Genomic DNA, 41,545 nt, shown 5'->3' with positions numbered 1-41,545 from the left:
GCCTGGCTCCTGCCCGCTTTGAGTACGATGATGGGCTTGACCCGCGACACCGCTCGCGCGGCGCTCATGAACTTGCGAAAATTCGTCAGACTTTCAACGTAGAGCAAAATGCTTTTGGCCGGCGCTGCTGGCGGCGGCGCTGTTCGCCCTCCACCCGCTGGCTTCCTCCTGCGTCTATCCTGCGGCCTCCGGGCGCGAGACGATGATCCCGGTGGTGTTCTCCCTGGCGGCTCTCTACACTTTCCTGCGGGACGGCCGCGGCTGGACCCTGGCGGCGGTGCTCACCTTCGCCGGCGCCCTGTTCAGCAAGGAGCAGGCGGTGGTTCTGCCGCCGCTCTTCCTGCTGGCGGAGTGGCTGGGTCTGGCGGAGCGGGTCCCCGATCCCGCCGGGCGTCGCCGCCGCTGGCTACGCTGGGCCGGTCTGGCGCTGGTGGTGGTGGGCTACTTCGCCGTCCGCCAGGCCCTCTTCGCCGGCGCCGAGTTCCGCTGGTCGGTGTTCAGCGAGCCCCTGGGGCCGGTGGTTTCCTTCCTCTTCGGCCTGCAATCCGTCTTCGTCCCCTTCGCTGCACTGCACTACGAGCCGCCGCTGGCGGTGTGGTGGTCGCTCTTGCGGCTGGGGTTGGCGCTGACTCTCACGGGGCTCTTGGTGTGGGCAGCATGGCGTTGGGCTCGCCGGCAGGGGGACCTCCCGGAGGGCAGCCCGGGGAGCGATTCGCTGCGCCTGCTGCTCTTCTGCGCCGCCTGGTTCTTCCTCACTCAGCTGCCCACCGCCAACGTGCTGGTGCAGGAAGCAAAGTTTTCCGAGCGCTATGTCTACCTGGGGGCTTTCGGCGTGCTGTCCTTGGCGGCGGCGGTGCTGTCCCGGCGGTGGGAGTCAACATCGGTGCGGCGCTGGACGGTGGTGGTGGGCTTGGTGCTGGTCCTGGCGGCGGCGGCGGTGAGCTTCCACCGGGGGGTGTATTTCCGCGACGACCTGGCCTTCGCCGAGCAGTGGGCGAAGACCAACCCGGCCTCGCCCATCGCCCACATGGGGATGGCCACGGCCCTGCAGCGGCGGGGCCAGCCGCAGCAGGCCCTGGAGTGGTATCAGCGGGCCATCGAGATCGACCCGGAGTACGGTGAGGCCTACTTCAATCTCGGCAACACCCTCGCCGATCTCGGCGGTCCGGAGCCGGCCATCCGGGCCTATCGGGAAGCTTTGAAGCATCGACCGGATCTGGCCCAGGTCTACGTCAATCTGGGCCGGCTGCTGCGCGCCCAGGGTTCGGCGGTGGAAGCTCAGGCGGTCTACCGCCAGGGACTGGAAGAAGGCATCGACACCTACGAGCTGCGCCTGGGGCTGGCCCACAGCCTGGCGGACGCCGGCCGTGGCGACGAGGCGGTGACGACCTATCGTGAGGCGCTGGAGCTGAACCCCGACGGCGCGGCGGCGTATTACGCTCTGGGCACTACCCTGTTGGCCATGGGGCGAACGGCGGAGTCGGTGGAGCCGCTACGCCAGGCGCTGGCCCTGGATCCGGAGTCCGGGGAGGCCCACGTCAACCTGGGAGCTGCCCTGGCCCAGGAGGGCCGGCTGGAGGAAGCGCTGCTGCACTACGCCGAGGGGGTGCGGCTGCGGCCCGAGGACCCGGCGGCGCAGCTCAACTACGGCGTGCTGTTGGCGGCCCTGGATCGACCGGCAGAGGCCTTGAGGCATCTCCAGCGCGGGGTGGAGCTCAACCCGTCGGAGCCGCGGGGGCAATTCCTCTTGGGCCAGACCCTCGAACGGCTGGGGCGCCCGGAGGACGCGCGGACGCGCTACGCTCGGGCGCTGGAGCTGGCGCCGGGGTTGGAGCCGGCACGGGCGGCGCTGGAGCGCCTCGGGACGCGGTGAGACTCTCCGGACGGTGAGAACTTCGGTACTGAGAACGTCGGGATCGCGAGCAGGGCGGGGAATCTGATGATGACGAAGCGGGAGCAAGCGCATGACTGATCCATCTGAAACTGGCGATACCGAGCTGCAGCCTGAAGCCGCGGAGGCTCCGCAGGCCGAATCCGGATCCGCTCCAGCGGCGTCCTCCGGGGCGAGCTCCTCGACCCGCTGGATGCATCTGCTGGCGGTGGCGCTGGCGGTGATCGCCGTCTATGCCGGCTCGCTCTCCGGGCCGTTCATCTTCGACGACGAGCACGCGTTGGTGGAGAACACCTCCATCCGTTCCCTGTGGCCGCCCTGGGCGCCGCTGGCAACTCCCGCCGATACTCCCCTCGCCGGCCGCCCGGTGGCGAGTCTCAGCTTCGCGGTCAATTTCGCCCTGGGCGGTCTGTCGGTCACCGGCTACCACGTCTTCAACGTCCTGCTCCATCTGCTGGCGGTGTTGACCTTGTTGGGGCTGGTGCGTCGTACCCTCGAGCTCGATGGGCTCCGAGACCGTTTTGGCGCCGCCGCGCCCTGGCTCGCCGGGGCCAGCGCGCTGCTGTGGGGAGTTCACCCGCTGGTCACCGAGAGCGTCACGTACGTCGTCCAGCGCACCGAGCTCCTGATGGGACTCTTCTACCTCCTCACCCTCTACTTCTTTGTGCGGGCCGTGAGCGCAACGGAGCATCGCGGCCGTTGGTTTGCCGCTTCGGTGGCGGCCTGCGCCCTCGGTATGGGGAGCAAAGAGGTGATGGTCTCGGCGCCGCTGGCGGTGCTGCTCTTCGATCGCCTTTTCGTCTCCGGCTCTTTCGCCGGGGCGCTGAGGGAGCGCGCCGGCTACTACGGCGGCCTTGCCGCCACCTGGTTGGTGCTGGTGGTGGCGGTGCTCACCGGCGGCGGCCGTGGCACGTCCGTTGGTTTCGGAGCCTCCGGTATCGGCCCCTTCGACTATCTGCTCACCCAGGCCGGGGTCCTCGTTCACTACCTGCGGCTGGCGTTTTGGCCCTCGCCGCTGGTGCTCGACTATGACGACTGGCCCATCGCCGAGAGCTTTTTGTCGGTGGCGCCGCAGCTGCTGCTGGTGACGGCGCTGGTCGCGTTGGTCGTCTGGGGCATCGTTCGTGGTCGCGGATGGGCATTCCTCGGCGCCTGCTTCTTCCTGATCCTGGCCCCCACTTCCAGCGTCCTGGTCATCGCCACCGAGGTGGCAGCGGAGCGGCGGATGTACCTGCCCCTGGCGGCGCTGGTGGTGCTGGTGGTGGTGGGTGGCTACGGCTTGCTGACCCGGCGCTTCGGCTGGCATCAGGGAGAGCGGGGGCTGCCGCCGCGGACGGCGGCGACGGTGTTGGGCGTCGTCCTGGCCGCGGTCGCCGGCGTCTTCGCCTTCGCCGCCGTGGAGCGCAACGCTGACTACCGCACCGCCCTCTCCATCCTCGGCGACACGGTGGAGAAGCGCCCCGGCAACGCCCGCGCCCTCAACAACTACGGTGCGGCGCTGCTGGCGGCGGATCGGACCAACGAGGCCATCGGCTACTTCTCCAGCGCGTTGGAGATCTCTCCCAACGACTCCGTCTACACCAACCTGGGCATCGCTTTGGCCCAGCGCGGACAGCTGGATCTGGCGGTGGAGCAATATGAGAAGTCGCTGGAGATCGAGCCCGACAACGCCAAGACCCTGGTCAACTACGGCAACGCCCTGCTCCAGACCGGCCGCTTCGAGGAAGCCGCGGAACGTTTCGAGCGGTCGCTGGAGCTCGCGCCGGAACGGGCGGAGGCTCACAACGGCCTGGCGGTGGCCCGCTGGCAGCTAGGACAGCGGGAGGAAGGCTTGGCCGCCTTCCAGCGCGCCCTGGAGCTGCGTCCCGACTACCGCGACGCCCACTTCAACCTCGGCATGGCCTACCTGCAAGCAGAGCAGTTGGAAGAGGCCGAGTCGCACCTGAAGTCGGCGGTGCGGCTGGATCCCGACTATGCCCGGGCTCAGGCCCAACTAGGGGTGGTGCTGGCCCGCCAGGGACGATCCGCGGAGGCGGTACCGGTGTTCCGGGAGGTGGTGCGCCTGCGCCCCGACGATCCGGAAGCCCACATCAACCTGGCCAAGGCGCTGGCGGGGTCGGAGCAGCTGGCGGAGGCGCTGCGCTACTATGAGCAAGCGCTGGAGCTGCGCCCCGAATCCCCGTCCCTGGCTACCAGCCTGGCGTGGATCTATGCGACCCATCCGGACGCCGAGATTCGCAACGGCGCCAAGGCGGTGAAGCTCGCGGAATCGGCCCGGGACGCCACCGGCAGCCGGGATCCCATCGCCCTCGACACCCTCGCCGCCGCCTACGGCGAGGTCGGCCGTTTCGAGGACGCGGTGGCCGCCGCAACCCAGGCCGCGGACTTGGCCCAGGCCGGCGGCCGCCCGGATCTCGCCGCCGCCATCGAGGCCCACCGCACCGAGCTCCAGGCCGGCCGGCCCCTGAGGGACGGCTAGGAGGCATCCACCATGAGCGACCAACCTCCAGCCCTCGACCGCATCGTCGCCGACCCCAAGGCCTGCGACGGCCGCCCCCACATCCGCGGCTCGGAGGTCACCGTCAACCAGGTGATGCAGGTCCTCGCCGCCCGCCAGAGCATCCCCGCGGTGCTCGAAGCCTTCCCCGATCTCGAGCCCGAAGACGTCGAGCAGGCCATCCGCTACGCCGCCGGCCGGGCGGCGGAGCTCTTTGGGGAGTGAGTTTTGAGAGCTCGAAACGGGCGCAAATCGGCAGTCTGAGCGGCGAGAAGCCCATTCCTGCTAGGATAGGGCCGGCTTGACGGGTCCCGACCCTTTCGGAGACACTCACGGAATTGATGTGAGGCTTAAGAGCCCGTCGCGAAAGTCCGGCACGACGCGATTTTCTCCACGCGCTCTCGATCAAGCCCAGTCCCGCAGACCTATCTTCTCGACCCACGGAGAGACGGAGTTTCCAATGTTCAAGAACCATCTGACCCTACGCAACCTGACCCTCGGCCTTCTGGTGGCCTGTTTGGCCCTCGGTGGCCTGACCACCCTCGCCGAGACCGACAACTCGGACGCGCGCAAGGCCAAGATCCTGGCCAACCTCAAGCTTCAGTTCCCCCAGCTGGATGCCATGAACGCCACCATGGGCGATCTCAAGGCCAGCGGGTACGAGGGACTGGACGAAGGTAGCTTCACCCTCACCGGCCAGCGCGGCCCTCAGACCCAGACCTTCCTGGTCTCCAGCGACGACACCAAGCTCTACCTGGTCAACGGCCAGCCCCTGGACGTCAGCCGTTCCTCCGAGGAGATCGAGGCGGAGATGGCGGAGCGTGCTGCCGAAGAGATGCGCAAGGCTGAAGACACCGCCAAGCGCCTCGAAGAAGCCGTCGCCGGCCGGCCCATGCTGGGCAACCCGGACGCTGCGGTGACCATCGTCGAGTTCTCCGACTTCCAGTGCCCCTTCTGCGCCCGCGGCGCCAACACCGTCGAAGAGATCCTGGAGAAGTACGGTGACGACGTGAAGGTCGCCTTCATGCACTTCCCCCTGGGCTTCCACCCCTGGGCCAAGCCCGCCGCCATCGCCGCCCACTGCGCCGGCGAGCTCGAGGACGAGGCCTTCTGGACCCTCCACGACGGCTACTTCGCTGACCAGAAGCAGATCACCCCGGAGAACGTCCTCGACAAGAGCCGTGAGCTCCTGGCCGACAGCGGCATCGACATGGACGTGTGGTCCGAGTGCGCCACCAACGAGGAGTCGGACGCCTACAAGGCCGCCGCCGCGGTGGTCGACGCCGACATGGCCCTCGGTGGCGAGGTTGGCGTTTCCGGTACCCCCGGCTTCTTCGTCAACGGCCAGCTGATCAGCGGCGCCCAGCCCCTCTCTGCCTTCGAGCCCCTCATCGAGGCGGCCAAGAAGGGCAGCATGGAAGGCGACAGCATGGAGGCCGAGAGCGAGTAAGCTTTCGAGCTACCAGCTCAGCCAGGTTGCGGCTCTCTGAGCCGTGCCCCACTAACGCCCCCGCTCTTCTTGCTCGGAGATTCCGGGTTGAGAGGCGGGGGCTTGGTGTATCTGGGCTTGTTGCAGGCCCTCGCTCTTTCTCTTCCGACAAGTGGGAGGTTGCAAAGCCTCACGGCCTTGATGAAGATGGAGTAGGATGGAAGTAGGATGAAAAGCAAGACTTCTATAACCCTCACTGAGGGAGTGCTGAGAGAGGTGGACCTGCTGGCGGCTCAAGGGTCGAACCGCTCTCGGATCATCGAACAAGCGGTAGTGGAGTATCTGGAACGCCGCAAGCGGGCGGACCGTGAACGGCGAGATCTGGAAATCCTCAATCGTCATGCACAGGAGCTGAACGACGAGATGGAAGACATCCTTTCGTTCCAGGCTGACGTGTGAGGCGAGGGGATCTTTTTCGGGTTCGTCGCCCTGGTGGTGGTGACCCCAAGAAATCTCGTTGCTTCGTAGTGGTGAGTCGGCAGACCCTCATCGACTCCAACTTTTCCACCGTAGTCTGTGCTCCGGTCTATAGCCGCTACGATGGCCTCGTGACCCAGGTGGAAGTGGGGCCTAGAGAAGGACTGAAGCACGAGTCCAGCATCCATTGCGATGCTCTGGTGAGCCTGCCCAAGACCGTGCTCACCGACTTCCTTGGCAGCCTTTCCCGATTCCAACGAGTGGCCCTTGACCGAGCCCTCAGGATCGCCCTTGCGGTCGAAGATCCGGTCTGAGGTTCCCTACCCCGGATACCCCAACACCACCTCTCCCAGCCAGGTATTGAGCTCCTGGGCCACGAACCTGTGGCCGGCGGGGGAGTAGTGGTGCCAGATCTCGTCGAGGTAGAAGCTGCGGGCGGTGGGGCCTTGGGCGGCGAAGGCGGGGCGGAGGTCGAGGAAGGGGATGCGGCGGGCGGTGGTGAAGCGGGAGAGGATGTCCGAGACCTGGCCGTAGGCCTCTACCGCCGAGGCTTCGGTGAGCTCGCGCATCTCCGGCAGGAGCACGATGGCGAAGGCGCGGCCCTGACGGCGGGAATCTTGTTCCAGATCCCGCAGCATGGCGAGGGTCACCGCCATCAGCTCGTCCGCCTCCTGCGGCTCCGGGCCGGACGGGGGATCGGGGAGGATGACTCCGAAGGTGCGGGCCAGGGAGCTCTCCTGGAGCAGGAAGCGCAGCAGCAGGCTGCCCTCGACGATGGGGGCGCCGGTGGCGATCTTTTCCGGCACCGGCTGGCCCTCCACGACCACCTCTTCGCCATCGAGGCGGAAGACCGGCTTGCCGTAGCCGTTGGCGGTGCGGTTGCCGGCCATGCGCCAGATGTCGTCGGCGATGATCGCCACCAGCAGGAGGTCCGCATCCAGGGCGTCGCCGCGGCGCTGGTACCAGAGGTAGTCCTGGCCCACGGAGTAGCCCCCCTGCCCCATATTCACCGCCTGCACCCGGGGGTTGAGGCGTTCCAGCACCGCCGCGTAGGTGTCGTCGTCGCCGACGCCGTAGCCGAGGGTGAAGGAATCCCCCAGACACACCACCCGGTAGCGCCCCGGCGGCTTGCCGGTCAGATAGAGCTCGTCGCCGCGGAAGCCTTCGTCGTTGATGGTGATGGGGGCGCCGGGGCCGTAGAAGTCTTCGATGCGCTTGCCGGGGATGTGCACCCAGCCGAGCTCCGGGTCGTAGCGCGAGTGGGATTCTTCTTTGAACTCCGCCGCCGTGGGCTGCTCGGCGCGGAATCGCCGGTAGTCGGGGATCAGCCACAGCAGGCTCAGCAGGCCTTCCAGGAGCACCAGCGCGAGGAAGGCGGCGACGGTGGCGAAGAGGAGCTTCTTGCCGCGGGTCATGAGGTGGCCTCGGCGGTTGTGGAGGACGGAGTGGCGGAGTCGCCCCGGTTGCGACTCCGGCGGGCGGCGGCGGCCAGCAGGTAGATGGCCAGGGCCACCAGCAGCAGGGCCCGGAAGCCCACCACCATGGAGACGAATTCCAGCAGCCCGCCCACCACTGCCCCCACCAGGTTCCAGCCAAAGGCGCGGCCGGCGTGATCCCGGCCCTCGAAGAGCAGGGCGAAGCACACCGCGGCGAAGAAGATGGGGGCCCCCACCACCAGCACCGAGCCCATCACCCGACCGGCTCCGCTGAGGGCGAGAAGGGCATCCACCGGCACGGCAAAGGCCAGAACGAGAGTCACCACCAGGCCCGCGATGCCGACTTTCCAGGGCAGGGGGCGGAGCTGGGTCAGGACCGTGGCCAAGAGGATCATCAGCAGGATCGAGCCGAAGACCACCGCGCTGGTCAGCCAGGTGGCACCCCATAGGAGGTTGAGGGCGGTGACGGAGCGGGTTTGGAGCAGCATGAAGCCGACACCGAAGAGGAACATCTCCCAGTCGACGCCCCCGCGTCGCAGCAGAGAGTGGCGCATCTCCGGCGAGGCGGCGGCCACGGCGGCGAAGGAGACCAGCAAGAGCAGCCCCATGAGGCTGAGGTAGAAGCCGCCGATGGAGCGCTCCCGCAGATAGAGGAAGGGCCAGTCGTCGGTGGGCACCTCGAGGTGCGGCAGGGTCTCGCTACGGAAGGTCTCCGCCAGCTCCTGCCGCGGCTCCTGGCCGTAGTCGGCGAAGGCCGGGCCGGACATGAGCAGCGTGTTGAAGAGGCCGAAGTGGCGCTCCACCCGGAACGGGTATTGATCGAAGGTCAGCAGGTGGAGAGCGGTAAGGCGGTCGAGGATGTAGTCCTCGGAGACCATGAAATACATCACCAACCCGCCGTCCTCGGAGAGCAGCGCCCGGGCCGCCTCCAGACATTCGCGGGTGTAGACGAAATTGTCCAGCCGCACGTTGGACAGCGCCGACAGCCGGGTCATGGAGTCGAGGGTGCCGAAGACGATGAGGTCGTAGGGCTCGTCCGGGGAGGCCTTGTCCAGGAACGAACGGGCGTCGGTGTTGTAGACCGTCACCCGCGGCGAGCCGTAGGGGTCGTCGGGGTGCTCGCGGCGGCCGAGCTCGAGGATCGCCGGGTCGATCTCCACCGCGTCGACGTGCTCCGCACCCTCGTCCAGCAGCACCGAGACGTCGTTGCCGGTGCCGGCGCCGAGGACCAGGGCACGCCGCGGCGGGCGGTCGAGGAGCCGGAAGGGCAGGTGGTAGCCCTCCCGGGTGAGGCCGTGGCGCTCGCTGAGCACCGGGTCGGAGCGCTGCAGGCCGATGCCGTATTGGTGCAGCGAGCCGTTGGTCAGGACCCGCACGCCGTGGAGGTCGCCGCCGACCTCGCTGCGGATGGCGTAGTAGGGGCTGTAGACCTCGTTGCGCTCCGCCAACGCGATGCTGGCGATGACCGCCAGCGCTACCGCTGCATAGAGAACTGTGGCCCATCCTCGGCGGCGGAGGAAAAAGAGGGTTCCCACCACCAGGAAGGTGCCGAACCAGACCGCCGGGAAGGTGCCCAGGAAGCCGGCGGCGGTGAAGGCCAGCACTCCCAGCAGCGAGCCGGCGATATCCCAGCTATAACCCCACAAGGCGCTGGAGCGGCGGCGGAAGGCCTGTAGCCGCTCGCCCACGACCTGGCCCAGGGGGATGAAGGTGAAGGCGCTGAGGATGAACGCGGCGAGGATCGGCAGCCGCACCCCGGAGACCACCGGCGCGTCCTCCGGCAGGTCGTAGTAGAGCAGCCACAGATGCTCAGCGCCGGAGCTTTCGGTGAACACCACCTGCCCCAGAGCCAGCGCTGCCGCCACCAGCACCACCAGGGAGACGGGCCACAGGACGAGGAGCGAGCGCTTGCCGGTGCGCAAGCTCCCCAGGCCGAGACCGAGAAAAGCGCTGAGCAGGATCAGGTTGGGGAAATAGGCCAGAACCCGCACCTGGCTGGGTAGCCAGCGGATCAGGGCCAGCTCCTGGAACAGGACCACGAAAGAGGCGAAGAGCAGCTCCAGAGCCAATCGCCGCAAGGAGGGCTGGTCCGGCGATGGGGCTTCGCCGGAATGGGGCGCGGGAGCGAGGGTGTCCGGATGAGAAGTTGAATCCTGGCTCATGAGCACTGTACGGGCCGGAGGCGCGGTGGTTCCATTCCGCGAGCCCCGGGCTCCGATCCGCCGGGGAGTCTAGCAGCCATGTTCTTTGAATCGATTCTATGGCCCCGATCCTCCGCGGATTCGAGGTCGGTGGTACTCTTGAGCCGCGATCCCTCTGGCAATTTCTTGCGACGACGATGCCTGCGAACCCCGAGCCTCACCCCCAGCGTTCACTGCCGAGCTTCCCTCGTCGGAGCTGGCTCCGGCGCCGCGCCCATTTAGGATTCGGTGCTGCCGGGTTCGGGGTTGTCGGCATCGCTCTCGCTGCACTGGCTGCCCTCCTGCTCTTGGGGCCTACGGGCTGCAATCGGGCAGGCACCGCCCTCCGCGGGGCTCCCATCATCCTCATTTCCGTCGACACCCTGCGGGCGGATCGCCTACCCGCTTACGGATACGAGGGGGTCGAAACCCCCCATTTGGATGCTCTCGCTGCCGAGAGCCTGCTCTTCGAGAACGCTTACAGCCCGTGCCCGCTGACCTTGCCGTCCCACGCTTCGTTGCTCAGTGGTGTGATCCCGCCCCGCCACGGGGTGCGGGACAATCTGGGCTACCGCTTCGACGCCGACCGTCATCCGACCCTGCCGCAGCTGATCAAACAGGCCGGCTATACCACCGGTGCGGCGGTCTCCGCCTATGTGCTGCGCGGTGATACCGGTTTGGGACAGGCTTTCGACCACTACGACGATGCCATCGCCGTGCGCTCGGACCGGCCTTTGGATCGCCTAGAACGCCGCGGTCCTGCGACCGTGGAGGCGGCGGAGGAGTGGATTCGTGAGCGCGAGGACGAGCCCTTCTTCTACTTCCTCCATCTCTTCGAGCCCCACGACCCCTACGAGCCCCCGGAGCCCTACCGTAGCCGGTACCAGGACCCTTACGACGGCGAGATCGCCTGGACCGACGAGATCCTCGGCGGTTTCTTCGACTTCCTGCGGGAACAGGATCTCTACGACCGGTCGATGATCGTCTTCGTCTCCGACCACGGCGAGGGGCTGGGGGACCATGGGGAAGCTCGCCACGGGCTGCTCCTCTACCGCGAGGCGATCCACGTGCCGTTGATCGTCAAGCTGCCCAAGGGACGCCGCGGCGGCGTGCGGATCCAGCGCCCTGCCCAGCTGCTGGACATCATGCCGACGGTGTTGGAGATGCTCAAGATCGTGCCGCCGGGACAGTTGGAAGGCACCTCGCTGCTCGAGCTGGCGGGACCCGGCGGCGCCGAGCTGGACCAGCGGCGGGTGTTCAGCGAGACCCTCTACGGGCGCATCCACTACGGCTGGGCGGAGCTGCGCTCGCTCATTGGCTCGCGCTTCCACTACATCGAATCCCCCAACCCGGAGCTCTTCGACATCGTCGAGGATCCGGAAGAGACCCGCAACGTTTTGGAGGATGAGCGCCGCGCCTTCTTCGAGCTGCGGCGGGAGCTGGAGAAGCTCCCCTCGGGCTTCGAGGCGCCGGCGCCGGCGGATCCGGAGGAAGCGGCCCAGCTGATGGCCTTGGGTTATCTGGCCGCTGCGGCGCCGGAGACCGACGGGCCGCGGCCGGATCCGAAGGAGAATCTGCACATCGTCGACGCGGTACAGCGGGCGGTGGATCTGCGGGCGGAGGGAGACTTCGAGCAAGCGGTGGCGGAGCTGGAGAAGCTCCTGGCCAGCAACCCGGAGGTGCAGGACGCTCACCTGCTGCTGGCGCCGGCGCTCCGCGCCCTGGGGCGTTACGACGACGCCCTGGCGGCGAGCCGGCGAGCGCTGGCGGTGCTGCCCACCCTTGAGCCGCTGATCTCTTTGGAGATGGCGGAGATCTACCTCGCCCAGGGCCAGCCCCAGCAGGCGGCGGCCCAGGCGGCTCTGGGGGAGAGCGCTGACGCCGCCCGCAGCCACGAGCTACGCGCCCGGGCGGCTTTGGCCCAGGGAGATCTGGCCAACGCGTTGGTGGAAGCCCGCCGAGCCCTGGGGGCCTCGCAGCCGCCGCGGCTTCCCAGCCTCTTGCTCACCGCGGAGATCTATCTGCTGCGGGAGGATTTCCCCTCCGCCCTCGGCTTGCTGGACCGCGCCCGGCAGCGCATCGCCCAGGGGGAGAGCCCGCCGATTCCCAACCTCCAGGCCAAGCGCGGCGACGCTCTAGCGCGGCTCCAGCGCTACGACGAGGCCGAAGCCGCCTTCGAGGACGAGATCCGCCTCTTCCCGCGCAACCCCCAGCCCTATGCGCAGCTAGCCCTCCTCTACGCCGCCACCCGCCGCTTCGAGCGCATCGAGCCGCTGATGGAACGCATGGTGGAAGCCCGCCCGGACCCGGCGACCTACCGCCTCGCCGCCGACACGCTGGAACGCTTGGGGAACGCCGAAGGGGCGGACAAGTGGCGCCAGCGGGCGGAGGCCGAGGGCGGCCGCTGACTCGCTCCAGCGTGCGAGCAGGAAGGATTGGGGTCTCGGCACCTCCGCCCGGGGATCCAATCCCCGGGCTACTCAGGTCCCGCCAGCTCCGCTGGCTCCGGAGGGAGGATGTGGTGAAGCAGGTTCTGCGAGCCGGATTTTCCTGGTTCCCTGGTTCCCATGCTCTAGCGTGGGAACCAACTACGCTGAGTTACGCGTTGATGCCGAGGCCCCGCTCCAGCGGGGCGCGCTGGTGTTCGTCGTGAGATCTCCCTGACGAGCCTGACTCCTCCCCCGCCCCCGACGCTGGAGCGTCTCCCCTGGGTTCCCACGGTGGACCGTGGGAACGAGGAGAAGGTGGGCTGGCGCCCACCATTTCGATGGAAAACCGACTCAGGGCCCCGCCGCCTGAATCTCCCGGCCCAGCTGCTCCGCCATTCCGGGAGCCAGCTGGGTGAGGGCCTGGTATTGCTCGATGGCGCCGTTGCGGTCGCCGGTGCTGAGCAGGCCCAGGCCGAGGAAGAAGCGGGCCTGAGGTAGGCCCGGGGCGAGGCGCACCGCCCGGCGCAGCAGGGTGACGGCGTCGCCTACCTGGCCCAGATCCGCCAGCACGGTGGCGTAGTTGGTCAAGGTCTGGGGATTGTCGGGATCGAGCTCCACCGACCGCCGGAAGGCCGCCGCCGCCTCGTCCAGGCGGCCCTGGGCGGCGAGCACCTGGGCGCGGTTGGCGTGGGCGCTGGCGTAGTCCGGGTCGAGCTCCAGAGCCCGCCGGTATTGCTCCAGCGCCGCGGCTAGATTGCCGCTTTGGGCCAGAGTGCTGCCCAGATTGTTGTGGGCCTGGGCGCCGCCGCCCTCTTCGACAGCCCTACGCAGCACCGCCGTCGCTTCGTCGAGCTGCCCCGCCGCAGCCAGGGCTTCCCCCAGATTGATGGCGACCTGAGTGCGCCGGGGCTCCAGCTCCAGGGCTCGGCGGTAGCTTGCCGCCGCCTTCTCCGGCTGACCGCGGCGCAGCTGGGCGAGGCCCAGATTGTTGTGGGCTTCGCTGTACGCCGGCCGGGTTGCCACCGCCGCTTCGAGGAGCGGCACCGCCTTCTCCGGCTGGCCGCGTTCGGTGTAGGCGGCGCCGAGATTGTTCTGCAGCAGGTAATTGTCCTCGGTCACCGCGATGGAGCGCTCGAAGAGAGTGAAGGTGTTCTCCCAATAGGCCGCCTGGAGGAAGGTCAGCCACCCCAGCACCGCCAGCACGATGGCGCACCCGGCCAGCACCGCCGGGCGCAGCGGCGGCCTGCGAGCCGCCAGCTCCGTCAGAGCGCCGGCCAGCAGGATCCCCAGACCGATGGACGGCACGTAGGTGTAGCGGTCGGCGATGGCCTGGCCGCCCACCTGCACCAGTCCGACCACCGGCACCAGGGTGCCCAGGAACCACAGCCAGCCCAGGGCCAGCCACGGCCGCTGCCGGCGCCACAACCAGGCGCCGGCGGTGACCGCCGCCAGCAGTACCAGAGCCAGTAGCGCCTGCCACACCGGCGGCACTTCGTGGAGGGGGTAGTAGAGGGAGAGATCCTGAGGCCAGAAAAGCTTGCCCAGGTAGCGCAAATACCCCACGGCGGCGTTGGAAAGGCGGCCCCAAAGTCCCAGGGCTTCGAAGCTCTCCACCGCTCCGCCGGCCCGTTGCGCTGCCAGGGTGATGGCGGAGGAGGCGGCGGTGAGGGCGAAGAGGGGGAGCTTTTCCAACACCAGACCCCAGAGGGATTTGTTTTCCAGCGCCTCCTTGGACGCCGGACCGGGAAGCACCGCTTCGCCTGCCGTCTCGAAGCCCCGCAGCCGCCGTAGCGGCCAAGCGTCGAGGAGGAGCAACACGAAGGGCAGGGTGACCAGCATGGGTTTGGCCATCAGCCCCAGGGCGAAGGCTGCGAGCAAGGCCCCATAGCGCCCCGCCGAGGGCCGCTCCACCCAGCGCAAATAGGCGAGGAGGGTGAGCAGCCAAAAGGCGGTGCTCAGCACATCCTTGCGCTCCGACACCCAGGCCACGGACTCCACGTGGGTGGGGTGGAGGGCGAAGAGAGCGGCGATGAGGAACGCTGCCCAGCGATGACCGAAGAGCCGTAGGAAGACCCAGAAGAGGAGCAAGGTGTTGAGGGCGTGGAGCAGGACGCTGACCCCGTGGTGGGCGCCGGCGTCTAAGCCGAAGAGCTCGACGTCGAGCATGTGACTGAGCCAGGTCAGGGGATGCCAGTTGGCAGCCTCGAAGCTGGTGAAGGCCCAGGCGACGCCCTCACCGCTCAGGCCCTGGCGCACCATGGCGTTGGCGGTGACGTATTGGTCGTCATCGAGCTTGATGAAGTCGTGATCGAGGGTTTGGAGGTAGGGCACTGCTGCGGCCAGGAGCAGGACCAGGATCAACGCCCAGACGGGCGCCCTGGAGGCGCTACCGGGGGAAGGGCTGGTCGAAACGGCAGCTCTGGCGGCACCGCGGCGGTCGGCGGAATTCTTCTTGGCTCGTCCCATGGGGGCTGATTGTACGCGCTAGTCCGAACGGTGGCGCAGACGCAGGGGCATTTCGGTGACCTGTCGCAGCTCCTCCCTCATCGCTGGTTCTTCGCCGTCGGCCTCCGCCGCTCGCGCGTACCAGGCGGCCAGGGGCGAGGCGCTGACGCCGTGGGCGACCACGCTCAGCAGCACCGTCAGCATCACCACCGTCACCACCTCGCCGTGGTTGTTCTGGCCCATTCCTTCGAGCACCAAGAGGGCGAAGAGGATGGAGGCGATACCCCGCGGCCCGAACCACCCTAGGAAACCCACCGTCGCCGGCTTGAGGCCTTTGCCCAGAAGCGCCAGGGCGACCGGCACCATGCGGATGACGGTCAGGCTGAGGATGGCGTAGAGCACCGCCCGCCAGCTCAGGTCGCGCAGCGCTTCGGGCACCATCAGGGCTCCGAAGGCGGAGAAGATGAGCAGCGAGAGGAGCTGCCCCTCGGCCTCCGCGAACTCCTCCACCTCGTGGCCCGAGTGGGAGACATTGCCCAGGGTCAGGCCGGCGCAAAAGGCGGCGATGAAACCGTTGCCCCCCAGCAGCCCGGCGACGGAGAAGGCGAGGAGGGCCAGGGCCAGGGCGGAGAGATCCTGGAAGACCTTGCTCATCCAGCCCCGGCGGCGGGCCAGGTCCAGAACTTTGCCGCCGCCGTAGCCGCAGGCCACTCCCACCAGCGGCCCCACGGTGAGCTGGAGGGTGATGAAACGTACCCAATAGCTCACCGTATGAACTTCGTTGGTGGCGCAGGCGATGGAGAAGAAGATCAAAACCACCGGCAGGGCGATGCCGTCGTTGAGACCGCTCTCCACGTTGAGCGTCTGGCGAATTCTCACCGGCACCCTGGGACTGCTCACCACCGCCTGGCCGAGAGCGGCGTCGGTGGGGGCCAGCACCGCCGCCAGCAGGGCCGCTTCCCAGATGCTCCAGTCGGGGAAGAGCAGCGTTGCCACCGCGGCGCCGGCGACCAGCGTCAGGGGCATGCCCACCGCCAGCAGCCGGGTCGGCAGATCGTGCTCCCGGCGTAGCAGGCTCAGATCGATGCGCACCGCATCGGTAAACAGAATCACCACCAGGGTCAGCTCTGCCAGCAGGTGCAGCATCTCGTGGCCTTCGCTGATGGGCCCCAGGCCGAGTCCCACGTCGCTGATCAGCAGTCCCAGAGCGACGAAGGCGATGGGTGGGGTCAGGATGCCGCGCTGAAAGCGCTGCGAGAAGATCCCGAAGGCCAGGACCCCGAGGGCCAGGATCGAAAAGGTGAGATTGTTCATGACGGCTTATCCTAACGGCCAGGCCAGACCTGTCGACGCCGTGGCGGAGAGGGGGCCTGGAGATCCGCTCCCGGGACCCCCTGTGCTAGCATCCTCGGCTACCATGAAGAGGAGCACCCGGCCGTCCGGCCGCCGTTGTCACCGGCTCCGTCCAACCCCTTCCAGCTCCCCGCTGCCGACGCTTTCTCGGGCATTGTTCGCCTGGGCTGTGTGCGCCGCCTTCGCCGGGGTGCTGGCGGGCTGCGCCGAGGCGCCGCCGGAGGCCACCGACCCCCGCCCAGCCCCCCCGTCGGCTGATGCCGACGATCTCTTCGTCGACCGCGCGGCGGAGGCGGGGCTCGACTTCGTGCATTTCAACGGCATGAGCGGCGAGCTCTACTTTCCCGAGATGACCGGCGCCGGCGCCGCCCTCCTGGACTACGACGGCGATGGCGACCTGGACGTCTACCTGGTTCAGGGAAGTCCCCTGCCGGCGGATTTGCCCATGAGCGAGCTCCTGCTGCCGCCGCGGCACCCCGCTCCTTTCACCGACCGGCTCTACCGCAACGACTCCACCCGTAGCGATTCCGGCAGCGAGCTGCGCTTCACCGACGTCACCGCCGAGGCCGGTGAGCTCTCCGGCGGCTACGGCATGGGCGCCGCCACCGGCGACTTCGACAACGACGGTTGGACCGACCTCTATGTCACCAACCTGGGCTCCAACTCGCTGCTGCGCAACCGCGGCGACGGCACCTTCGAGGATGTCACCGCCGCTGCCGGGGCGGACGACGACCGCTGGAGCCTGGTGGGCTTGTTCTTCGACTATGACCGCGACGGCTGGCTGGATCTCTACGTCGGCAACTATGTCGATTTCACCCTCGCCGGTCACAAGACTTGCCTGGACGCCGCCGGCGCACCGGATTATTGCGGCCCGGCGGCCTACCGCCCGGAGCCCGACCGGCTGCTGCGCAACCGCGGGGACGGCACCTTCGAGGACGTCACCGCCAACGCCGGCCCCGGCAGAGACCCCGGCAGCACCCTCGGGGCGGTGGCGGCGGATTTCGACCGCGACGGCTGGCTGGATCTCTACCTGGCCAACGACCAGATGCCCAACCAGCTGTGGATGAATCGGGGCAATGGCAGCTTCGAGGAGACCGGCCTGGTGGGCGGTGCGGCGGTCAATGGCGACGGCCAGCCTGAGGCGAGCATGGGGGTGGATGCCGGGGACTACGACAACGACGGCGACGAGGACCTCTTCATCGCGCACCTGGCGCGGGAGACCAACACCCTCTACCTCAACGACGGCACCGGCATCTTTGAGGACGCCACCACCCGCACCGGCCTGGCATCCCCGAGCTGGCAGAACACCGGCTTCGGCACCGGCTGGTTCGACTACGACCTGGATGGCCTGCTGGACCTGCTGGTGGTCAACGGCGAGGTCAAGCTGATTCCCGAGCAGGTTCAGGCCGGGGAAGTGCTGCCCCTGCGTCAGCCGGATCAGCTCTACCGCAACCTGGGAGAGGGGCGCTTCGAGGAGGTCACGGAGCAAGCCGGCGCCGCCCTCACCACCCCCACCGTCGGCCGCGGTGCCGCCTTCGGCGATCTCGACGGCGACGGCGACGAGGACGTGGTGGTCGTGGACAACGGTGCACCGGCGCGGCTGCTGGAGAACCGCGGCGGGGACGGCGCCCACTGGATCGGACTGCGCCTGCTCACTGCTGCGGGGCGGGACGCGCTGGGAGCCTGGGCGGAAATGGTGCGCTCCGACGGGGTGGTTTTGGGGCGGCGGGTGAGCACCGCCGGCAGCTACGCTAGCGCCGGGGATCCGCGGCTGCACTTTGGCCTTGGGAGCGGCCTTGGGAGCGGCCCGGGGAGCGGCCCGGGGAGTGGCCTGGGGAGCCTCGATGAGAACCCTGTCCGGGAGGTGCGGGTGCGCTGGCCGGACGGCTCTTGGGAACGCTTCGGGGCGCCAGAGCTGGACGCTTACACGGTGCTCGAGCAAGGCAGTGGGGAGCTCGTGGATGAGCTTGCTGGGGGTGGCTCGTGAGTTCTTGCCCCACGACTTTCTCTGAGGTTTGGAGGTTCTCCGTCCTCTGGCTCTTGGCTCTGGCCCTCGCAGCCTGCGGCGGCGACCCGATGGAGGAGCTCGGCCTGGAGCCCGTGCCGGAGCCGGCGGTGGAGCGCATGGAGCCGGCGGTGCGAGAGCAGCTGAAGGAGCGCCGCCAGGCGGTGGACGAGCTGCTGGAGCAGAACGAGTCAGAGCCAGCCCGGCTGGCCCGGACCTATGGTGAGTTGGGCGCCGCCTACCACACCTATGAGCACCTGGAGGCTGCCGCGGCGGCCTTCCGCAACGCTCGCCAGCTAGCGCCGGCAGAGCCCCGCTGGGCGTATTTTCTCGGTCTCGTCTACAAGGCTCAGGGACGTACGGAGGCGGCGGCGGAGCAGCTGCAGACGGTCCTGACCCGGCGCCAGGACTATCTGCCGGCATGGATCCAGCTCGGAGAGGCGCAGCTCCAGGCAGGGGATGCGCAGGCCGCCGCCGAGAGCTTTCGTCAGGCGGTAGAGCTGAACGCCGACAGTGCCGCTGCACGCTACGGCCTGGGCCGGGCGGAGCTGGCTCGGGACGATGCGGCGGCGGCGGTGGAGCAGTTGGAGGCAGCGCTGAAGCTGGAGCCGGCGGCCACCGCGGTGCACTATCCCCTGGGCCAGGCCTACCGCAAGCTGGGGGATGGGGAGAAGGCAGCGGAGCATCTGGGCGCTCGGGGGCCCACCACCACCACGCTCCCGGATCCTTGGCTGGCGGAGGCGCGTTCGGAGGCCGCCGGGGCGGGAGTGCACCTCCAGCGCGGTGGCCAGGCGACGGTGGCGGGGGATCTGGAAGCCGCCGCTGAGTCCTACCGCCGGGCCGTCGAGGCGGACCCGGGGAACGCCGCCGCTCGCCAGAGCTTGGGGGCGGCGCTGGCGCGGCTGGGGGATGGCGAGGGGGCGCGGGAACAGCTGCTGCGAGCTCAGGAACTGGATCCCGACAACCCGGTGCTGCACTACAACCTGGGGCTGGTCTACCAGGGCATGGGCGATTTGGACGGCGCCCTCCAGGAGCTGCGCCGGGCGGTGGAGCTCGACGGCTCGCAGGACGACTTCCGCCGCGCCCTTGCCGAGCTCCACGAGCGCCGGGGAGAGCTGGAGCAGGCCTTGGAGCAATACGAAGCTCTCCTCGCCCGCAGCCCTCAGGATCTGCTCAGCCGTCATCGGCGGGCCGAGCTGTGGGCCGCCGCCGGCCGGGGGGACGAGGCGGTAGAGGATCTTCGCCGAGCGGTGGAGCAGGCGCCGGAAAGCCTGGAGGCTCGGCTCTCCCTGGCCGCCATTCTCGCTCGCGCCGGACGTCTCGACGAGGCCCGGCGAGCCGTGGAGGAAGCGCTGCCGAGAGCTCAGGACGACGCCGGCCGGGCTCGGGTCTACGCTCTCGAAGCTCAGGTAGAGCGCGGTCGCGGCCGGGATGCCGCCGCCGTCGAGGCTTATCGGAGGGCGCTGGAGCTCAATCCTCAGCTCAACGCCACGCGGCTGGCGCTGGCGGCGTTCCAGGGCGAACGGGGGGAGTACGGCGAGGCCGCCGAGCTCTTTGCCGAGGTGCGGCGGCAGAATCCATCGGAGACCATGGCCTGGCTCGGAGAAGTCACCGCCCTGACCCTCGGCGATCGGCGGGCTCAGGCTCGGCGCACTCTCGAGGAGGCCATCTCGGCCTTGCCCAACAACGTCCACCTTGCCCACGCTTTGGCCCGCCTGCTGGCCACTAGCGGTGAGGTCTCCGGCGAAGACGCCCGCCGAGCTTTGGCCCTGGCCCAGGCGGCGATGGAAGAGTCCCAGACCCTGGAGCGGGGGGAAACCCTGGCCCTGGCCCTGGCCGCCGCCGGCCGCTACGACGAGGCTCTGGCGCTTCAGGAGCAGCTCCTGGCGGCGGCGCGGCGGGAAAGCCTGACGGATCTGGCGGACCGACTCGAAGCGGATGCGGAACGCTATCGACAGGGGCGGCGCAGCGTCCTGGTGGAGGGCTCGCCGTGAGCCTGTCGGGGAGGCTGGCGATCCTCTGCGCAGTCTTCGCTCTGCTCACCGCCTGCGGCGAGGCTGGGCTCGAGGGCGGCGGCGGTCCCGGAGAAGGACGAGCAGGGGATGACGAGCCGGAGCTCGGTCTCTTCCGGGAAGTCGCTCCGCAGAGCGGCTTCGACTTTCAGCACGTCAACGCTATGACCGGCGCCTATCGCTTCGCCGAGATGATGGGCCCCGGGGGCGCCATGGCGGATGTGGACGGCGACGGGGATCTCGATCTCTATCTGGTGCAGGGAGCCCGGCTGGACGAAGAGCGGGAGCTGTTGGCGCCGTCTCCCTACGCCGAGCCCCTCACCGACCGGCTCTACCTCAATCGGCTGGAGGAGGGCGAGGGCCTGCGCTTCCAGGATGCCACCGACAGCCTGGGGGTGGCGGTCACCGAGCACGGTATGGGGGTGGCGGCGGGAGACTACGACAACGACGGCGACGTCGACCTCTACATCACCAGCTTTGGTCCCAACCGCCTGCTGCGCAATCGGGGCAACGGAACCTTCGACGATGCCACCGAGGCAGCCGGCGTCGGAGAGCTACGTTGGAGCGTGCCGGCGGTCTTCTTCGACTACGACGGTGACGGCTGGCTCGATCTCTTCGTGGGCAATTACGTCGGGCTGTCGGCAGGCAACGAGAAGGCTTGCTACGCCGACACCGGGACGCGGGATTATTGCGGCCCGGCGGCCTACAACCCGGAGGCGGACCGCCTTTTCCGCAACCGTGGGGACGGCACCTTCGAGGATGTCACCGGCACCGCCGGCCTGCTGACGGCTTTCGGCCCGGCGCTGGGAGCGATTACCGGCGACTTCGACGGCGACGGCCGCCTCGACCTCTACGTCGCCAACGACGGTGCCGCCAACCAGCTGTGGCTCAACCAGGGGAACGGCAGCTTCCGTGACGAGGCGCTCCTCGCCGGGGTGGCGGTGAACGCCGACGGCATGGCGGAGGCGAGCATGGGAGTGGTGGCGGCGGATTTCGACGGCGACGCCGACGAAGACCTCTTCCTCACCCACCTCAACCGCGAGACCAACACCCTTTACCTCAACGACGGTCGTGGCCTGTTCGAAGACCGCTCTCGGGTCTCGGGCCTCGGCGCCGCCAGCATCGAGGTCACGGGATTCGGGGCCGGGGCTCTGGACTATGACAACGACGGCCTGCTGGACGTGCTGTCGGTCAACGGTGCGGTGAAGATTCTGGAGAGCCAGCAGGCCGCCGGGGATCCCTATCCGCTACGTCAGCCCAACCAACTCTTCCTCAATACCGGTCCCCGGGACCTCGGTGGCGTCGGCTTCGTCGAGATCGCCGCCCAACGAGCGGGCCGCAGCTTCCAACGCTCGGAGGTCAGCCGCGGTGCCGCCTTCGGCGATGTCGACAACGACGGTGATACCGACGTGCTGGTGGTCAACAGCAATGCACCGGCGCGGCTGTTGATCAACCAACACGGCAACCGCAGTCCGTGGATCGGCCTCGACCTGCGCACCACCGGTGGACGGCACGCTCTGGGAGCCTGGGTCGGAGTCTTCGTGGCGGATCGTCCGGCGGTCTGGCGTCGGGTGCGCACCGGCGGCAGCTACGCCTCCGCCAATGATCCCCGCGTGCTGGTCGGTCTCGGCGGCGCGGGAGACGTCGAGGGGGTCGAGGTGCATTGGCTGGCCGGAGGCGTGGAGGTTTGGCCAAGCCTGGAGCCGGGGCGCTACCACACACTGATTCGAGGCCAAGGCCAGCCGGCCGGTGAGGGCTCTCCTTCGAGGACGCCGTGAGGAGCTCTACCTCTCGCAACGGGATCGCCCGTTGGGGCTGCATACTCGCTGTCCTGGCCGGCCTCATGGGCTGCGCTGAACGTTCCAACGAGCCAGCCCCGGCTGGCGATCCGGCGGTTCCGGCGAGGATGGAAGCAAGCGGTGTGGCCGATTCCACAGCTCCTCCGCTGGAGGGGATGGATCCGGCGGTGCGTCGGCAGTTGGGAGCCGCCGCGGAGGCGGTGGAAGCGGCGCGGCGCGGTGGAGAGAGCGAGCTGGCGGCCGCCTACGGCGAGCTGGCCATGACCTACCACGCTTACGATTTGTGGGACGGCGCGGCGGCGGCTTACGAGCAGGCTGCGGAGCTCGATCCCCAGGAGCCCCGATGGTTCTACCTGCGGGCGTTGGTGCAGGAAGAGCGGGGAGAGCTGGAAGGGGCACGGGGATCTTTGCAGCAGGTGCTGGCGCTCTCGTCGGACCACGTGCCGGCGCTGGTGGCCCATGGCCGTCTGCTCCTCGCCCTAGGCGACCGGGGGAAAGCTCGGGAGCAGCTGGAGCGGGCCTTGGAGCTCCAGAGTGAGCACGCCGGGGCTCTCTTCGAGCTGGGTCAGCTGGCGCTGGAGGAGGGGGATGCCGAAGCCGCCGCGGGACGCTTCCGGAGTCTTCTGGAGCTTCAGCCCCGGGCATCCATCGTGCACTATCCGCTGGCCCAGGCCTATCGAGCCCTGGGGGACCTGGAGCGCGCTCGCCGGCACCTGGAGGAGCGGGGGAGCGAGCGCTTCGTGGTCGAGGATCCCTGGCTCGAAGAGGTCCGCGCTCACGCCACCGGCGCCTCCTCCCACCTCGCCCGCGCCGGCTTCGCCTGGCGCGAGGGACGCATGGAGGATGCGGTGCGGGAGTATCGTCGGGCCCTGGAGGCGGATCCCGGCAACCTTACGGCGCGCCGGGACCTGGCCTTCGCCCTGGCCGAGGCCGGGCGCCCGGACGAGGCGTTGGGCGAGCTGCGCCGGGCTCTGGCTGCCCAGCCGGACCAGGCCCTGTTGTACTACGCAGCCGGCGAGTTGGAACTGCGTCAGAGGCGCCCGCAGGAAGCTCTGCCGCGGCTTCGCAAGGCGGTGGAGCTGGATCCCGACTTCGAGGATGGCCGCTTCGCTCTCGCCCGGGCACTGCTGGCCCTCGGCCGGGAAGAGGAGGCAGTGCCCCATTTGCGGGCAGTGCTCGCCATCGACCCCCACCGGCTGGCGGCCCGGCGAACTCTGGCCGTGGTGCTCGCCCGTCTGGGCCGCTTGCAGGAGGCCAAGGAGCAGCTGGCCTTGGCGGTAGCCACGGACCCGGACGATCTGGAGCAGCGGGCGGAGCTGGCGCGACTGGCGGAGACGCTGGGAGATCGTGCCACTGCCGAAGAGCAGTATCGCGAGCTCGAAGCCCGCAAACCCTGAACGCACTTGTTGGTTGCATGGTGGGCTGGCTCATCAAGAATGGTTCGCCAAGGATGCGCGGTCTCAACGCCTCCGCCCCGGGATCAATCCCGGGGCTACCCAGTACACCGCCGGATGAATCCGGCTCCCAGATCTTGCTCACCTACACTCTCCCTTCCGGAGCCAGCGGAGCTGGCGGGGCCTGAGTAGCCCGGGGATTGGATCCCCGGGCGGGGTTGGTTCGGCGACTCAAGCTAGCTACCGGCGCAACGGTCTCCTTGGAGCTTCCCTCCCTCCTGCCAGGAGCTCCGAAGGGATTGCTATAGTCCCCGCTGATGAGCAATAGACCCTTCTTCCAGTCCGCCCTCATTCTTTTCCTCAGCCTCGGTCTTCTCTCCGCCGCCTGTGGTGACCGCTCGGCGGAAGAACGCCCTGCCGGTGACTCGGCGAACGAGCAAGAAACGGCCTCTCCGCAAGCATCCCCGAGAACCGCTCGAGAGGAGGGAGTGCGCGAGGAGATGGAAGAGATCTGCCGCCGGCTCCAGGACAGCGACCAGCGCTATTTCGGCCTGCGCCCCGCGGAGGAGTTGCAGCGGCGGCTCCAGGCGCCGGGGCTCGATGGAGCGACGGAGCTGGAGCTGCGCCGCCGGCTGGGGCGGGAGCTGATCGAGCTGGGCAAGCCGCTGGAGGCGGTCGAGGAGCTGGAGACGGCCTTGGCGCTGGCCCAGAAGACCAACGCCCCGCGGGAGGCCCGCCTCGATCTGGTGGCCCTGACCGGTCTCGCGCACCTTCAGGCCGCCGAGGACGTCAACTGCATCGGCCACCACACCTCCGCCAGCTGCATCCTGCCGGTGTTGCCGGAGGGCGTCCACCCGCTGCCGGACCATGCCCGGCGCGCCGGCGACTATTTCCAGGCTTTTCTCCAGGAAGTGCCCCGCAGCGTCCAGACCGCCTGGCTGCTCAACCTGTCGCGGATGGTCTCCGGGGATTTTCCGCAGGGTGTGCCGGAGCCCTACCGGCTCTCGGAATCCACCTTTGCCAAGGCTCAGCTGCCGGGGGAACCGGGCCGCTGGGTGGATCGCGGTCCGGAGCTGGGAATCAATGCTTTGGATCTCGCCGGCGGAGCGGTGATGGAGGATCTGGACGGCGACGGTCTGTTGGACCTGGTGACCTCCACCTCGGATCCCTGCGATCACCTCAAGGCCTTCCGCAACGACGGCCACGGCGGCTTCGAGGACGTCACCCGCGCCTGGGGGCTGGATGAGCAGCTGGGCGGGTTGAATCTGGTTCAGGCGGACTACGACGGCGACGGGGCGGTGGATCTGCTGGTGCTGCGGGGAGCCTGGCTCTTCGAGCAGGGGCGCATCCGCAACTCTCTGCTGCGCAACCGGGTGCAGGAAACCGGGCGTTTCGAGGACGTCACCCGCTCCGCCGGCCTGGCGGAGCCCGCGGTGCCCACCCAAACCGCCGCCTGGGCGGACTACGACGGCGACGGCGACCTGGATCTCTACGTCGGCAACGAGGCGCTGGAGCCCAACCTCTACCCCTCCCGGCTATGGCGCAACGACGGCGCGAGCTTCACCGACGTCACCGAGGCCGCCGGCGTCGCCAACCGGCGCTTCGCCAAGGGCGTGACCTGGGGCGACTACGACGACGACGGGGATCCGGACCTCTACGTCTCCAACTTCGGCCCCAACCGTCTCTACGAGAACCGCGGCGACGGCACCTTCGAGGATGTGGCGGCCGCCGCCGGGGTGTTGCAGCCGGAGGGCAACAGTTTTGCCAGCTGGTTCTTCGACTACGACAACGACGGCGACCTGGATCTGCTGGTGGCGGACTACAACGGCCCCGGCATCAAGGTCGCGGCGCATTTCTTCGGCGTTCCGGTGCCCGACGGCCAGCCGCTGCTCTACCGCAACGACGGTGGCCGATTCACCGAGGTTTCCCGCAGCGTAGGCATCGAGCAGCCGATGCTGCCCATGGGCTCGAATTACGGCGACGTGGACAACGACGGCTGGCTCGACTTCTACATCGGCACCGGCGATCCGGAGTTCGAGAGCCAATTCCCCAACATTCTGCTGCGCAACACCGGTGGCCGCTTCGAGGATGTCACCTACAGCGGCGGCTTCGGGCACGTGCAGAAGGGCCACAGCGTGGCGTTCGGCGACGTGGACAACGACGGCGACCAGGATCTCTTCGAGCAGCTCGGCGGCTTTTACCCCGGCGACGCCTTTGGCAATGCGCTCTTCGAGAATCCCGGTGGTGAAGGCCTAGACAGCACCGGCCATTGGATCACCCTCCGTTTCGAGGGCAAGAAGGCCAACCGCCACGCTGTCGGCGCCCGGGTAGAGGCGCGAGTCCGCAACCAGGATGGTTCGGTGCGTTCGGTCCACGCATTGGTGGGCACCGGTGGTTCCTTCGGCGGCAACAGTCTCCAGCTAGAGCTCGGCTTGGGCGCCGAAGCGGTAGCCGTCGACCGGCTCATCGTGCGCTGGCCCGGCAGTGGAACGGTGCAGGAGCTCGCCGTCCCGGCTTTGGATCGCTTCTATCGGCTGGTGGAAGGGGAAGAGCTGGAGGCGCTGGAAGTGCCTCGGATTTCCCTCGGCGGCTGATGGGCTGGCTGGTTCTGCGAAGGGTCGAGGCGAGAAACTTCAAGACATAAAAAAAGGGGACGGCCGAAGCCGCCCCCCTTTCTCGCGAAGACGTTCGCGAATCGGATCTTAGAAGCGGATACCCGCGGAGATCCGGTACTCGCGAGGAGTCACGAAGTCTTCGTTGTTCTGCGGATTACCAAGGTTCGCCGGACGGGTGAAGGTGGTCGGAAGACCATCGGCATCCGTCGGGCCGCCGAAGTTCGCACCAACGGTCTGGAAACCGTCGATCACGCTGTCGTCGTCGAAGACGTTGCGCATGTCGAACTTCACCCAAGTCTCCAGAGACCTCCAGATGGGCAGGGAGTAAGTAGCCGCGAAGTCCACGGTCGTGGAGCTCTCGAACTCCTCAGTTCCCCGCTCACCGAAGAAGAGCGTCTGGGTGGTCGGCAGACCACGGTAGCCCGGGTTGGCCGCGCGCTGCTGGTCGGTAAGAGGAACACGAGTCGCGCTCAGGCTGTAAGTCGGAGCGGAGTCGTAGTTGAGCAGCAGGCTGAGGCCAACGTTGCCGGCCCGGCCGAGGCCCAGGTTGTAGGTGGTCCACAGGCGGACACGGTCTTCCTGGAAGTCGTTCAGACGACCCTCGGGGAAGTGACGGTCCTTGTTGAACACCTCAGGGTAATCACCGAAGGTCGACGAGGAGCCAGGGGTGTTGGTGCCCTCACCCTCGAAGTTACCGTCGTTGGTGATCTGGTGGGTCCAGTGACCCTCGACCTGCCAGTTGTTGGTGATGCGGTAGCGGCCCTGCAGCTGCAGACCCTGGTAGTCACGCACCGGAGCGCTGGTGTTCGAGAACACCTGACGATCAGCGACCTGGTTGCCGATGGGGGTAACCACCGTCACCGGGTTCAGCGGATCGTTGATGAAGTCCTCGACGAAGTCGCTGGTGCTGCGGTCGGTGTAGGTCAGCTTGAGGTAGCCGCCCCGGCCGATCTCAGCGCCGGCGGAGAAAGTGATCTCCTCGACGACGGGCGAGTTGATGCCCTCGTCGTAGAACACGTTCTGCAGCGGGAAGACCGCGTTGTAGGGCACGTAGTTGTTCAGGTCGAAGCCCGGAGCGAAGTCGAGACCCACGCCTTCGGGACCGTCGTAGAACAGACCGATGTAATCGGGAGTACCCACGTTGGTGTTGTTCGCGAACTGAGCCTCGGAGTACTTACCAGCGTACTCGGCGTAGGTCAGGTCGAACTTGTACTTGCCGTCACCGCGCACGTCATAGGACGCGGCCAGACGCGGCACGAAGGCGTCCGCGTCCACCGGCTGCACGCCACCGGTGGCGGTTCCGTCCACCTGCTCGTAGCGAGCGCCGATGTTGAAGGACCAGTGGTCGTTGAAGTTCCACTTGTCGTTGATGTAGAAGGACTGGGTCTGGATGTCGATCTGCGCACCGCGCACGGCGATCCAGTTCTCCAGGATCACGCCGCCGTTGAAGATCGGCTGCAGGCGACCCTGGTCGTCCAGAATGGCGTTGCCGTTGGCATCCTGCAGGTACTCGGCCTCGAACACGTAGGAGGTCGCGGACTGGGAGTTACCGCCGGTGCGGAAGCTCGTGAAGTCCTCGAAGCCAACCTTGATGTCGTGGGAGCCAGCGCTGGCGCTGGACAGGAAGTAGGAAACGCTACCAGCCAGCTGCTCGTTGTTGCGATCCTCAGGATCGGTGGCATCGAAGTAGGGCTGGTTGTAGTGCTGCAGGCCGTTGCCGAAGGACAGGAACGGCGAGTCAACGATGTCGGTGCTGGTGCCGCCGGAGTCGGCGAACTGGAACGCCTTCTCCGAGTACTGAAGCTCGGCGAAGAGGTTCGAGGTCAGGACGCCGTTGTAGCGCACCACGAACAGGTCGTTGGGCAGCGTGCGAGCCTTGGCGGCCCGCGGGTCGATGGTGAAGTTGAACGAAGGACGGAACTGAGAGGTCTCGTTCTCGGTGTAGGTACCCTGCAGCGTGTGGCTCGAGTTGATGTTGCCGGTCAGCTTGATCTCGTACCGCTCGTTGTCGGTGGTACGGGAGACCGGAACGTTGGTGCTCGCGAACACGTGCTGGGAAGCCAGGCTCTGGTCACGGCCGGCGAGGAAGAACCACAGAGCGTCCTTCACCACGTAGCCGCCGAGGGTGGCCTGGAGAACCTCCTGCTGGTCGCTCTCACGGGTGATCCCGTTGTCCTCCTCGATGGGAGTCTCGTTGCGCCAGCTGGGGTTGGTCAGGTCGATCCGGGCGCTGCCGGAGAACTCGTTACCACCGCTCTTGGTGATGGCGTTGATGACGCCACCGCTGAAGCGGCCGTACTCGGCGGAAACGCCGGAGGTCAGGACCTGGGTCTCTTCGATGGCGTCCTCGATGAACAGGTTGTTCGAGGTACCGAAGAGGTTGTCGTTGGTGTCCACACCGTCGATCAGGAAGACGTTGTCATAGGCGAAAGCGCCGGAGATCGTCACCTGACCGCCGTTGGGGGTGTTGGTGCTGAGACCGGGGGCCAGCTGGGCGATGCCGAACAGGGTCCGGGGGGTCGCCAGCGAGTCGATGGTCTCGGCGTCGTAGTTGGCACCGACGGTGGTGCTCTCGAGAGCCGTGGGGGCCTCGCCGCGGACGACGATGGTCTCCTCGACCTCGGCCACCTGCATCGGAGCGTCGGAACGCGAAGTGCGTCCGAGCTCGACGGTGGCGGTGCGCTCGACGGTGGTCATCCCGGAAAGCTCGAATACGACCTTGTAGGTTCCGGGGTTCAGACCGCGGATGATGTAGTCACCGTTGGCGCCGGTGAAGGCGGTGCGCTCGCCCAGCAAGGACGGGGACGTCACGGTGACCGTAACGCCGGGCAACGGATCACCGTTGCTGTCCTTCACGGTACCAGTGAGGGTACCGGATTGCTGACCCTGGGCGAGCACCGAAAGGGTGCCCCCAAAGGTCAAGGCGAGCATGAGCGCAATGCTCAGAAAGCGGCTCATTCTCATTGCTCCTCCTTTTTCTCCAGTTTGGGTTGTTGGAGAGGTTCTATTTCCCCGGCGACACCGGGGTGCTTCCGACAGCTTTGAGCTGTGGGGTGATCAGACATTGTGTCCGAAAACGCCCGGGTGACGCAACCTTGGTTCGGTGCGGCACCATGGCCCGAAGTGCTGCTGAGCGCTGATGTTGCGCTTCCCAAGGGAGGGGAAGCTTCGGCGTTCAGCGGCCGCTCGGACCCGATTGGGTTGTTGGATCCGAAGAGTCTGCCATTGGTTTCGAGCGACCCGCAGAACCTCCGCGGCGAAGCGGAAAGTGAAGGCGGGAAGCATCGAGATCATGGCGTTTCCTCCATTCGGGCCTGGGACGTTGATCACGCCAATCATATTGAGCAAGATGTATGCCACTGCTGGGGGGATGAGTCGTAGCCCTCTAAGTAGCCTGTATTCAGTGCTTTGCAGAGGATCAAGAGTTGCTTGTGTGGCAATGTTGGAGCCCGGATTCAAAAAATCGAATCCGAATCCAAGCCGCTGGAGGAGAGCTCCCAAGGTGATCTTCAGGACCCATGGACCAGGAGCCGCTGGTCACCGGCTCGGCGGGTGAAGCCGACGGAGTCCAGGTGCTCGAGAATCGGGATGGCCCATTTGCGGCTGAGGCCGAAGTGGTCCTTGAATTGGACGACGGTGAACTTCTCCCAGCCGCCGGCCGCCATCTCTTTCTGCAGCTCGGAGACGGCGCGGGCCGAGAGGATCAGTCCGTTGGGCAAGCGCAGCAGCTTGCCTCGCTCCACCAGATATCCCACCACGCCGTCGACGATCTGCGGCTTGGCTCCCAGATCCCGCTGCAGCTCCCCGGGACTCGGGGGCTTGAGGCCGGCGTCGTCGAGGTTCTCGACGATGGCGCGGGCGAGCTTGGACTCCTCGCCGGTGAGCTCCGCGCGGTGACCCGGGAGAGTGACCAGATCGCCGTCCAGACCGAGGACCTTTGCGGATTGCAGCCAGTCGAGATAGATCGCCGCCAAGGGCTTTCCGCGGGCCGAGAGAATGCGTTGCACCGCCTCTGCCTTGGGTAGGCCGCGGGCCAGACGATTCTCCTTGAAATAACTGGCGAGGACTTTTTGGGCCCGGCGCAGGATGCGCTGGAAGACCGCCGGCGAAATCCAGCGTCGAGCTCCACCGGAGGCGCCGGAGGAACCGGGGGCCTCCAGCAGATGGCCGGCGGCGGCGAGCTCTTCCAGCAGTGGGTGCACCGCCTCCGGCCGTCCTCCTAGGCGGCGGGCCAGCTCCCGGCCCGTGGCTCCCGCCTCGCCACCCTCGTAGATCCACTGGCGCAGCGCCGAGGGCAAATCCCCGGAGAGCGCCTTCAAGGCGTTGGCCAGAGCGTTGCCCCGGTGTCGCAGCCATTGGGGGTCGAGCACCGGCCCGCCGCCGAGGGTCGCGGCGGGAGACGGCCGGCGCAGAATCACCGTGTCGCCGCGCACCGCCGTCAGCGGCTGGCTGAGCCGCACCTCCACCAGAGCTTCGCCGCCGGGGCCCAGCTCCGGAGGGTCCAGGGGCCGCATCTTGCCCACGGTTTCGCTGGCGAAGTGGTGGACCCGTACCGGGACGAAGCCGGAGATGCTCTTGTCCGCATCGGGTAGCAGCCGGCAGCGCAGGAGCAGGGATCGGGAGCCCTGGAAGGCCTCCGGGGTTACCAGGTGGACGCCGCGGCTCAGGTCTTCGAGGCCGGCCCCGGCGAGCTGCAGGGAGGTGCGTTCTCCGGTCTGGGCGGCGGGCCGTTCCATTCCGTGGACTTGGATGGAGCGCACCCGGGCGCTGCCTTCTCCGGGCTGGATTTGGAGGCTGTCACCGGTAGCCACGGAGCCGCTGACCAGTGTGCCGGTGACCACCACCCCCGCTCCTTTGAGATGAAAGGCCCGGTCCACCGGCAGGCGCACCGGCCGTTGGTCCGTTCCCTCCAGGGCCTGGGAGCGAGCTTGCTCCAGCAGCGCCCGGCGCAGATCCTCCACGCCTTCCCCGGTGGTGCTGGAGACGGCGATTGCCGGCGCGCCCTCGAAGGGGCCGCCGGCGAGTAGCTCCTCGACCTCCAGCTGGGCCAGCTCCAGAAGGTCCGTGGCGACCAGGTCGCTCTTGGTGAGGGCCACCACGGCGCTGGGAATGTGCAGCAGGGAGCAGATGTCCAGATGTTCGCGGGTTTGGGGCTTGACCCCCTCGTCGGCGGCCACCACCAACAACAGCACCCGCACGCCACCGAGGCCTGCCAGGGCGTTGTGCAGAAACCGCTCGTGCCCCGGGACGTCGATGAACCCGATCTGGAGGTCGCCGTCCTCCCCGTGGGCGGTCAAGTGGGCGAAGCCGAGGTCGATGGTGATGCCCCGGGTCTTCTCCTGCTCCCAACGGTCGCAGTCGATCCCCGTGAGAGCCCGAACCAGGCTGGTCTTGCCGTGGTCGATATGGCCGGCGGTGCCGACGATGACCCTTGCCATCAGCCGTTTTCTGCCAGCACCTCGCGGGCGATGCGGCTGACGGTCCGGCCATCGGTGGCGGCGCCAAAGCGGGCCATGATCGCCTTCATCACTCGGCCCATGGCGGCGTTTCCGGAGAGGTCTTCCTCGCGCACCAGCTGCCGGATGGCGTCACGGATTTCGTCCTCGCTGGCCTGGGCGGGCAGGAAGGTCTCCAGCAGAGCGATCTCTCGCTCCTCCTTCTCCGCCGAAGCGTCGCGCCCGCCCTTGCGGTATTGCTCCACCGAGTCCTGCCGCTGCTTGATGGAGCGGCGAACCAAGGTCAGGAAGGCATCCTCGTCGACCTCCTGGCCGGCGCGGATCTTCTCGTTCTTGACCTCCGTCAGCAGCATGCGCAGCGTCGAGGTGCGTTCTTTGTCGCCGGCCTTGAGGGCCGTTTTGATCTCGTCTTGAAGTCGGGCTTGAACTGTACTCATGACTGGAGATTATACGGGTAGCTCGAGGATGAATACCGTGCCTTGGGGAGGATTGGCGGCGACGCGGATGCGACCGTGGTGATCGGCGACGATGCGCTGCACGATGGTGAGGCCCAAACCGGTGCCGCGGCCCTTGGTGGAGAAGTAGGGAAGGAAGAGCTTCTCTTTGTCGGCATCGGCGACGCCGCGGCCGGTGTCCGCCACCTCCAGCTGCAGCCGGCCGCTGCGGCGCCTGGCGGAGATCCGCACCTCTCCCGGGGCGGAGGTGGCCTCCAGAGCATTGTCCAGGAGATTGATCAGGGCGCGGCGCAGTTGCTCACCGTCGAGGTGCACCCATCGAACCTCCTCCGCCACCTCGCCGCTCACCTCGACCCCGGGTTTGATGTCCTGGTAGAGGTCGAGAATCTCGGACACCAGCTTGTCCAGGTTCACCTCGCTGGGTTGCGGCGCCGGCATGCGGGCAAAGCGGGAGAACTCGTCCACCATGGTCTGCATCGCCCCCACCTCGCGGACGATGGTCTCGACACCGTCCTCCAAGGCTTCCCCCAGCTGCGGGTCGCCGTTGCGGTATTTGTGCAGCAGGCGCTCGGCGGAGAGCTTGATGGGAGTGAGGGGGTTCTTGATCTCGTGGGCGATGCGCCGGGCGGCTTCGGTCCAGGCGGCGAGCTTTTGGGCTTTGATCAGCTCGGTGAGGTCCTCGAGCACCATCACCCGGCCGCGGAAACGCCCCTCGCCGTGATGCACCGGGGTGACGGTGACCTCGAAGGTCTTCCATTCGCCACCGATGACCAGGTGCATCTGGCGGCTGATGCGGGTGGCGTCCGGGGGAAGCTCGCCCAAGAGGGTTACCAGCTTGCCCCGCTCCGGGCCCGCCAGCACTTCAGAGGCGGGCTGGCCGAGAATCGGATCCTTGAGCCGCAGCAGGACGCGGGCGGCGGCGTTGCAGGTGAAGATCTCGCCCTCGTCGTCCACCGACAGCACGCCGGAGGCGACGTTCTGCAGCACCGCGGCGATGAGGGCCCGTTCCTCCGCCTGTTGCTGGCCGGTCTCCTGGAGCTCCAGGTTGCTCTTCTCCAGCAACCGCCGCTGTTCCTGGAGCTGGGTGGTCATGCGGTTGAAGGAGTCCACCAGCACGCCGAGCTCGTCGTCGGCGTCCACCTGCACCCGATGGGCCAGGTCGCCGCCCATGATCTGCCGGGTGCCGGAGGCCAGGGCCTGGATCGGCACCGTCACCCGCCGGGCGAGGTAGAGCCCGACCCAGCTGGAGGCCAGGAGGATGAGCAGCGTCGCCATCATGAAGATCAGCACGTGACTGGCCTTGATGGCGTCTTTCTCCACCACTAGCTGACGGTGAGCCTGGTACGCCTGCACCAAGCCCTCCACCTGGCTGGCCACCGGCTGTTCCACCACTGTGCCGGCCACCACCACCCAATCCGCGGCTCCCTCTTCCGGATCCGCCACCGCTACCAGCATCAACCGTCCTTCCAGCGCCGGCAAGACCTTGACCTTGGTCGAGCGGCCGGTGCTGGCGGCCTTGCGCAGCAGGCTCCAGTCGAGCTCCGGCAGATCCGAGATGCCGGTGCGCGGGCTGACCACGGCGCGGATGAAGTCCGTGCCCTCGTAGACCGCCAACAGGTCGACGCCGGATTCGTCCATCAGCTCCTGGAGCCGCAACCCCAGAGCCTGCCCTCCCACCACCTCCTCCGGCGGCAGCGCGCTCATCTCCTGCAGGGCGCGGCTCGCTACCCGCTGGTTGTCGTCGGTGATCCGGGTGTTGAGAGCCTCAGCGACCCCGCGGGCCTGAGCCACCAAGCGTTGCAGCGGTACGTTGAACCAGCGGTCCACCGAGCCTTGGAGCAGCTGGTTGGCGAAGAAGAAGAGCAGCAGCACCGGGATCAGGGAGAGCCCGATGTAGGTGGCGATGAGCTTGGTTTTGAACTTCGAGCCGAGGATCCGATAGCGCCGCTCCACCAGCATCTTGAACACGATGCGCAGCAGCACGAAGACCATCGAGAGGATGAGGACGACGTTGATGTACCACAGGGCGAAGAGCAGCACCCGGTTGTTGATCAGCTTGGCGTCCAGCCGCTGGTTGTAGAGCAGGAAGTAGAAGACACCGCTGAGCACCAGCAGCAGTACGGCCAGAGCCGCGATGATCAGCCGGGTGTTTTTGCGGTGACGGCGGAGCTGCGTGCGCAAGCCCATGAGATCAAAGTCCTCGAGGTTGGAGTGCCTGCTGGTGGTTGTGCTAGCGGGGAGACAGGGGCTGACTTTCCGCCCAATCGGTGGTGATGCGCACGGGGACCAGGGCCAGCCAGGTGCGCGAGCCCAAGTCGGCCCGCACCCGCACTACCGCCGGGCGATCCCCGAGAGCGTATTGCAGCTTGAAGGCAGGCACGTCCTGAATGCGGGTCATGGCCGGCCGCAGCTCGGCGAAGTCCTGCACCACGCGGCTGGCGATGAGCTCGTCGTTGAGACGATGGTAGATCTGGTACTCCATGGTGACGGCGTCGTAGGTCGCCGTCACCTCCAGCGTCGAGCGCACGATCTTGCGGTCGAGCCACCAGCGGCGCTCTTGCACCAGCTGCATTTCGTACAGGATGGTGGTGGGCAGGCCGCTCTCGATGCGTTCCCGCAACGGGCCCTCCAGAGCGTTTTCGAGGCGGAAGTCCAGCTCCACCACCAGGCTGTCCGAGCTGGAGGTCTGGAGGCTGAGAGCGAGTCCCTGGATCTGCGGCTTGTTTGCCTCGGCCGCCGTCCACAGGGTGACGGCGAGCAGGGCGGCCGTAATGTTCATGTGGGTCGGAACTCTACCACCGGCCGTATTGCTCGGTCTTTCCGGCTGGTATGATCTCCTTTCGCCCACCGCCGGAGCAGGATTCTCCTGCCCTCCCCGACGGAGGCGAACTGAGCCGCGACAGATTTGAGCAGAGAGAAGATAAAGACGTCATGAGCACCAAGAAGAAGAAGGACGGACAGCGGGTTCTGGCCAGCAACCGCCGTGCCCGTCACGACTACCACGTCCTCGACACCTTCGAGGCGGGGATGGCCCTGGCCGGAACCGAGGTCAAGGCCGCCCGCAACGGCAAGATCCAGCTCAAGGACAGCTTCGTCAGCTTCCGCGACGGGGAGGCCTGGCTGCTCAACGCTCATTTCAGTCCTTATAGCCACGGCAACCGCCAGAATCACGAGCCGGAACGGCCGCGCAAGCTGCTGCTCAATCGCCGCGAGATCTCCAAGCTGGAGCAGCAGACCCAGGCCACCGGGCTGACCGTGGTGCCTCTGGAGGTCTATCTGAAGGGCCCGTGGATCAAAGTCCGCATCGCTTTGGTGCAGGGCAAGAAGCAATGGGACAAGCGCGAGACGGAGCGCCGCCGGACGCAGGAAAAAGAAGCCCGGGAAGCCATCAAGCACCAAACTTGGTAGCGGCCTGGCCTGAGCCCCACGAGGGGTTGAAACCCCTCGCTAGTGCATATCGTCCCTGGCGGGACGACACCCCCACCCGGCCCGAGAGCCCCCACTCAAAAATCCTCCGGCTGCTTCGGCTTCTACCACCGTCAGTCCTCGTCAGTAGCGGCCTCCTGGGGCGACCCGGTGTCGCGGATCTTCTCCACTGCGGTCTGGCCACCGAACTTGGCCACGATGCGGTCGTCGTACTCGTCGGAGATGGTGGCCACCGCCTCGATGATGCGCAGCAGGCTGCGGGCGTCCAGGGAGCGGCCCAGCAGCGATTGGGAGAGGAAGATGTCCTGGCCCACCAGGGAGAACGAGCCAAAGGGAAGCTGGTGGTTGACTTCCAGCAACCCCAGGAGCAGATCCTCCTGCAGCTCCACGTCCTGCACGCAATAGGCCACGATCATCACCGCCGCTTCCTCGGGGCCGTGCGGCTCGACGAAGATCTCCAGCACCGTGGTGCCGTAGCGGACGAAGAAGTGCCCGGTCTCTTCGTCGAGAAACGGTGAGTCGAAGAGCTCCTCCAGGTACTCGGCGACCTTGCCGTGAGTTCGTTGTTGCTGCTCGTGATCGAATTCCATGTTGATCCTTCCTCGGGGTTCGCGCTCTTCGATTCGGCGGGGGGGTTCGCGGAGTGATGAAGTCTAAGTGCGGCATTATTTCGCCGCGACGCGTCGTTGACACTTCTGAAGGTCTGGCCTTATGGTGCCAGTTTGAATGCAGAAGAACTATTAGCTTCTGTCTCATCTAGCAGACGTCCACAGATTCAGACCCCTCGACCAAGAGTTTACTAGGAGGAACGGGATGCTCAGGCGATTTCATTTTCTCGCCGCCCTGGCGGCAGTGTGCACCGCGGTGGCTTTGATTCCCACGGCCGCTCATGGAGCTGCCTTCGGAATCTTCGAGCAGGGTAGCAAGGGCATGGGCATGGCCGGAGCCTTCACCGCGCAGGCGGACGATCCGTCGCTGCTTTTCCACAATGCCGGCGGCCTGGCCTTCGTCCAGGAACCGCAGACCACCACCGGTTTGACCTGGATCCACGTCAACGGAACCGAGTTCACCGGTTCGGCTCCGTTCCCCGGTCCGGAGACCACCGCGCAGATGAAGGATCTCGACGTGACGCCGCCGCACATCTACCACGTGCGTCCGCTGAGCGATAAGTGGAAGTTCGGCATCGGCTTCAACTCGCCCTTCGGCCTGGCCACCGAGTGGGAAGATCCGGACAACTTCGCCGGCCGCTTCATCAGCCAGCGGGCGGAGCTCTTGGTCTTCGACATCAATCCCACCTTCGGCTATCAGGTGAACGACAACTTCGGCATCGGCTTCGGGCTGGTGGGGCGTTTTTCCAAGGTCGAGCTGGAGCGTAACGTGCCCTCCGTCAACCCCTTCACCGGCTCGGTGGTGGACATCGCCCACGTCGAGCTGGAGAGCGACTTCGACAACGGCATCGGTTGGAACTTCGGCATCCTCCACAAGGTCGGTAGCGCGTTCTCCTGGGGCTTCTCCTACCGGAGCGCCGTCGAGGTGGAGTACGAGGGCGACGGTTTCTTCACCCAGGTCCTCACCGGCAATCCCCAATTCGACGGCGCCGTCTCCCAGCAGCTGCCTTTCGGCGCCGACCTGGGAGTGGAGACCGAGATCGAATTCCCGGAGATGGCTAGCCTCGGCTTCGCTTTTGGCTTGACCCAGAACCTGCTGATGGAGGTCGATGCCAACTGGACCGGCTGGAGCAGCTTCGACGCTCTGCCCCTGACCTTCGTCGGGCTGCCGGCCCTGAGCTCGATCGTCGAGCAGGAGTACGACGACGCCTACAACTACCGCATCGGCTTCCAGTACACCACCGGCTCCGGCTCCAACTGGCGCTTCGGCTATGTCTACGACGAGAGCCCCCAGCCGGACCAGTCGGTGGGCCCCCTGCTGCCCGACAGTGACCGCGACGGCTTCACCTTCGGCTACGGCACCGCCGGCGGCAAGCTCGATCTGGCGTTCATGTACCTCGACTCCGGAGAGCGCGTCACCACCACCAACCGGGACAATTTCAACGGTCGATACAGCACGGACGCGCTGCTCTTCGGCGTGACCTACAACTGGTAGCCGCACGCGAACCTCGGCAAGGAGACTACGCAATGAATCGCAATCTGGCAGCTCTTCTCTCCCTTTGCTTGCTCGTCCTCGGCGCGGCCCTTCCCGCCGCTGCCCAGGTCGACACCGGCAGCGCGGACTTCTCGAACTACGTCGCCATTGGTGACAGCCTCACCGGCGCCATCGTCAGCGGTGGCTGGGTGGACGATTTCCAGGTCAACAGCTTCCCGGCGCTGATTCATCGTCAGGCCACCGGCGGTAGCGGCGGCTTCGAGCAGCCCCTGATCAGCAACCCCGGCATCACCCCGCCGCTGCAGCTGCAGAGTCTGTCGCCGCTGGTGCTGGCGCCGCCCCCGGGCCTGGGACAGCCCACCAACCTGATGCTGCCCCGGCCCTACAACAATCTCGGCGTTCCCGGAGCGCGGGTGGGGGACACCGTGCGCACCGTCACCGACAGTGGCGGTCCCCACGACCTGGTTCTGCGCGGCCTCGGCACCGCGCTGCAGCAGGCGGTCGTCCAGCAGCCGACCTTCGCCACCGTTTGGATTGGCAACAATGACGCCCTCGCCGCCGCTACCAGCGGCATCGTCATCGATGGCTTCACCCTGACGACGGCGGCGCAATTCGAAGCCGACTACCGCACCATCATCGGTGCCTTGGCGGGCAATGGCGTGCAGATGGCGGTGGCCACCATTCCTCTGGTCACCAGCATCCCCTTCGTCACGACCCTGCCCGGAGTGGTGGTCAATCCCGCCACCAGCCAGCCGGTGATCGGCCCTGACGGCAATCCGATCCCGCTCATCGGTCCCAATGGTCCCGTGGGTCCTGACGACAACGTGCTGCTCTCCGCCTCCGCCGAGCTCGCCCAGGGCTTCGGCATCCCCCTCTTCCTGGGGGGCAACGGCCAGCCTCTGAGCAACGGAGCGGTGCTCGACGCCACCGAGACCGCCACCATCAACGCTCGGGTCGGCGAGTTCAACGCGATCATCCGCACGGTGGCCGGCGAGGTCGGTGCGGTGGTGGTGGAGAGCGGTCCGCTGCTGGCGGAGTTCGCCTCCGTGGGCCGCGAGATCGGCGGCATCACCTACTCCGCGGACTTCCTCACCGGTGGCATCTTCTCCTACGACGGCGTGCATCCGAGCCCCTTCGGCTACGCCTTCATCGCCAACGAGTTCATCAAGGCGATCAATGAGGGCTTCGGCGCTTCCATCCCGGAAGTGAGCCTCGCGCCCTTCATCTTCGGAGAGTTCACCCTGGCCTCGCCGGTGGGGGTGACCGCCGCCCAGGTCGCCCAGGCGCAGCTCACCCCCGAGGCGGTGTCCAACCTCAAGTGGTTGCTCACCTCCCCCGGTGGTTTCAGCGGTCCCGGAAAGCCCGGGGACCGGCCCGCCGATCCGGGTACGGGAGCCGAGCCTCCGGCGCCGCGGGGGGACGAGCCCACGGCCGTCGAGCCGCCGGCACCGCGGGGCCGTGGCGCCCGCGGGATCGAGTGAGTCTCGGGAAACTCTTCGAGGCGCCTTGATGCGTCTCGGACGCTGAGTTTCCAGCGAATCGGAGAATGAGGGCAGGGCCTTTCGGGCTCTGCTCTTTTTCTTTGGGCGAAGGGTTCGATCCCTCTCTTCGTATTCGCCGCTGGGTCGAAGAGCTCGATGCCGGAGAGCGCCGGCAAGGGGGCTGAAGCCTGTGTCGGAGGGCAAATTGTTACAGCGACTCCAGATGGCGGGGTTGCTTACAAGTGGGCGTAGTTGTATTTTGAGGGGCACATCACTAACCGCCGCTGTTCATCACCGCCCCTCTTAGTTCTGCGGCGAGAAGGAGGGATCATGAGTCCACTTCCCAACTATTCTCGAATTCCGTCGCCCAACATTTGGGTGTTGATGAGCGTCTTGGCGGTGATGATGCTCCCGGTAGCACCGACGGTCTCCGCTCAGAGCGGTGCGGGCACCGATGCCGGGGTCATGAGCGCCGAGCTGCCCGAGCCGCGCAAAGCACCGCGAGTGCGCGAGAAGGACATCGATCCTACGGTGCTGCGGGCGCGCTACGTAGAGGCTTTGGGGCAGTTGGCGGATGGAGATCGCCGGGCGGCCCTCGAGTCCCTGGGCGAGCTGGAACGGGAATTTGTCGAGCCCAGCATGAAGCTCGACGAAGGACCCCTGTGGGAGGTGCAGGGCGAGGTGGCGCTGGACCTGTCCCGACGCAATCCGGAGGTGCTGGTACCGATCCTGATGTTGCATCACGACGCCAGCGGGCTGTTTCAGCAGCAGCGGGTCTGGCATTTGGCTCGCCGTTCGCGGCTGCTGACGGCGTCGCTGGCGGATAGCTACGCCGACCGCGCGCGCTCCGAGGGATCCCGTGTGGTGGCGGCCCGTACCTACGCCAGCCTCGGCGGCTACCTGCACAAGATCATGTCCACCCGCAACTGCCGTTGTACTCCCTTCTATCGGCGGGCACTGGACTACGACCCGAAGAACGAGGCGGCCCTGCTGGGGCTGGCCACGGTTTTCGAGAAGGCTGGTGATCCGGTGGCGGCGGTGGCCTTCCTGCGCAAGCTGGTGAACGTTCACCCGCGCAATCGGGAGGCGGCCCTGCGCCTCGCCATCAATCAGCTGCGGAGCGGCTTCCGCAGACCCGCGGTGCGGGGCCTGGAGGAACTGACCGAGGTCGAGGGTCCGGAGTGGGTGGTGGCCGTGGCGTTCCAAGAGCTGGCTCGTCACTACACCGACCGGGAAGATCTCCAGGCGGCCATGGACGTGCTCCAGCGCGGCCGCGAGCGCCTCCCCGGCAACGAGCCGCTGGCCCTCCAATATGCCTACCTGCTGGAGCGCGACCGCCAGCTCAACCAGGCTGCCGAGGTGTTGGCGGCGTTCCGGAGTGAGCCGCCACGCCAGGCGGCGGATGCCCGGGCGCGCTATAACCACTGGCCGGCGGCGACGGTGGACGACGTTCGCCGGGAGCTGTGGCAGGGCGCCGAAAGCCGGTTGCCGATGCTGGCAGCGGCGCTGAATCAAACCAAGATCGGTCAGGAGGGTTGAAATGTTGAAGCACGAGACGACCTTCCGCAACGCGTTCTTCGGACTCCTCCTGCTGGTTCTCGCCGCCGCACCCCTGGCGGCCTGGGCGGAGACTCAGGTGGTGATCGTCAAGCCTTCGTTCCTCCATCCCGTCTTCGGTGAGGTGGAGATGGAGGTGGAAGTCACCTCCGACCTGCCGGTGGAGAAAGTGGAGTTCATCGTCGACGGTCGCCATCGCGGCGAGGACGCCGAGGCTCCCTTCGAAACCGTCGTCGACGTCGGCCAGCGTAACCGCAAGCATCGCTTCGAAGCGGTGGTCCACCTGACCGGTGGCGAGCCGGTGCGCGAGACTCTGGAAACCCCCGCCATCAAGGTGGACGAGGAGATCGACCTCGGCCTGCAGCAGCTCTACGTCACCGTGACCAAGGGCTCGGATCGGGTTCTCGATCTTCCCAAGAGTGCCTTCAAGGTCCAAGACGAGGGGCGTGGCGAGACTTTGGTGACCTTCGAGCATCGGGACGTGCCCCTCACCGCTGTGCTGCTCCTCGACGTCAGCGAGAGCATGCGGGGAGCCCGCCTGCGCTCGGCGCTCTCCGGCGCCCGGTCCTTCGTCGAGGATATGCGGCCGTTGGACGAAGCCATGGTGCTGCTCTTCTCCGACCACGTGGTGCGCACCACCGACTTCGCCGAGGATAAGGACTACCTGAAACAGTCCCTCTCCAACGTCGAGGCGGTGGGCGGCACGGCGCTCAACGATCACCTCTATCTGGCCCTCAACTACCTCGACGGCCGCCAGGGCCGCCGGGTGGTGGTGCTGCTCTCCGACGGCGTGGATATTCTCAGCGTGATGCGCATGCGCGAGGTCCTGTGGCGCGCCCGCCACAGTCAGGCCCAGATCTACTGGATCCACCTGGCGGTGGGGCAGGAGGACGGTTCCCAGGCACCCCACATCGCCTCCGCCTGGCGCGACGCGCCGGAAACGGTGAAGGAGTTCGAGACGCTGGTGCGCACGGTGGAGGAGAGCGGCGGCCGCGCCGTCTTCCTCTCCAACCCGGAGGAGCTGGAACCCGCCTACCGGGAGATCCACAGCGAGCTGCGCGAGCAATACGCTCTCGGCTCCGTGGGGTAGTAGCCGAGAGCGTAT

27 protein-coding genes are annotated in these 41,545 nt (G+C 67.3%); 17 read left to right on the top strand and 10 right to left on the bottom strand.

The annotated features are described in order from the left end of the window. The first annotated feature begins 202 nt into the window (after positions 1 to 202). The 6 genes from SX243_09255 (at position 203) to SX243_09230 (ending at position 6,608) form a co-directional block, all read left to right on the top strand. The gene (locus SX243_09255) at positions 203 to 1,873 is read left to right on the top strand and encodes a tetratricopeptide repeat protein (GenBank protein ID MDY7093144.1); all 1,671 of its coding nucleotides are present in this window, start codon (positions 203 to 205) and stop codon (positions 1,871 to 1,873) included. A 91-nt stretch (positions 1,874 to 1,964) separates the two neighbouring features. Continuing rightward, a complete protein-coding gene (locus SX243_09250; GenBank protein MDY7093143.1) occupies positions 1,965 to 4,370 on the top strand; it encodes a tetratricopeptide repeat protein in 2,406 nt (801 codons plus the stop codon). Positions 4,371 to 4,382: 12 nt separating this feature from the next. Next, the gene (locus tag SX243_09245; GenBank protein MDY7093142.1) at positions 4,383 to 4,613 is read left to right on the top strand and encodes a DUF433 domain-containing protein; all 231 of its coding nucleotides are present in this window, start codon (positions 4,383 to 4,385) and stop codon (positions 4,611 to 4,613) included. A 235-nt stretch (positions 4,614 to 4,848) separates the two neighbouring features. Further along, positions 4,849 to 5,838, top strand: a complete 990-nt coding sequence (locus SX243_09240; protein MDY7093141.1) for a DsbA family protein — start codon at positions 4,849 to 4,851, stop codon at positions 5,836 to 5,838. Positions 5,839 to 6,045: 207 nt separating this feature from the next. Beyond that, on the top strand, positions 6,046 to 6,276 hold the full coding sequence (locus SX243_09235; protein ID MDY7093140.1) for a ribbon-helix-helix protein, CopG family: 231 nt from the start codon (positions 6,046 to 6,048) through the stop codon (positions 6,274 to 6,276). Continuing rightward, complete coding sequence (locus SX243_09230) at positions 6,273 to 6,608, top strand: type II toxin-antitoxin system PemK/MazF family toxin (protein ID MDY7093139.1); 336 nt, start codon at positions 6,273 to 6,275, stop codon at positions 6,606 to 6,608. The genes SX243_09235 and SX243_09230 overlap by 4 nt, the downstream gene beginning before the upstream one ends. Before the next feature lie 6 nt (positions 6,609 to 6,614). Here SX243_09230 and SX243_09225 read toward each other — a convergent pair whose 3' ends face one another. Both SX243_09225 and SX243_09220 read right to left on the bottom strand, forming a co-directional pair. Further along, the gene (locus tag SX243_09225; GenBank protein MDY7093138.1) at positions 6,615 to 7,709 is read right to left on the bottom strand and encodes an SGNH/GDSL hydrolase family protein; all 1,095 of its coding nucleotides are present in this window, start codon (positions 7,707 to 7,709) and stop codon (positions 6,615 to 6,617) included. Further along, positions 7,706 to 9,892, bottom strand: coding sequence for a hypothetical protein (locus SX243_09220; GenBank protein ID MDY7093137.1), 2,187 nt, complete (start codon positions 9,890 to 9,892; stop codon positions 7,706 to 7,708). Before SX243_09220 ends, SX243_09225 begins: the two co-directional genes overlap by 4 nt. Positions 9,893 to 10,068: 176 nt before the next feature. On the opposite strand from SX243_09220, the gene SX243_09215 reads away from it, so the two are divergent. Beyond that, a complete protein-coding gene (locus SX243_09215) occupies positions 10,069 to 12,318 on the top strand; it encodes a sulfatase-like hydrolase/transferase (protein MDY7093136.1) in 2,250 nt (749 codons plus the stop codon). 372 nt (positions 12,319 to 12,690) lie between these two features. Here SX243_09215 and SX243_09210 read toward each other — a convergent pair whose 3' ends face one another. Next, a complete protein-coding gene (locus SX243_09210; protein MDY7093135.1) occupies positions 12,691 to 14,805 on the bottom strand; it encodes a tetratricopeptide repeat protein in 2,115 nt (704 codons plus the stop codon). Between the two features lie 18 nt (positions 14,806 to 14,823). After that, a complete protein-coding gene (locus SX243_09205) occupies positions 14,824 to 16,098 on the bottom strand; it encodes a cation:proton antiporter (protein MDY7093134.1) in 1,275 nt (424 codons plus the stop codon). A gap of 193 nt (positions 16,099 to 16,291) precedes the next feature. Between SX243_09205 and SX243_09200 the strand changes: the two genes are divergently transcribed. The 5 genes from SX243_09200 (at position 16,292) to SX243_09180 (ending at position 25,941) form a co-directional block, all read left to right on the top strand. Next, complete coding sequence (locus SX243_09200; GenBank protein ID MDY7093133.1) at positions 16,292 to 18,124, top strand: CRTAC1 family protein; 1,833 nt, start codon at positions 16,292 to 16,294, stop codon at positions 18,122 to 18,124. Further along, the gene (locus SX243_09195) at positions 18,121 to 20,136 is read left to right on the top strand and encodes a tetratricopeptide repeat protein (protein MDY7093132.1); all 2,016 of its coding nucleotides are present in this window, start codon (positions 18,121 to 18,123) and stop codon (positions 20,134 to 20,136) included. The genes SX243_09200 and SX243_09195 overlap by 4 nt, the downstream gene beginning before the upstream one ends. Next, positions 20,133 to 21,932 carry a CRTAC1 family protein gene (locus SX243_09190; protein MDY7093131.1) on the top strand — a complete coding sequence of 600 codons (1,800 nt, stop codon included), beginning with the start codon at positions 20,133 to 20,135 and terminating at the stop codon, positions 21,930 to 21,932. The genes SX243_09195 and SX243_09190 overlap by 4 nt, the downstream gene beginning before the upstream one ends. Before the next feature lie 143 nt (positions 21,933 to 22,075). Continuing rightward, positions 22,076 to 23,350 carry a tetratricopeptide repeat protein gene (locus tag SX243_09185; GenBank protein MDY7093130.1) on the top strand — a complete coding sequence of 425 codons (1,275 nt, stop codon included), beginning with the start codon at positions 22,076 to 22,078 and terminating at the stop codon, positions 23,348 to 23,350. 485 nt (positions 23,351 to 23,835) lie between these two features. Continuing rightward, positions 23,836 to 25,941: a CRTAC1 family protein gene (locus tag SX243_09180; GenBank protein ID MDY7093129.1), complete on the top strand. Its 2,106-nt coding sequence runs from the start codon at positions 23,836 to 23,838 to the stop codon at positions 25,939 to 25,941. Positions 25,942 to 26,049: 108 nt separating this feature from the next. Here SX243_09180 and SX243_09175 read toward each other — a convergent pair whose 3' ends face one another. The 5 genes from SX243_09175 to SX243_09155 form a co-directional block, all read right to left on the bottom strand. Then, the gene (locus SX243_09175) at positions 26,050 to 28,920 is read right to left on the bottom strand and encodes a TonB-dependent receptor (GenBank protein MDY7093128.1); all 2,871 of its coding nucleotides are present in this window, start codon (positions 28,918 to 28,920) and stop codon (positions 26,050 to 26,052) included. A 551-nt stretch (positions 28,921 to 29,471) separates the two neighbouring features. Next, positions 29,472 to 31,400, bottom strand: coding sequence for a selenocysteine-specific translation elongation factor (selB, locus tag SX243_09170; protein MDY7093127.1), 1,929 nt, complete (start codon positions 31,398 to 31,400; stop codon positions 29,472 to 29,474). Next, positions 31,400 to 31,855 carry a GatB/YqeY domain-containing protein gene (locus SX243_09165; protein MDY7093126.1) on the bottom strand — a complete coding sequence of 152 codons (456 nt, stop codon included), beginning with the start codon at positions 31,853 to 31,855 and terminating at the stop codon, positions 31,400 to 31,402. The genes selB and SX243_09165 overlap by 1 nt, the downstream gene beginning before the upstream one ends. Before the next feature lie 9 nt (positions 31,856 to 31,864). Beyond that, positions 31,865 to 34,060: an ATP-binding protein gene (locus SX243_09160; GenBank protein ID MDY7093125.1), complete on the bottom strand. Its 2,196-nt coding sequence runs from the start codon at positions 34,058 to 34,060 to the stop codon at positions 31,865 to 31,867. 43 nt (positions 34,061 to 34,103) lie between these two features. Then, on the bottom strand, positions 34,104 to 34,652 hold the full coding sequence (locus tag SX243_09155; protein MDY7093124.1) for a DUF4390 domain-containing protein: 549 nt from the start codon (positions 34,650 to 34,652) through the stop codon (positions 34,104 to 34,106). Positions 34,653 to 34,804: 152 nt separating this feature from the next. On the opposite strand from SX243_09155, the gene smpB reads away from it, so the two are divergent. Next, positions 34,805 to 35,281, top strand: a complete 477-nt coding sequence (gene smpB, locus SX243_09150) for an SsrA-binding protein SmpB (protein ID MDY7093123.1) — start codon at positions 34,805 to 34,807, stop codon at positions 35,279 to 35,281. Positions 35,282 to 35,412: 131 nt separating this feature from the next. On the opposite strand, the gene SX243_09145 is transcribed toward smpB, so the two are convergent. Continuing rightward, on the bottom strand, positions 35,413 to 35,889 hold the full coding sequence (locus tag SX243_09145) for a hypothetical protein (protein ID MDY7093122.1): 477 nt from the start codon (positions 35,887 to 35,889) through the stop codon (positions 35,413 to 35,415). Between the two features lie 223 nt (positions 35,890 to 36,112). Between SX243_09145 and SX243_09140 the strand changes: the two genes are divergently transcribed. The 4 genes from SX243_09140 to SX243_09125 all read left to right on the top strand — a co-directional run bounded on the left by SX243_09140 (position 36,113) and on the right by SX243_09125 (position 41,530). Then, entirely contained in the window at positions 36,113 to 37,402 is a 1,290-nt protein-coding gene (locus SX243_09140; GenBank protein MDY7093121.1) for an outer membrane protein transport protein, read from the top strand. Between the two features lie 32 nt (positions 37,403 to 37,434). Further along, positions 37,435 to 38,883, top strand: coding sequence for an SGNH/GDSL hydrolase family protein (locus SX243_09135; GenBank protein MDY7093120.1), 1,449 nt, complete (start codon positions 37,435 to 37,437; stop codon positions 38,881 to 38,883). 330 nt (positions 38,884 to 39,213) lie between these two features. After that, on the top strand, positions 39,214 to 40,422 hold the full coding sequence (locus tag SX243_09130; GenBank protein MDY7093119.1) for a hypothetical protein: 1,209 nt from the start codon (positions 39,214 to 39,216) through the stop codon (positions 40,420 to 40,422). 1 nt (position 40,423) lies between these two features. After that, positions 40,424 to 41,530 (top strand): VWA domain-containing protein, encoded by a 1,107-nt coding sequence (locus SX243_09125; protein ID MDY7093118.1) that lies wholly within the window; start codon positions 40,424 to 40,426, stop codon positions 41,528 to 41,530. The last annotated feature ends 15 nt before the right edge of the window (positions 41,531 to 41,545 follow it).

This window comes from Acidobacteriota bacterium (assembly GCA_034211275.1).
In the GTDB taxonomy this organism is placed as follows: Bacteria; Acidobacteriota; Thermoanaerobaculia; order Multivoradales; family JAHZIX01; genus JAGQSE01.
Note: the sequence above shows the minus strand (reverse complement) of the source record. Positions and strands in the feature narration are given on the sequence as shown.

Excerpts from the sequence above, each read along its gene's own strand:
- SX243_09255 (MDY7093144.1), top strand. The coding sequence starts at position 203 with ATGATCCCGGTGGTGTTCTCCCTGGCGGCTCTCTACACTTTCCTGCGG.
- SX243_09250 (MDY7093143.1), top strand. The coding sequence starts at position 1,965 with ATGACTGATCCATCTGAAACTGGCGATACCGAGCTGCAGCCTGAAGCC.
- SX243_09245 (MDY7093142.1), top strand. The coding sequence starts at position 4,383 with ATGAGCGACCAACCTCCAGCCCTCGACCGCATCGTCGCCGACCCCAAG.
- SX243_09240 (MDY7093141.1), top strand. The coding sequence starts at position 4,849 with ATGTTCAAGAACCATCTGACCCTACGCAACCTGACCCTCGGCCTTCTG.
- SX243_09235 (MDY7093140.1), top strand. The coding sequence starts at position 6,046 with ATGAAAAGCAAGACTTCTATAACCCTCACTGAGGGAGTGCTGAGAGAG.
- SX243_09225 (MDY7093138.1), bottom strand. The coding sequence starts at position 7,709 with ATGACCCGCGGCAAGAAGCTCCTCTTCGCCACCGTCGCCGCCTTCCTC.
- SX243_09220 (MDY7093137.1), bottom strand. The coding sequence starts at position 9,892 with ATGAGCCAGGATTCAACTTCTCATCCGGACACCCTCGCTCCCGCGCCC.
- SX243_09215 (MDY7093136.1), top strand. The coding sequence starts at position 10,069 with ATGCCTGCGAACCCCGAGCCTCACCCCCAGCGTTCACTGCCGAGCTTC.
- SX243_09210 (MDY7093135.1), bottom strand. The coding sequence starts at position 14,805 with ATGGGACGAGCCAAGAAGAATTCCGCCGACCGCCGCGGTGCCGCCAGA.
- SX243_09205 (MDY7093134.1), bottom strand. The coding sequence starts at position 16,098 with ATGAACAATCTCACCTTTTCGATCCTGGCCCTCGGGGTCCTGGCCTTC.
- SX243_09175 (MDY7093128.1), bottom strand. The coding sequence starts at position 28,920 with ATGAGCCGCTTTCTGAGCATTGCGCTCATGCTCGCCTTGACCTTTGGG.
- selB (MDY7093127.1), bottom strand. The coding sequence starts at position 31,400 with ATGGCAAGGGTCATCGTCGGCACCGCCGGCCATATCGACCACGGCAAG.
- SX243_09165 (MDY7093126.1), bottom strand. The coding sequence starts at position 31,855 with ATGAGTACAGTTCAAGCCCGACTTCAAGACGAGATCAAAACGGCCCTC.
- SX243_09160 (MDY7093125.1), bottom strand. The coding sequence starts at position 34,060 with ATGGGCTTGCGCACGCAGCTCCGCCGTCACCGCAAAAACACCCGGCTG.
- SX243_09155 (MDY7093124.1), bottom strand. The coding sequence starts at position 34,652 with ATGAACATTACGGCCGCCCTGCTCGCCGTCACCCTGTGGACGGCGGCC.
- smpB (MDY7093123.1), top strand. The coding sequence starts at position 34,805 with ATGAGCACCAAGAAGAAGAAGGACGGACAGCGGGTTCTGGCCAGCAAC.
- SX243_09145 (MDY7093122.1), bottom strand. The coding sequence starts at position 35,889 with ATGGAATTCGATCACGAGCAGCAACAACGAACTCACGGCAAGGTCGCC.
- SX243_09140 (MDY7093121.1), top strand. The coding sequence starts at position 36,113 with ATGCTCAGGCGATTTCATTTTCTCGCCGCCCTGGCGGCAGTGTGCACC.
- SX243_09135 (MDY7093120.1), top strand. The coding sequence starts at position 37,435 with ATGAATCGCAATCTGGCAGCTCTTCTCTCCCTTTGCTTGCTCGTCCTC.
- SX243_09130 (MDY7093119.1), top strand. The coding sequence starts at position 39,214 with ATGAGTCCACTTCCCAACTATTCTCGAATTCCGTCGCCCAACATTTGG.
- SX243_09125 (MDY7093118.1), top strand. The coding sequence starts at position 40,424 with ATGTTGAAGCACGAGACGACCTTCCGCAACGCGTTCTTCGGACTCCTC.